Raw genomic sequence first — 54777 nt, forward strand, 5'->3', positions numbered from 1 at the left:
ATCCACCGTCACGCCGCTTTTCTTGAGGAATTCGACGCAGGCATCGATCACTTCCTGCGTGCCTTCCTCGTCGGTGACATCGATGGAGAGATAGATCGCATCGTCGCCGGCATTGGCCTCGATACCGGAATCGGTTTCCTTCGGTCCCCAGCTGTCGGGAATGGTGATCGACGCGACCGGTTCGTCGCTTGGAAAGTCCAGGGTCGCGGCATAGGACACGGCGGGCAGAAACGCGGCAAAGAACGCTGCTGTGATCAGTTTTTTCATGGGGGTTACCTCCTCATTGGTTCAGTTGAAGGGCTGATATCGTCGGGTTCATCAAGGCGATTTCGCCGGCGCAAACCGGAACGGGTGCCGTCTCAGTCCTGCCCGTCGGCATTAGGCCCTGGCAATGTCAAGAAGGTTCCCCGGTCAATAGAAATAGCCGAAATTTCGGCGGGCATCGGGTCCAACTTTGGGGCAAATCGCACTTGGTCCTGATCATCCTGCGGCACGCTGAAAGGGGTTTGTGCTGTATGGTGAATGCGGCGCTTGACTGGCCGGATCGCTCTGGCAATTTGGCAGTGAGCAGATACATCCGTTTTCAGACACGCGTAGAGTCCCGCCAAATGCCCAAACCGAGAAGCATGTCCCTGACGCCCGATCTCGTGGCGCTGTGCCACAAGGAGCTGGCCGATCAAGGCCCGGACGGGCGATGGACGGCAATCAGCGATGCGCAATACAAACAACTCGCGGAAGCGCTCGAGCGGCAGAGCCATGGCGAGCCGCTCTGGGTTTTTGCCTATGGCTCGCTGATCTGGAAGCCGGAGTTTGAAGCGATCGACAAGCAGCGGGCGACGGCCTTCGGCTGGCACCGGTCCTTCTGCCTGCATATCAACCGCTGGCGCGGCTCGTACGAGCAGCCGGGCCTGATGATGGCGCTGGAGCGCGGCGGGCGATGCGACGGCGTCATCTATCGCCTGCCGGACAGCGACCGCGCCGCGCAGATCGAACGCATGCTGCGGCGGGAAGTCAGCGCCGTTGAAAATGTCGATTCGGTCCGATGGCTGCCGGTCAAGTCCGAGAGCGGTCCGTGCAGGGCGTTGGGCTTCTGGGTCGGGGCGACAGGCGAACGGATACTGTCCCGCCGGCCGCTGGATGAAGTCGCGGGCATCCTGGCGCGGGCTTGCGGACATCTCGGCTCCTGCGCCGAATATCTCTACAACACCGTTTCGCATCTCGAGGATTTCGGCATTCACGACCGCAATCTCTGGCGCCTTCAGCAGCTCGTGGCCGAGGAGATCAGAACGATTCATCGAGAAGCCATCACCTCGGAGGCTTGTTGAGAGCTGCGCAAACCGGACACCCGCGCACGGATCATCGGGAGGATGGTTGCCATGCTCGCGCGCGGCGAACCCATACACCCGCCGCGCAGGGTTAAGCAGCCATGGCCATCTCAGTGCTCGGCCCGCTGCGCCCCATGTGCCCTGACGATGGCGTCCGCTTCCTTGCCGTACATCTCCTCGAAATGATCGAAGGTCTTGGAAAAATGGCCGATCCCTTGCGTCGCTGACCGCAGCGATCGCGCCAGTTCGTCGAGCGCGCCGCCGGGAACGAGAGCCCGGAAGATATCCCATCCCTTTGCGCCTTCGTCCCGGTCGAAGCCGAGAACCTGGCCCTTGAGGGCCGAGACGATCTGCACGAGGCTGCCCGAATAGATCGACGGAATGTGAATTTCGCCGCGATAGACCGGCTGCATCAGCACGGCCGCTCCCTCCGACAATGCTTGCCGCACGCCCATCTTCGATGCGGAGCGGAACGCATGTTCCGAGCTGTCGACGGCATGGTGCTGGCCGTCGGTCAGCGTCACGCCGACATCGATGACCTTGAAGCCAAGCGGCCCCTTGTCCATGGCCTCGCGTGCACCGGCCTCCACGGCGGGGATATAGTTGCGCGGAACGACGCCGCCCTTGACGGTTTCGCCGAAGGTAAACCCCTGGCCACGATCGTTGGGATGGATGGTCAGTTTCACGTCGGCGAATTGCCCGGCGCCGCCGGTCTGCTTGCGGTGGCGGTAGTGAACCTCCGCCGGTTTCGAAATCGTTTCCCGGTAGATCGGACTCGGCGTCCGGTCGGTGACGGTGACGTGAAAGACGTCCGATAGGGTCCTGCAAAGCTCGCGCAGATGAACCGGCCCCTGGACGCAGACCATCTGGGCGCCGGTCCCTTCCTCCTGCCTGACCTTCAGGCCGCGATCCGTCTCCGACAGTTTGGCCAGGGTTTCGGAAAGCTTGTTCTCGTCGCGTTCGCTGCCCGGAACGAGGATCCTTTCCAGCATCGGCGTCGGCGCCGCCGTCCATTCCGGCGGGGGTACCGACGCATCGGATGTCAAAAGTGCCGGGACGGGCAGGTGGTCGGACTTGATCGTGGCGAAGAGATCGCCCGCTGCCGGCGAAAGCGCCGAACTGGACTTGCCGTTCGCGGGATCCTGGACGGCGCCCAGTCCGGATCCGCCAAGCGATATTCCCTGTCTGAGCCCGCCGCTCAGCGCGCGGACAAGCACGGTCTTGCCGACGTTCTGGCGATGGTAGGCGTGAAAGCTCACTGCCGCCAACCTGTCCTTGTCGACATTGCCTGCAAGGGCAAGACGCTCGCGAAGCGCATCCACCGGCGGGGCCTCGTGGCGCAGCGCCTTCATCAGCCGCATCATGCCGTTGCCATGGCTTGCCGCACCGATCAGGACCGGGATGATCTTGTTTTCGCGAAGCACCCGCGTGGAGATGGCATAGAGCGCCTCGCTCGGCGGCTCGCGGTCTTCGATCAGTTCTTCCAGGAGCCCGTCGTCGAATTCGGACAGGTGTTCCAGCAGTTCGGTGCGTGCCTCGCTTTCGCGCTCGGCTGCGCTTTCCGGGATGGCGATCAGCGCCGACGTCTGCCCTTCGCGGTAGCGCCATGCCCGCTCGGAAATCAGGTCGCAGCTGCCGACGATCCTGTCGCCCTCGCGGATCGGCACCTGGCGCAGCAGCAGCGTATGGCTGGCATAGTCCTGAAGGGCTGCGATCACGTCCCTCAGCCGCCCCCTCGGCTCGTCCATCCGGTTGACGAAGAGAATGCAGGGCGTTCCCGAAGCTTCGATCACCCTGAGATAGGGTGCCGCGAGCACGGCCTCTTCTGGCGTCGGCGAGACGCACAGGATGCAGGCGTCGCTGGCCAGTAGCGCATGCTGCGCATGCGCCAGCGCCTCGTTGAGACCGGGCGCATCCAGCGCGCACCACGCCTCGTTTCCGAAGGTGAATTCGGTGAGATTCAGGCCATACGGAGAAATGGATTTTCTCGGCGCTCCCTCCAGCGAGCCGAGCTTTTCCACGATTGTCGATTTTCCGGTCTGCGAGGGTCCAAGTACAGTAAAGCAGCGCATGGGCGGTCCTCCACCTGCCATAAGCTCAATTCTCGGCCATCACAGGATGCCCTGAACCGGCGCAAGGCGCCAGAGGGGGATTTTTTATGGGACGGGTTGAAGGGGCGGCTGCTCCGTGAAGGTCGACAGGTCTCGGTCGGGCGGGGCCTGTAGACGAGAGGATCGTCAGCGCGGAAAATGCGAGGCGACGAAAGATCGGTTTATTCCTCTTGAGACGAGGTATCCGGTTCGTCCGACTGTTTTTCCGGCCAGCCTGCGAGCGCACAGGCGACCAGACAAAAGCTGGACCAGACGATGGCGACGGTCGGAAACCAGGCAAACGTGGCGTTGTCGATATAGTCGTGGCGGATCAGCTGGGTCCATATCACCATGATGACATAGGCACCGGCCAGCGCCAGAACCGGCAGCGCCAGCATGCGTTTTACAAAGAAAGTCCAGGTCATCCGTTCTCTCCGATCCCCCAGGCAGGATATTTCGACGGAGAAAATAATCAATACCCTAGATTGTAACGGCGTGAAATAAAACCGACGCCCCAGCGTTCGGACATCATGCAATTCTCCCGCGGCCGGCCCGGTTTACCGCTTGACCGCGACCACGAACAATCGCGGGAATTTGAGCAGCACCCGTCCATCCGCAAGCGGCGGGTAGGCGTCACGGATGTGGTCCAGATAGGCGGAAAGATAGGTCTCGCGTGCATCCGGCGGCAGGACGTCGAGATAGGGACGAAGGCCGGTGCCCTTCACCCATTCGACGATCGCGTCGGCATTGGCCAGCCGGTGGTAGTAGATCGTGTGCCAGACGTCGATCTTGATGGATTTTGCCGTCAGCCTGTCGAGATAGGCGGCAGGTGCCGGCAGCGGATCGCGGCGTTGGCTGCCGTTGGCATAGAATTTCGAGAAACGCGCGTCCTCCGCCAGATCGCGCATCGAGGCATGCGACGGCTCGTCCAGATTATCCGGCATCTGCACGGCAAGCGTTCCGCCGGGGATCAACTGGTCCATAAGCCGGTCGAGAATGGCCAGATGGTCCGGCAGCCATTGAAAGACGGCGTTAGCGAAGAGCAGCACGGCGGGCTGGGGCGGCGTCCATTCCGCCAGGTCGCCCTTTTCAAAACGCGTATGCGTCAGGCGCTTGCGCGCCGCGGTCAGCATGTTCTCGTCGCTGTCGATACCGGTCAGCAGATAGGCGGGGAACCGGTCGTGGATCAGTTCCGTCGAATTGCCGGGGCCGCAGCCGAGATCGTAGAGCGGGCCATCCGGCAGGTTGGGAATCTGGTCGAGCAGGTCGCGGGCCGGCCGCGTGCGTTCGTCCTCGAATTTCATATATTGTTCGGCAGACCAGGACATCTCTTCTCCCGTGGTGTTTAGAGGCTTTCCAGCGACGGCAGGATCAGCGATGGACCGAAATCGGCATATTCGTCGGGCATGTTGCTGCGGTTGATCCAGACGGTGCGGAAGCCGAATTTGGTGGCGCCGGCGATATCCCAGCGGTTGGAGGACTGGAAAGATACTGCGTCGGGATAAAGCCGGTAGGTGGTCGTCACCATGTCGTAGACCGCAGGGGCCGTCTTGAAGGATTTGACCGCCTCGACCGAAAAGATATCGTCGATGATCAGATCAAGCCCCGCCTTCTTCACCGCCGATTGCAGCATCTGCGGCGTGCCGTTCGACAGGATGGCGATGCGCGCGCCGCGATCCTTCAGGTGTTTCAGCACACCAGGCACTTCCGGATAGCAGTCGAGATGCCAGTAGGCGTCGAGCAATGCGGCCTTCAGCTTGCGGTCGGCGGAGGGGAAACGGGCAAAGGCGTAATCCAGCGACTGTTCGGTCAGCGTCCAGAAGTCGGTATAGCTGCCCATCAGCGTCCGGATCCAGGAGTACTCGAGCTGCTTGGCCCGCCAGAGATCGGAAAAGGCCTGGCCGTCCGGACCCATCGCAACCGCATGCTTGCGCACCGCCGCGTGCACGTCGAACAGCGTGCCGTAGGCATCGAACACATAGGCCGCATGAGACATAAAACCCTCCCGTCATTTCCGTCGCGCCAACTTACCCACGAGTCTCCTTCAAAATGCGAAAGAGGCACGGCAGCGCATTGATTGATCGCATTTTTCCGCCGCTGTGCCTTGTCGGCCGGCAGGCATGATACGATCGCCGCTTGAATACGGTTCTTGGCCGGGATCATGTCAAAAATTTGTGCGATGCACAATCACTCTCGGTGGAAAGCCGGATCAACTCTTCGCGGGTTTCCAGACCTTGGCGGGAAAACGCAGCGCCTGCTTGGCCAATCGACCCTTGAGGCCGAGCATCGTGTCGCAGAGACCGGTCACATGCCGGTTCGGCTTGGCCTCCGGCCGCAGCGCGTGCAGCGCCGCGGCAGCCTCTTCGGGTTCCATGGTGCGCGCGAGAATGCCGAGCGTCAGCGCCGTCGAGCGGCCGATGCCGCGCAGGCAGTGGATGAGGAGATGCGCATCCTCCGGCAGGTTGTCGATGAAAGCGAAGGCCTGCTCGATATGGGCGGGCCGCGCCGCATCCGGCTCGTCCGGATCTGTGACATCGCCGAACAACAGTTCCAGGTGCCGCTCCGCCGGCAGATCGATCATCGACAGAAGCTTGGTTCCCGGCGCGCGGATGGAGATCAGATGGCTCGGCGCCCATAGAGCCTTGTTGTGCCGCGCCTCCGTCTGCGAGGCAACGATCACCCGGACCGGCCAGCCGTTCGGATGGGACGCATTGCTCGCAAGCAAGGGCTCATAGAGCGCATCCGCCTGCTTCTCCTGCCTTCCCGCCGCAAGTGCCATGGCTCACCTCGTGATTCCGTTGCCTTCCGGGTGAAAATATCAGCGAGGACGGGGGCGGGGGAAGAGGGTTTTTGTCGGAGAGTACCCCGATTACGCCGGCAACGGTGTTGAGTTATAATGTTTTCGCAAAATAATTATAACGCGGAGACGGCCATGAAGGAGATCGATCTTGCCTATCGGACCCTGTTTGCCGAACTTGGGCAGAGATCGCTGGACGGGACTTTTGCTGCCGATTTTCCGCTGGAGGGGCGGTTTGTCACCGTTCCTGTTAAGGGTAAGGAATACTGGTACTTCGATATGCCGACGGGCGGCGGCGACAAGCGGTCGTATGTCGGTCCGAAAAGCGACGCGGAAATCACCGGGCGGGTATCGGCTTTCGGCCATGTGAAGAATGACCTCAAATCGAGGCGCAAGCTCGTTTCAACCCTGGTCCGCGAGGCCGGAATGAGCGCACCCGAACGATTTACCGGAGACGTGGTGGAGGCGCTGGCAAACGCGGGCCTGTTCAGGTTGAGGTCCGTACTTGTGGGAACCGTGGCCTTTCAGACCTATTCCGGGCTCCTGGGTGTCCGGCTTCCATCGTCCGCCATGCAGACCGGCGATGCCGACTTCGCGCAATTCCATTCGATCTCTGCTGCGGTTGGCGACAGCATCCCTCCCATTCTGGACGTCCTGCAAAAGCTTGACGACACGTTTCGGCAGGTTCCTCATATCAACCACAGTCAAAAAGCCACCCAGTTCATCAATGCCGGTCGCTACAAGGTTGAATTCCTGACACCGAACACCGGAAGCGACGACAATCAGGACAAGCCGGTGGACATGCCGGCCCCTGGCGGCGCATCGGCAGAACCGCTTCGTTTCCTGGACTATCTGATTTACGAACCTGTGCGGACCGTCATGCTTTGGAAAAGCGGTATTTCCGTCAATGTGCCAGCGCCAGAGCGCTACGCCACCCACAAGCTGATCGTGGCATCGCGGCGCCGGAACGACGACAACGGCATACTGAAGCGGGACAAGGATGTCAGGCAGGCGGCATTGTTGTTCGAGGCTCTCGGGCAGACCAGGCGTCATTCCGATCTGGCGGTCGCCTTTTCCGAAGCCTGGAACCGCGGGCAGGCATGGCAGGACGGGATCAGAAAGGGAGTTTCATTTCTCGCAGCCAAACATCGCACGGACCTGATGTCCGTCCTGCGCGAGGGCATGCAGGAGATTGGCGAAAACCCGGATGACTACACCCTGTTCAAACTGCGCACTCCGGATCATCAACCCGGAACGGTGGACGCATCCAACGGGAACCACAATGACCCCAGCCTCAAATGACGAACCGAGTTATACTTTTTTCGCGAAAACATTATAACTGCCCGGTTGCTTGTGCTCCGACAACACGGGAAGCGTCATTTCTTCTTTTTGGTGGCAGCCTTTTTGACCGGCTCTTCCATGACAGCCTCCTGGCCGAGCCGCAATGCCTTCAGCATGGCGGTCTTCTTGTTTCGCGCCACCAGTTCCGCATTGATGATGCCGAGCGCGACTGCGGAGGTTTCGTCCTGGCTGCGTCGCACCGTGACTTTGGCCGGAGCCTTGACGTCGTTATTATCAACCAATGGATGAACTCGCTTTGTCGTAGTGTTGAGGGTGGAACGGGAGATTTCTCTCCCGTCGACGTCAGAGCATCGTACGCTCAGTTTGAGCCAACAGAATGCATCTTGTTGAGCGGATGATGCTCTAAAAGACCGCGAGATATTTCAGCAGCGAAACAACGCCGATGATGATCACGATGATCCGGACGATCTGCTTGGCGCGAGCGTCGATCGGCAGCCTGGCAACAAGATAGAGAACAAGCACGATGACGAGAAACGTGATCAGAATGCTGATCAGCATGGATGATGCCATTTATTCCACTCCATAAGCAACGACGCGTTGTCGCGACAATGGCTGAAATAGGGCACTCAGGCTGAATTGGAAGCGGCGCAGGGCGGAATAGTCGCCGCGACCATGATGCAGGTAGCGGCTCGGTCGTCGGCGGCAAGCAGTGCGGCGCCACGAGATGCTAGAACCGCGTGATCACGCTGATCCCCAGGTCCTGCGCCGTATCCATCGTCATCAGCGCCGGCACCGCTTCCTCCAGGCTGATATGCCGGCCGATGAGTTTTTGTGGGTTGAGTTTGCCGGTTTGAAGCATCGCCATCATCCCCTGGTAGCGCCAGGCCTGCATGCCGTGACTGCCGTAGATTTCCAGCTCGTGGCCGATCACCTGGCTCATCGGGATCTGCGGGCTGGCATGCTCGCCGAGCATCAGGCCGACCTGTACATGGCGGCCGCGGCGGCGGAGATTCTTGATCGAGTTGAAACAGGTGACGGGCGAGCCGAGCGCGTCGATCGACACATGCGCGCCGCCCTTGGTAATCTCGCGCACGGCCTCGGCGACATCGCCGGTGACGCTGCCGTCGATGGTGGCGACGGCGCCGATCTCGCGGGCAAAGGAGAGCTTCGTCTCGGAAATATCGATGGCGATGACATTGGCGCCAAGCGCCGTGGCGATCATGATCGCCGACAGGCCGACGCCGCCGCAGCCGTGCACCGCCACCCATTCGCCGCCGCGCACCCGCCCCTGGTCGACGATGGCGCGGAACGACGTGGCGAACCGGCAGCCGAGGCTGGCGGCGGTGGCATAGTCGAGATTATCAGGCAGATGCACGAGGTTCTGGTCGGCGAAATCGATGGCGACATATTCGGCAAACGAGCCCCAATGGGTAAAGCCCGGCTGGAACTGGTTGGCGCAGACCTGTTGATTGCCGGAATGGCATTCGCCGCAGCGGCCGCAGCCCGACACGAAGGGCACGGTCACCCGGTCGCCGACCTTGTAGCGCAGCACGCCTTTGCCGGCGGCGGCAACGGTGCCGGCCAGTTCGTGGCCGGGCACGTGGGGCAGGGCGATATCCGGATCATGGCCCATCCAGCCGTGCCAGTCGCTGCGGCAGAGCCCGGTCGCCTCGACCTTGATGACGACGCCGTCGTCGCTCGGTGTCGGATCGGGCAGGACCCGGATATCGGGCGTCTTGCCGAAGGCGTCGTAATACATGGCTTTCATCGGATGGGTCCTTGTGCTTCGGCCGGCAGACTATGCGAGCAGTCCTTTGCGATCCAGATTGGACGGCATGACTTTTTTTGATGTACCTATTTACCCCAATTCTCGATTTTCGGGTTATGCCGGATATGAGAAACACAAAAAACAGGAGACCGTCATGGCCGTCGAGACTTCCCCGCGCAGCACCACCTGGACCTATGTCGATGGCGAGTGGCTTTCCGGCAACCCGCCGCTGATCGGCCCGACATCGCATGCCATGTGGCTGGGCTCGACGGTGTTCGACGGCGCCCGCTGGTTCGACGGCATCGCGCCCGACCTCGACCTGCATTGCCAGCGCGTCAACCGCTCGGCGCTGGCGCTGGGCCTGAAGCCGGTGGTGGCGGCCGAGGACATCGAAGGTCTCGCCTGGGAAGGCGTGAAGAAATTCGACGGCCAGACGGCGATCTATATCAAGCCGATGTATTGGGGCGAACACGGCATGCCCGGCAGTGTCGTCGCCGTCGATCCGGATTCGACCCGGTTTGCGCTCTGCCTGTTCGAAGCGCCGATGGGCGAAGGCCCGGGCGGACAGTCGCTCACCGTCTCGCCCTTCCGCCGCCCGACGATCGAATGCATGCCGACCGACGCCAAGGCCGGCTGCCTCTATCCCAACAACGGCCGCATCCTGATCGAGGCCCGCAACCGCGGCTTCTCGAACGCACTGGTGCGCGACATGCTCGGCAATATCGCCGAGACCGGCTCGTCCAACGTCTTCATGGTCAAGGACGGCGTCGTCTTCACCCCCGCCGCCAACCGCACCTTCCTTGCCGGCATCACCCGCACCCGCGTTATCGGCCTTTTGCGCGACGCCGGCTTCGACGTGGTCGAAACGACGCTGACGCTGTCCGATTTCGAAGCCGCCGACGAGATCTTCACCTCCGGCAACTATTCCAAGGTCGTCCCCGTCACCAAGCTCGAAGACCGCGACCTGCAGCCGGGCCCAATCGCTGCCAAGGCGAAGGATCTGTACATGGACTGGGCGCATTCGACGGCGTCGGATTTGTGAGGGGGCGGGCGCCGAGCGCTGTCACCCAACAGTGAAAGCGCTGGTGTGCCTGTCTTCAAATTCCATATTGGTTTCAGCCTGGAGTTTCGCGGGGTGCCGATGCGTAGAAACAGTATGCTTTATTTTTCTTCGGCGGCAGCGTTGGCAGCTTTTCCAATTGTCGGGGTTTTCACGACGTCATACAGCGAGCCCTCTCTCGCTTTGATGGCTACGGTTGGGTTTGCAGTTTTAACCTTTCCCCTGGGCATTCTTGCTTGGGCAATTGGATTTCCTCTTGTCTACTATGGAATCGCAACTCCAGCCGAAATGGTTTTCGTTATGACTCCCTTCTACGCGGTATTGGGATACATCCAGTGGGCGCGGATTTTGCCCGCTTACTATCGCAGGCAACGCTAGTTCAAACGGTGCATCACATGCACAGAAAATGCAGCGACGAAAGCGAACTGTTGTGCATCCAGACCTTCAAAATCTTCTCAACGCTCTGCGTGAACTGGAGAATTTTCTGGATCACCAAGGTGAACCGTTCTGGGCGACGAACGTTCGACGCTGTGCCGATCGGATTGAAAAATCAGACGCTTACGGGCTCCAGCATTACATCAATCTCTTCGGTGGCATGGGATCGTTGAATGATCTTGTTCTATATCGCGATGGCTCATGGCTCACGAAAGAGAACGATCGGTTGGCGGCTTTGCGGTCGAAAACCTGGGCGCTTGCCAGTCAGTTGAAACGTGAAGTCGATACGTGTCACGTCAGCAGTGAGGCCAAGCCGTCATGAGCGCCAACCTATTTGACATTGAGCAAAAGCGGGTCTGCAACAGATTTGGAGCGGCGTTCTCTCCGCCGCCGGACGACAGCATGCTGGGCATCTCGCTCAACGTAAAGTCGTCGATCATCCCGATCAACGGGTTGCGGCATCCACCGGCGCTTCAAACAAACGGCTGGTACATATGGGGTGGAGAAATATTTCCCGATGACGATGGGTTCAGTGCGCTTCACTATTCCCACATCGCCACTTGGAATCCGATGATCGTCAAATTCCTGTCGCTGCCGCCGGGGTGGAGATTCCTGACGGATGGCGCCTATGAGGACGTCTGGTTCGATGAAGCGCTTCTGGATATTGCTTGAGGTTCCGCAACCAAACGCAAAAACCGCGACCTGCATCGCCGGCGGCTCTTCCTGAACACCTATTTCAGCATCGTGCCGCAGCAAACGCTTGTCCTCTCGTGGCGCATCATGGCATGAGGATGCCTTTCTCCGGAGACTGGCACATGACCGAGAACAGAAGCATGATGGTCAGACGACCATGGAACGTGTTGGCGTTTGTTGCCTTCCTTTTCCTGGCGGCACCGGCACAGGCGACGCCCGTGCTCGTCGTCGATGCCGACAGTCGCCAGGTGCTCTACCAGGAGGATGCCGGGGCCCCATGGTATCCGGCCTCGACAACCAAGCTGATGACGGCGTTCGTGGTGTTTGAAGCCCTGCGCTCGGGCGAGGTGAGCCTGACGACCCCCGTCACCATGACCCGAAACGCGACGAAACAGGCCTTTCTCGAATCCGGCCTCACCTTCGGGCGGACGATGACGCTCGATGATGCGCTTTTTGCCATGATCGCCGCATCGGCCAATGACGTCGCTGTTGCTCTCGCGGAAGCGGTGGCTCCCGACGAAACGGCGTTTGTCCGGAAAATGAACGAAGCGGCAGCCCGCCTTGGGATGACGGGCACCCATTTTTCCAATGCAAACGGCCTGTTTGACCGGAACAACTATACGACCGCGCGGGATCTGGCGATCCTTGGACTGGCAGTGGACCGGATGTTTCCGGAGTATCGCCGCTTCTTCCTGGCCTCGGCGGTGACGATCGACGGCAAGGAGATCAAGTCCAACAATCTGCTTTTGACCCGCTTTTCCGGCACGATCGGGATGAAGACCGGTTTCCTCTGCGCCTCCGGGCGCAACTTCGTCGGGCTGGCCACACGAAATGGCAGACGCGTGATGGTGGTCATTCTGGGCGCGACGACGGAGCGGGAACGCAATGAACGATCGGCGCAATATCTGACCCAGGCCTTCGACGGCCGCCTGTCTTCCAATTCGGGTCTTGTCGACAATCTGCAAAACCGGACCGATGTCGCGCCGCAGGATATGCGCATTCGCCTCTGCACCGGCGAGAGCGTTGCCTACGAGGCCAGCCGCAACGCACTTTATCCGATGGGGCTACCGGGCAATAAGAGCTATTTGGAGGACCAGATCCAAGGGCAGGTCCACGCGATCACCACCTGGGCGAACGAAAACGTGACGGACGTACCCGTACCGGCTCGACGTCCTTCCTTGCCACAGCAACAAACCGGCTCTGCTGGCTGAGGCGGATGCGCCGATTTGGCGCCAATGAGTATCGGCTTTTGCCGAAGAGTTCCGCGGCCTCTACCCAACACACAAAAACACGGGTTGAGCTGTCCTCCCGCAACGGCTATCTGATGCCAACCCCAAGCCATCCCTCCGCACACAAGGCGTATCCCGGCATGACCCCAGAATTCCTCGTCACCCATTCCGGTGGCTTCCATGCCGATGAACTGTTGTCCAGCGTCATCCTCACCCGGCTTTTCCCGCAGGCGCGCATCATCCGCAGCCGGGCGCCGGAATGGATTTCGCCCGGCGCGGACCGGATCATCTACGATGTCGGCGGCCTGTATGACGCTGACGCTCAGATATTCGATCACCACCAGCGCGGCGCCCCGATGCGCGAGGACGGACAGCCCTACAGTTCGTTCGGATTGATCTGGAAGCACTATGGCCGCGATTATCTCGTGGCTTCCGGTATTCCCCAGGCGCATGTCGAGACCGTCCACGCCTCCTTCGATGCCGGCTTCGTGCTGCCGGTCGATCTGGTCGACAATGGTGCGCTCAGCCCGTCGGTTGCCGGGCTTTTGGGCGGGCTCACCTTGCCGGTTCTGCTGGAAACCCTGAAACCTGTTTTCGACGAGACCGACCCCGAAGCCGACGATCGCGCCTTCCACAACGCCCTGGCCATTGCCCGCAGTTTCGTCGAGGCAAGGATTGAGAAAAGTGCCGCAAAGTTGCGAGCCGAGGCACTTGTTCATCAGGCCATCGTCGATGCCGGGGAGGGGCGTATTCTGGAGCTGCCGATGGGCATGCCGTTCCGTCCTGCCATCGTCAAGGCGGGCGCCGATCATCTGCTGTTCGTCGTCCACCCGCGCGACAAGGACTGGTGCCTGACCACCATCCGCCGCGCCGACGAGGGCTTTGAGGTCCGCGCCGATCTGCCGGCCGCCTGGGCCGGTTTGACCAATGGCGATCTGGAGGCCGCCTGCGGCGTGGAAGGTGCAACCTTCTGCCACAACGGCCGCTTCGTCGCCGCGGCCAAAACCCGCGAGGCCGCGCTCGCCATGGCCGAACTGGCGGTGAAGGAAGCTGTTTCCACGGGTTTGGTACAAGCGGCGGCCGAGTAGGGAGCTTAGGGTCGAGGTACTTGGCGAACGCTTCCGCTATTTCGCCTTGACCACCGCACCCCATCCGTCACCAGCCCAAACCCCTTCATCTCCTCCGCCGTCAGATAATACAGCCTGTCCGGCGGCGTCTCCATTGCGTGCAGCCAGACGCCGGACTTGATGCCCATTTCTTCCAGATGGCGGCTGACATCGGCTGTCGTCTTTTGCGCGTCCGACATCGCCTGTTCCGGCGAGAGCTTTGCCGTCGAGCCGTTGAAGATCTGGTGGACGCCGATGACGGCGCCTTGTTCGGCCTCGCGAACAACGCCGCCGGCCATGACGATCGGGCAGGAGGAGGCGCAGAGCGCGCCGCTGGCGACCCTGGTGCCGAGCTTCCTCTCGCGGATCAGCTTCGACATCGCCAGCGCATCGCCGACGGAGCCGCCGGGCGAGTTGAGAAGGACTGTCTTCACATATTCGCCGCGCGCCGCGATCTCCGCGGCGAAACGGCCGGCGGCACCCGGCTCGATCGAGCCTTCAGCGGACAGGATGCCGCCGGGCCGGAGCTCGAAGCGGATCGGCTGCTTCAGGATCTGCGGATCTGTGGTGATATCGGACGGGGCGTTCTGCGGCTCGCCTTCGGTCAGTGCCGGCGGCAGGATCGGCGCGGCTTCCGGCTGCATCGGGTCGAAGCCGGGGATAGCCCGGTTGGCGATACTGAGTTCGTTCCAGTCGATGATGATGAAGATCAGCGCCGTGACCAGCAGCCCATGAAAGAAGTGCCGCATCATCATGCCGTCGTCCATCGACAGCAGATAGGTTTTCAACCTTTGTCCGAAGCCGCCCAGCCTTTCCCGCGCCAGTTCCGTCATTTGCGCGGACCCTTGCCGGAGAGGTCGAGGCTGGTGATGTTGGATTGTTCCCTTGCTTCCGCCTCGCTGATCGCCGTCTGGATATCGAAGCCGCTGCGTTGCAGCGCCTTCTGCACCTCCAGCGCTTCCAGAAGCTCGGCGGCGGTGATCCGTTCGGCAAAGGGCAGGCTCTGCTCCTGCCGGCGCAGCGCCCCATGGGCGATCGACAGCATGAAGACGAGCACAGCGGGCAGAAGGTCGATGGAGATGGCGCCGGCCCAGCTCGGGATGAAATCCGAGGCATAGCGCAGGACGGCGGCGGCAGACGAGAGCGGCACGAAGCGGCGCTCGCCGACCGGCTCGCGCGTCAGGATCTGGTCGGCGGCTTCCGAGAGCACCTTGGATTGGGCGGCGACCGAGGTGCGGATGGTCTCCATCACCTGGTCCTGCCGGTTGGCGAGATCGGCCTCGAGCCCGCTTGCGACCGGGGCGATGAAGCCGAGCGACAGGTCCTCCGCCGCGCGCTTCACCGAGGCTGCGATCGAGGTCTGTTCCAGCGCCGTGATGGTGCCGGTCAGTGCCACGGCTTCGGCGGCGAACTGGTCGGCGCGCGGATCGATGGCGCCGGGGGCGGAGACCAGCCCGCGCATGGTGGCGAGATGGGCGCGGCCTTCGTCAAACAGCGTGGTGACGCGTTCGCGCGAGGCGGCGATGCCGTTTTCGAGCTCCTTCAGCTGCGCTGCCATCTGGCCCAAGAGCTGGACGACGCTGCCCGCACCCGTCGTGCCGGTCAGCGCGCCGCTTTCGCGCTCCTGGTCGGAAAGGCGCTGGAAGCGCTCGGAGGTGCGCTGGATGTCGGGAAGCAGGCTTTGGGCGGCAAGGGCATTCTGGTGCGCGCGGTCGAGATCGGCGGTGTAATCCTCCACTGTTTCGGCCAGGTGTTGCTCGAGTGCCGCGGAGCCGGCAAGGGCGGCGGCATTCAGCCAGCTCGCCATGGCGATGATCATCAGGCAGCCGAGCGCCATGATGCCCAGCATCGCCGTGCGGGCGGCAGCCCCGATGATGTGCGGATAGAACCGCGACATGTAGGTCCAGAACGCATAGATCGCCACCGAGACGGCACAGGAATAGATCAGCGCCGCGAAGAAGACGGCGGTGGCCGAGCCGTCGAGGATCGAGCGGACCCCGAGATAGGTATAGACGCCCGAGGCCAGCGCCAGAACGGCGAGCGCGAAACGGGTCATGGTCTCGACGGCTTCGATCCCGTCCTGCAAGCGATGCGATGCGCCAAGCGCCATGGGGTTTCTCCGGCTGGTTGTGCCTTAACAAACCCTTAAAATACCGGCGAAATCAAGGCTTGCAGGCCTGCCGCTTCCGTCTCTCAGGCGGGCAGGCCCGGCGTGCCCGAACGGCGGTGCATGATAAAGGCCTGAAGACAGATACCGGCAAGGAAGATCGCTGCCCAGATGGCCGTCGCGGTCTGTACAGGCGGTGAATCCGGGCCGCTGCCGATCGGGCTTGATGGCGGCAGGCGCGACAGGGTCTCGTTGATACCCGGGATCATCAGCAGGAAGAAGGTGAACGACATCGACAGCGCCTGCAGGTAGCGGTTGAGGCGGCCGAACCACCCGAGTTGGCCGATGACGATGGAGAAGACCACCGCCAGCATGGCGATGATGCCGATGGCGTGGCCCGCGTTGAAGCCGCCCGTACTCGAAAGCCCGAAGGAGGTGATCGCCGACAGGAACAGCGTGATGATGTAGATCCGGCCCGAATTGGATTTCGGCACGATGGCCGCGTATTTCGAAAAGGAATAAAGACCGGCGACGATGGGCGCGACGCTGATGATGGTATGGACGATGCCGAGCGTGGACAACGGGTTGGCCATGGAAGTTCCCCCTGATGATGAATGTCGATGCGCAGTAAAAATCAGCCGTTCGCCGTGTGCCGCTCTCTGGCAGCAATGATGCCGGGCGACCGCGAACCTATAGGATTTTGATATGTTCGCAGTGACAGTGCAATCGAATTCCTATGCCGGTTCGCTGTAAAAAAAGGGAGCGCGCACGTGGGTGGTACTCCAAAGCTCGAGAAAGGATGATCGAACATGCCGAACGGTTTTAAGTTCATGTCCACAAAACATGTCGCCGGTTTTCTCAATGGAAGCGTTAGATTTAGTACGTTGGACTATTTTCGGGGGATCGAAGGACCTGAGTGGATAAGAGACTGTTTGGAAGGCATTACTAAAGTTGAGATTCCTTCCGTCAAATTTGACTCCCGCGCTCCGGATGCTGCTGAAAAGCGGATGAAGCTCTTCCAACTAGGCGTCATGATTGGATCAGGAGTTGTGGAGATGACAAACAGCCAATCATACCTCATCGCGCATCACCTACATGTCTTTTGCTTCTCAAAAGAGCCTTTCGAAACTGCTCGCAAAGCGATGTGTGACGATGCTCCAGAAGGCTGGAGATATGACGCTTGTGTCGAGATCAGAGATATTCGTGCCTTCTGCGAGGCCATGGAAGACGGGAAAATTAACGGACAGCCATTTCGCGAAGCTATCGCTTCCACGCTTGGGTGCCGGGATGTTCGGTATAACAAGGCCACTCTGGCCTTTGATATGGACGAGGAATTCTATGTGGACCCATTTCAAAAGCCCGCTCATTTCGCATGTCAACAGGAAATCCGGTTTGTAATTCAACCCAGGGCAATCCTGCCCCCGAATATGTACGTTGAGTTTGATGTGCCAGACGGGTTGCTCAAACAGTTAGAGATCTAAGAGGCCATTGCATATGAAGCGAGGGTGATGGGATGAATTTGGGTGGGGAATTGAGGAGGTCGAAACGATCAATGTCCGCGTTTAGAATTATCGCAGCGTTTCTCCTATCCCCTATTGCTTCGGCAATGATATTGGCAAATGGGGGTTCATTCAGTCCGAATCCGGTCAATCAGACTGGTCATATTTCCGCAAATTAGAATGGACCTTGCTGGGTGGATACCTTGCTTCAGTCGTACTTGTGCTTCCCCTCTTTGTCATTTTTCGGAAAAGAGTAGCGCGAAGCTTAAGTTTTTCCAGTTTATCGGGAGGGCTGGTTGCCACTTCGCCTTGGATTCTGGCGATGATTTTCGCGAAAGATGGGCGTTTTACTGGACAAGATGGAATTAATCTCGCTTGGGCAGTGCTGCAATATTTTCTCGCGGGCACTACCGGCGGTGCGGTATTCTGGTCTGTCGGTTACTTTCAGTTCAGCCGACCGCGTCAAACTTGATAGGATTGATATCGGGCCGGGGTGACGGGGTACGAGATGATGAACTCCTGCTCTCCATTGCAATAGAGCGTGGACAACGCCGCCCCCACCACCCGCCCTGCTAGTCCCGTCCTCAGACCAGCGACAACCTATCGAGCGCCGCCTTCACCCTGTGCCGCTCGCTCTACGCCAACGGCAGGATCGGGCGCGGCGGCTCGAAGGGGCTAAGCTCAAGCAGGTTGGCGACGGCGCGGCCGCGGCTGTCATTGGCTTGGCTTCCGACAGGCCTGTCCTCATTTAATGGACCGGTGATGGGGCCGCTATCTGTCCGGACCGGCCACAAACATGCTGCTGCAAGAAACGGCGATCATCTGGTTCTCAAGCCATCTTCAGGGCAGCAAGGTCGCCGGTTTCAAGGAAGGCCAGGTTTGTTTCGATTTTTTCCACTGGCCAATCCCACCAGGCAATATCGAGAAGCGCGCTGATGATCTCGGGGGAATAACGCATCCGAATGACCGTGGCCGGGTTCCCTCCAACGACTGCGTAAGGTGGAACGTCACGAGCAACGACCGACGCAGCAGCGACGATCGCGCCTGCACCGATTTGCACACCCGGCATGATCGCTGCGTCATGGCCAATCCATACGTCGTGCCCGACCACCGTATCTTTCACGGGCAGGTCTTTGTAGCCGAAGGTCTCGGGTTTGAAGATGCGGAATGGATAGGTTGTGAAGCCCGTCATCGGATGATTGGCTGAACTTGTGATAAAATAACTTCCCCGAGCAATTTGGACGAACTTGCCGATGACCAGCCGCTCGCGGACGCTATGCCCTAGATAGGGTGCGAGTATTTCCGCAGTGTCTTCTGGCTTCCCGCAGTGCGTGAAATAGCTGTATTCGCCGATCTCCATGCGCGGATGGCTGATAACGTTCTTCAGGTAGACGGTATCGCGATAAAGCGTTCCGTCCGGCAGAGTGATTGGGTGAGTTGCAGTCGCGTCGAGAAGAGGCATCAAAACTACCGTTCAGAACAAAGCCAGCGCCGTTGGACGACCAATGCTAGTCCCCAAGAGGGAGGGAAACCATCGCGCCACCGAGATGCTTTCATGAATAGTTTGAATGCGATGCGCTCAACACTTTTTGTACCGGCATCAGACCAGCGACAACCTATCAAGCGCCGCCTTCACCCTGTGCCGCTCGCTCCCCGCCAGCGGCTGGATCGGACGTGGCGGGTCGAAGCGGCTGAGCTCAAGCAGGTTGGCCACGGCGTGAACCACGCGATAACTGCTCAATTCGCGAAACAGCGTCCAGAACGGTTCGAAGAGCGCATTGATGCGCTCGACCTCGGCGCGGTCGCCGGCTTGCGCCGCCCGCATCAGCTTGACCGACGGCTCCGGCAGAATGCCGGCGATGACGCTGTACCAGCCAACGCCGCCGGCGAGGATGGCGTCCGTCACCAGCCAGTCGCCGCTGTAGCCGATGGCGAAACCGGCGGGAACGGCAGCCGCCGTCGCCTGATGGGCCGCAGCGATATCGGCGGCGGGCAAAGCCGGGTTTTTCACCGCGACAATCGATGGAATGGCGGCAAGGCGCGTCAAGAGCGCATTGCCGATGGAAAAATGCGTCGTGCCCGGATTGTTGTAGACGCAGAGCGGAAGCTGCGTGGCTGCCGCGACGGCGGAAAAATGCGCGAACACTTCATCGTCCGAAAGCGGCGTGTAGGAGACCGGGGCCAGCAGGAGCCCCTGCGCGCCGGCATCCCGTGCATCCTGCGCAAGGGCCACCGCCTCGTCGGTGCGCAGCGCGCCGACGCCGACAATCACGGGCGTGCGTCCACCGAGGCAATCGGCGGCGGCCTCGATCGCGCGGCGTTTCTCGCTGCGGCTGAGATACATATAGGAACCGGTGCTGCCAAGCAGGCCGATGGAATCGGCACCGGCCGTGTCGATGCGCTTCAGAAGGGCTCTCAGTGCATCCGTATCGACGCGGCCATGCGCGTCGGCGGGCGTGATCGGGAAGGCGGACAGGCCATGGAACAGCATATCGGGTCTCGGCTTTCAAGGCGGGTATTGATCCCTCAAGCTGTGACCGCTTGACCGCCGAAGGTCAACGCCGGGATTGTCCCAGTGTCATTTTAAAGGGTATCATTTTGCCGGTGCGTTCAGCATCTCGTCCGTCAGCTCGCCGCCCAGCTCTATCGTCTTCGTCTGCTTGTTGTAGACGCAGATCTGGCTGATCCTGCCATCGGCACCCTTCGGTTTGCCGCTGACGATCGCCAGGCCAAAACTTTCCGAGCCGAACGGATCGACCGCGGCCTGCGGCGTTTCGATCGATCCGGCCGCAGCCTCCAGGCATTTGGCCGAGACGTCGGCGCGCATGGCCTCCCAGGCGTCGTCGGAGGAGGCGAAGGCGCCCGCAGGCAGCAGTCCGGCGGCGAAAAGGGCGAGCAAGGCGGTGCGGTTGCGAAAAGACATCTGATTTCCCTGGCATTATTGCGGGTCGTCACAATCGGCGACCCTGCCGAAGGATCATGTCCATTCTGTGCCTGCGGCGGTGATGGAACATTCCGGCGCTGAAAGTATTTTCCAAGCCTGTAGCGAAATTTGGCATGGCGGCGGTTGCCTGTTGGAACTGTGGTCCCTATGTTCCGCCTCATAGATTTCCTTCATGAATTGCAACCCGGCTTTCATGAAATCCACACCACGAAGAGGAGATACCACCATGGCTTTCGAATTGCCGAACCTGCCTTACGACTACGACGCGCTTGCGCCCTACATGTCGCGCGAAACGCTCGAGTATCATCACGACAAGCATCACCTGGCTTACGTGACCAACGGCAACAAGCTGGCCGAGGAAGCCGGTCTCTCCGCCCTGTCGCTGGAAGAGGTCGTCAAGAAGTCCTACGGCACCAACCAGCCGCTGTTCAACAATGCCGGCCAGCACTACAACCACCTGCATTTCTGGAAGTGGCTGAAGAAGGGCGGCGGCGGTACACAGCTTCCGGCCAAGCTCGACGCTGCCATCAAGTCCGATCTCGGCGGCTACGACAAGTTCCGCGCCGATTTCATCGCTGCCGGCACCACGCAGTTCGGCTCCGGCTGGGCCTGGCTCTCGGTCAAGGGCGGCAAGCTTGAAATCTCCAAGACCCCGAACGGCGAGAACCCGCTGGTCCATGGCGCATCGCCGATCCTCGGCGTCGACGTCTGGGAACATTCCTACTACATCGACTACCGCAACGCCCGTCCGAAGTACCTCGAAGCCTTCGTCGACAGCCTGATTAACTGGGATTACGTGCTCGAGCTTTACGAAGCCGCTGCATAAATCCCGGAAAACAAGCCAGAGCGTGTCCCGCACAGGGATAGCCTTTGGATCCAATGCAAAAGCCGCCTGCGACCTGTCGCCGGCGGCTTTTGTCGTTCAGGGCTCTGCCGTCTGCCTCCGCGGCAACGGGTTGAAACGATAACCCCCGGGCCGGAGCCCGAGGGGTTCTGTGATGTCTTGCGATGTGGTCGGCGCGGATCAGAATTCGGTCCATTCATCCGGCTTGACGGCGGCGTTGCCGTGGCTCGCATAGGCCTGCCGGGCGGGCGCTGCCGACGGAGCGGCCATGCTGCGGGCCGTCTTGCGCAGTGCTGCGACCGGATTGGACCGGATGTCGCCCAGCTTGAACTGGCCGACCAGTTCGCGCAGCTTGGCGGCTTCCATGGCCAGCGAGGAGGACGCGGCCGTCGATTGCTCGACCATCGCGGCGTTCTGCTGGGTCGTCTGGTCCATCTGGTTGACGGCGGTGTTGACCTCGGCCAGCCCCACCGACTGTTCCTTGGCGGAGACGGCGATGGAGTCCATGTGCCTGTTGATCTGTGCGATGTAGTCGCCGATCGTCTTCAGCGCCACGCCGGTGTCGCGCACCAGCTTGACGCCGCTTTCGACTTCCGTCGTCGAGTTGCGGATCAGCCCCTTGATCTCCTTGGCGGCCGTCGCCGATCGTTGGGCAAGTTCGCGCACTTCCTGTGCGACAACGGCAAAGCCCTTGCCGGCGTCGCCCGCCCGTGCCGCCTCGACGCCTGCGTTCAGCGCCAGAAGGTTGGTCTGGAAGGCGATTTCGTCGATCACGCCGATGATGTTGGAGATCTGCTGCGAGCTCTCCTCGATCCGGCGCATGGCCTCTTCCGCGTGGGAAACCACCTCGACGGACTGGGCGGCATTCTCGTTTGCCTGAACGGCGACGGTGCGGGCATCCTCGGTGCGCTTGGAGGAGTTGCCGACATTGACGGTGATCTGGTCAAGTGCTGCGGCTGTTTCTTCGAGCGCAGCCGCCTGCTGTTCCGTGCGCTTGGACAGGTCCTGTGCACCATCGGCGATTTCGCGTGTGCCGTTGTCCATACTGTTGACGGTCTCGAGCACGGCGCCGATTGTTACGCCCAGCTGCTTCAGGGATGCGTTGAAGTCGTTGCGCAGGGTTTCGTATTCCGCGGCGAAGGTCTCATTCAGCTGGAAGGAGATGTCGCCGGCTGCAAGGCGTTTCAGGCCTTCACCCAGCGTCGTCGTGGCAAAGCGCAGTTGCTCGGCCTCTTTTTCGGCGCGCTGCTGTGCGGCGGCGCGGGTGGCTTCGGTCTCGCCGCGGGCAAGGGCGGCCTGCTCTTCGAGCTTGCGATTGTTCAGGGCGTTCTGGCGGAACACTTCGACGGCGGCGGCCATCGAACCCACCTCGTCGGCGCGGCCGGCAAAGGGGATCTCGCTTGCCGTATCGCCGTCGGACAGGCGCTTCATCGAAGCCGTGATGCGGGTGATCGGATTGGCGACACCGGCAACTGCGAAGAAGGCGGACGCGACGGCAATCGCCACGGAACAGCTGACCAGCGCAATCATGACCGACAGTATGGTGCTGTAGGTGGTCTCGCTTTCGACCACATAGCCCTGCGCCTGGCCGACGATGAAGGCAACCAGTTCGTCGACCTTGGCATTGACAAGATCGGTCTGCGCCCGCATGTCGCCCTTGAAGAGCGCGATCGCCTCCGGCGTCTGGCCGGCGGCATGCATTTGCTGCAACTGAGTGCCCATCTTGTCGTAGTCGGCAACTGCGGTCTTGACGGTGCCGATCAGTGTTCGGCCCTGCTCGGTGCGCACCCGGCTTTCGTAGGTGGTGATCGCCTTTTCCAGTTCGGCTTTCCGATCGGAGATGAATTTGGTCTCTTCGGCCATTTCCTGCGGGGTTACCGCGAGCAGTTCCTTGGAATAGCCCAGGCGGACAAGGTTGAAGCTGCCCTTGATCTCGCGCGCGGTTACCATCCGCTCCATCCAGTACGTGCCGATCTCGGCCGTATTCGCGCTCAGCTTGCCCATGCCGGAAATTGACACGAGGGATAATGTCGCAATCGACGCCGCCAGAAGGCCGACGACGGCAATGAGGGCCAGTTTTATGCTTGGTCGTTTCATTGAATATCTCCGATCAGGCCGTTCCAGGCGGACGGTCTTTTGCCAATATGCATTTTTGGGGATCAAGCCTGACAAGAAGCCGGGAGGACATGACTTGCCAAGGCGCGGGAACATTCATGTTCGCTCAACGAATACTGTCGGTTCTGTTAAAATTTAGATAAACATGTATTGATAAATTAGAGAAATTGACTTTGTGGCGCCTGACGGCTCACGCTGCCATCCTCATACTCCGCCATCCCAATGCCGGTGACAGCGGTACATCCCGTCCAAGTTTTTGGACCGGAAAAGACTTGTGATCCGAAAGGCGTCGGATCACTGGATGCCCGTCGCAAGGGCGAGCATGACGGAGAGGGATGCTTTGACACCGCTCGCAACACTTCAACGGATCTGGCAGCAATCTGAACTTCGCGAGGTCCCTGGCTTTTTATGTCGTCTCTGTCAGCGACGGGGCGTCGCAAGCCCAACGGTGAACGCGGTCAGCAGGTTGCGTCCGTGCGGCCATTCACCGAGTCCGCTTTGTCCGTTGACGTGGCCGGCTGCGCCGATCTCGACAATGCCGCTGCCCCAGACCTCGGCCTGTTCTTTCTGATAGTCGATCGTACCGAAGGGATCGTCGCTGCTGGCGACGATCAGCGAGGGCATGCGCAGCTTTCCGGCTGGCGGGCCGGCGAATTCCTGTGCGTCCTGCGGAAACGCCTCCGAGCGCGGATCGGGAACCGAGACCAGAAACGCCCCAGTGACGGGCAGGGCCGAGACCTTTTGCCAATGGGCGACGAGAAGGCAGGCAAGGCTGTGGGCCACCAGCACCGGTGGGCTCGCCGAACGGCCGACTTCCCGCTCCAGCGCGGTGATCCAGTCCTCAAGGTCCGGCCGCTCCCAGTCCGACGGCTGAAAGCGCCGCATCCGCGGATCTGTTGTCTCCCAGAGCGTTTGCCAATGGCTTTCGCCCGATCCGCCGATCCCCGGCAAAATGATGATATCCGTCATGGTCTCTCCTGAAAATATCGTGAACACCGCAAAGATGCTGGACATGGCGCCGGTTTGGAATGAGAATTCATCGGAAAATGCGACGCGTTGCCGATGGATTGAAGGTGAAACATGGGAATTGCAGACACGGACCGGCCGATGCTCGATCCCACCGATATCGCCATTCTCGAGGTGATGCAGGAAAACGGCCGCATCGCCATTTCCGAGCTGGGGCGCCGCGTCGGGCTTTCCCAGCCGGCGACGTCGGAGCGCGTCAAGCGGCTGGAGGAGAAGGGCATCATCTCAGGTTATGGCGCGCGCATCGATGCGGCGGCGATCGGGCTGGGGATGATGGCGGTCATCCGCCTGCGCACCACGCATGAGCATATCCGCGCCTGCTTAAAACTGTTTTCCGAAATGCCGCATGTCATGGAGGTCCTGCGCCTGACCGGCGAGGATTGTTTTCTGCTGAAGGTGCTGGTTCCGACGCCGGGAGAACTGGAAACGATCGTCGATACCATCGCCCGGTACGGAGCGGTGACAACATCGCTTGTCCTGCGCAGCGAGCCGCCGAAAGCTATCGGGCGCGCTTTGCTGCAAAGGTTGTGAGCCCGCCAATTTTCAGAAGACCGTCACCGCAGCTTCACAAAGACGCGATAACCACCGCCCATGCCAGAGACATCCTCCCCCATCCTCCGCTTCGGCATTGTCGCCGATCCGCAATATGCAGATATCGAGCCGAATGTCGCGCTCGACCGGTACTATGCCGGAAGCCTTGCCAAGCTCACCGAAGCCGTTTCGGTCTTCAATGCGACGGAACTCGATTTCGTCGTGACGCTTGGTGACGTCATCGACCACGACTGGAAGAGTTTCGACGATATCCTGCCGATCTATGAGACACTGCGGCACAAGCGCCTGTTCCTGCTGGGCAATCACGATTTCGCGGTGCCGCCGCAGCATCTCGGAGACATCCCGGCGCGTCTCGGCATGCCCGGCCGCTACCATGACTTTTCCATCGGCAACTGGCGCTTCGTCATCCTCGACGGCAATGACGTCAGCGTGTTTTCGGCCCCTCCGGGCGATCCGCGCACCGCGCTGGCGGCCGGGCGGCTGCGCGCCCTGCAGGCCAAAGGCGCAATCAACGCCCAACCCTGGAACGGCTCGCTCGGTGACGAACAGTTCGCCTGGCTGTCCGGCGTTCTGGAAAGGGCGGAAGTCGATGGCGAGGCCGTTCTGGTCCTCGGTCACTATCCCGTCTTCCCGCCCAACCAGCACACGATGTGGGACAGCGAGCGGATCATCAATCTGCTCACCGGCTTTGCCTGCTTCAAGGGCTATTTCTGCGGCCACAACCACGACGGCAATTTCGGCGAAGTCGACGGGCGTCCGTTCGTGACCTTCAAGGGCATGGTCGATACCGAGAGCGAGAACACGTTTGCGATCGTGGAGATTTTCGAAGACCGGATCGAGATCGAGGGCTTTGGGCGGGAAGAGAGCAGGGTGCTCCGGCTTCAGGCGTCAACGTAGCCCAGCGCGGCAAACTGCTCCTTGAACCACCAGAAGCCGGCGGCGGTGACGATCACGACCACGGCGAACAGCGCCCAGCCGAGTGGTTTCAGGGTATTGCGTTCGGCATCGCGGTAGTCGAGGCTGGTGCCGAACACGGCGAAAGCCAGCCCGAAAACCATGCAGAATGGCACCATGAAAAAGGCTTTGAGCGAATAGCGCACTTCCGGCGCGCCGGCCTTGGCCGCCTGAAGCGGCTCGTACAGAAAATACCATCCGATGGCCGCCCCCACGGCGAGGATGAACAGGCCGCCGAGGCGATATTTGATGTTCTGGAGCAAGAGAGAATTCTCCAATTGACGTGCAGATTCGCGCAGTCTGACGCATTCCGGCAAGGATTTCATCCGGGATTGCATGCGTTGCCATAACCTGTCGCAAGCGCGGACGGGAAGCAAGGCTCAGGATGGGGCGGGAGCCAAAGGAACGGATTCCGCCTGTGGCGGATTGTTCACCCTCCACCCCCTGATCCACAAATCCCGCAGCCCGTCGCCTTCGCCGCGGAAATGCGCCTCGGCGGCCTCGCAGCTTTCCACCCGGTCGGCGCGGAAATTGCGGATGGCCTGGCGCAACTCGCACCAGCCGACCACCACGGCCGTCGTCGAATAGTAGATCAGCGCCAGCGGCCGGATGGTGCGTTCGCTGGCGCGGCCGAATTCGTCGCGATAGTCGAGCGTGAGCTTGCGTTCGTCGCGGATCGCCCGGCGCACCAGCGCAAGGTCCAGCCCGGAGGGCGGCGGCGCGATGGTGCCCCAGGCATGCAGGGCATTGGCGCGCAGGGCCTGGCGCAACGGCGCGGGCATGGCGCCGGCGATCTTCTGGTTGACGCGCTTGGCGGCGTCCTTCAGTTCCGCGTCGCCGGTGCGCTCCAAAAGCGCCAGCGCCAGCACGATCGCTTCCGTCTCCTCGATCGAGAACATCAGCGGCGGCAGGTCGAAGCCGGGGCGCAGGATATAGCCGATGCCGCGTCCGCCCTCGATCGGCACCCGCATTGCCTGAAGCGCCGCGATATCGCGGTAGATCGAGCGGACCGTCACTTCGAGGGTTTCGGCGATCTGCGCTGCCGTCACCGGCCGCGTCGCCAGCCGGAGAATCTGGATGATCTCGAACAGTCGCGATGCCTTGCGCATGGGCCACCTTTTCGTCACCGGGCGAAACGCTCCTGACAGAACCCTGTCAGTTGGGTGGAGCTATAGCACGTCCGAAAGTGCTTGAAAAACAAGCATTGCGCCGATCGCGGCACTCTCTTGAAAGATGGACAACTGACATGACCTACGCGGAAAACCTCTGGCTCTTCTTCACGCTGCTCTTCGGCATCATCATCGTGCCCGGCATGGACATGGTCTTCGTCATGGCCAATGCGCTGACCGGCGGCCGGGCATCGGGATTGACGGCGACGGCCGGCATCATGGCGGGCGGCGTTTTCCACACGCTCTATGCGGCGCTCGGCGTCGGCTTCCTTTTGCATCTGGTGCCGGAACTGTTCAACGTGCTGCTGCTGGCGGGGGCGGCCTATATCGCCTGGATCGGCTTTTCGTTGGCCCGCAGCAGCATTGCGATTGCCTCGGTCGAGCCGGGCGCGCGGCTGTCGCTCTGGACGAGTTTTCGCCGTGGCGCGCTGACCAGCATTCTCAATCCTAAGGCCTATCTGTTCATGCTGGCCGTCTATCCGCAGTTCCTGAAGCCCCAGTTCGGGCCGCTCTGGTCGCAGGTGCTGATCATGGCGCTCATGATCTCGGCCACGCAGCTTGCCGTCTATGGCAGCCTGGCGCTCGCCGCCGGCCGCAGCCGCGACGTCATCGTCGCCAGCCCGCGCGCCACGGCGATCATCGGCAGGACGGTGGGTGTGGTACTGATCGCGGTGGCGGCGCTGACCGCGTGGCAGGGGTGGACATCATTGGCGTAAAGCGCGCCGTTTTTCATGATGTCCCAAACATGAGTATCTTTATCCTGTTTAATCAGACGGTTGCCGTCCTGAAAATAAATCCATCTCAAAAAAATGTTACTTCCTTCGAAGCGCCAAAATGCAATCATGCCGGCGCATCGATCGAGAGACCCGCTTCGCAAATCCTTGCGGCGTCTCGCCAGAGCTGGAGACTTTGATGAAGTTGAAAATGATACTGACGGCACTCGTGATTGCAGGCTGCGGCGTGAGCGCCGTTATCGCCGCGGATGATCCGGTCAAGATTCGCGAAGGACTGATGAAGCAGATCGGCGGGTCGATGGGCGCGCTTGCTGGCATCGCCAAGGGCGAAAAGCCGTATGATGCGGAAACCGTCAAGACGGCGCTGACGACGATCAGCACCAACATCAAGGCTTTCCCGGACCAGTTCCCGGCCGGATCGGAAGCCAATTCCGAGGCGAGCCCGAAGATCTGGGAAAGCACGGACGACTTCAAGGCCCATGCCGCCAAGCTCGGCGCCGACGCCGATACGGTGCTGGCCCAGCTTCCGGCGGACCAGGCCGGCGTTGGCGCAGCCCTCGGCGTCATCGGCAAGAATTGCGGCGACTGTCATCAGCTCTATCGCGTGAAGAAATAGCGGTAGGGCACACCATTCCAAAAATCCGATCAGGCGTGCGGGCATTTTGCCGGCGCGCCTGATCCCGTATGTTGGACAAGAGGAGATGGCGATGGGCGCACGCGTGCGGAAACTGGTGTCGGCGGTGGTCCTGTTCGGCGTCGTGGCGGGTGGCACCGCCTGGTTCCTGACCAAGCCCGAACCTTGGCCGGCCAGCCATTGGGATGGGCTCGGCGAGCCCGATATCGCCAATGGCGAGCAGGTATTCTGGGCGGGCGGCTGCACCAGCTGTCATGCGGCGCCGAAATCCGAAGGCGATGCCAAGCTCGTCTTGACCGGCGGCTTGCCGCTGAAAAGCCCGTTCGGCACGTTCCATGTCCCGAATATCTCCCCGGATGACACCGCGGGCATCGGCGGCTGGACGCTCGCCGAGTTCGGCGATGCGATGACGCGCGGCGTTGGCAAAAAGGGTGAACACCTTTATCCGTCCTTCCCCTACGGCTCCTATGCCAGGCTGACGCCGAAGGATATCAACGATCTCTGGGGCTTCCTGAAAACCCTGCCGAAGAGCGCCAATGTCGCAGCCCCGCATGATCTGCCGTTCCCGTTCAATATCCGCCTCTCGCTTGGCGGCTGGAAGCTGCTGTTCTTCACCGACAAGCCGCGCGTCACGGTCGACACCAGCAACCCGAAGATCGCTCGCGGCCAGTATCTCGTCGAAGGTCCCGGTCATTGCGGCGAGTGCCACACGCCGCGCAATGCGCTTGGCGGTTTCGAGACGGCTGAGTGGCTGGCAGGCGCCCCCAATCCGGAAGGCGAGGGCCGTATTCCCAACATCACACCGGGCTCGAAAAGCATTGGCGGCTGGAGCGAAAGCGATATCGCCAACTACCTCGAAACCGGTTTCACGCCCGATTTCGATTCTGCCGGCGGCTCGATGGTCGAGGTTCAGCAGAACATGGCCAAACTGCCGGCCAGCGACCGCGAGGCGATCGCGGCGTATTTGAAGGCGGTGCCGGCGAAGGAGTCGCAGGCTACTGAAAGGTGACGCAATTGGAATCGCTTGCGACGCCAAGATGATTTTTCTGGAAACATATTGGCTTTACTGATGGTGTCTGTTTTGCAACAGAGTGCAGTAGCTGATATGCTAAGAATATTTTCGGGCAGGAGCGTGTTTTGGAATTTAGAACGACAAAACGGTATGTCGCCAGAGGAGCGCGACCCGATGCTGAAACAAGCGACAGTATGTATCTGATCAAAAATGTTTCAGAGTTGCGAGCAACATACCAGATACGGCTTCTTCTTTTCCGAGCCATCCAAGAAAACAGAAAGCTCATATTGGACGTTCCCAGAGCTTGTGAGGTGCGCTACGATCTGAAAGCGCTGATTAATGAGCATCATCGTCATATAAAAATGTCGAAGAACTGATGGGGCTATATTTAGCAATTTTTGATGGTGATGAAGAGCTGGACGGGGTTGAGGTAGGAGCATATTCCGACTTTGCTGTATTCCGTGATGCCGTGGTCAACCTTGTTGAAGCAGGACTAGCTGGCTCGAGATGTCCAACATTGATCAATCATTCCGACTGCGATGGTCAATGGACACCCAACGAGGCGATTCGGCTTGAAATCGAGTTGTTGGCGATCAGCGAGCGATTTCGACAGTTGCCTGCACAGCCCCTCGATGGGGAGTGGAAGCCGAAGATAGCCAAGATGTTTGGGCTAATGCCTGCCAACCTTTATGACTGCTTTTTTGACGTGGACGGCGAACCTTTGCTGGAACGCTTGCTCGCATTGACCAAATTGAGCGAAAAGCGGAACTTGCCTATCGTCTTTCAATGAGATCGATCGTAAGCCGTGTCCTAATCGTGCCAAGGGAGCCGCGTCGGAAGCGGTCCGAACTGGCCTTTGAGCCATCCCTATTGTGATGGCATGGCGCATCCTCTCAGACGCGCCCATCGCCGTGGAGTCTCGAAATCCGCCCCTCACGCCAGCGTCTGCAGATACCGCATGCCGGTCACCGGGCCGGGGGTGAAGTTTTCCGATTCGTAGAAGCGGTGCGCCTGGAAATTGCCGGTGGCAGCGCTGACCGAGAGATAGGTGGCGCCGGCCATGCGGGCCTGTTCGCGTGCCTTGGCGACAAGATGCCGGCCGATGCCGGTGCCGCGATGGCCGGGGCGGACGTAGAGGTGGTGCAGTTCCATGCCGCGCGCCCCCTGCTGGGCGCGGTAGAGCGGCACGAGAATGGCGTAGCCGATCAGTTCGCCCGCGGCTTCGGCCACAAGTGCTGTAATCCAGGGCATGCGGCCGAACAGGTCGCGCTCGAGGTTTTCCGGGGTGACTGCGGCGGCATCGCCGTGATGGGCGGCAAGCTCGGCGATCATCTCGCGCAAGGCCGGCAGGTCGCGCTGCTTGGCGGTGCGGATGGTCACCATCGGTGCGCGCGTGGCGGGATGGAGAAGCGGTGTCGGGGTGGTCGTCTGCAGCATGTCGAGGCTCCTTATGGCTTTCCCGCCATCAGGTGCCGTCCAAAAACAAAAGCCGCCTGATGGCGGCTTGTTTGAACGAGATCAGACAGCCGCACCTATGGGAGCAGCGTAAAATACCAACGGGCGATGTTCGCGGTTCTGATCATGGCGGGCAATCTCTCCTTTTCCCGGATTTTGTCAATCGGAAATTCCATGCCTGTTAATTTTTATGGTCGAAACAAGATCCGTGAACGCCGTTTTTCCGGCCAAGACCGGCCACAATCGATGCCTAGGGATGGTCGCCGGCGACGGCCGATGACGTTCAGGAATATCCAATATTGATAATTCCGATCAATGGCTTGCCGGCGCTTTTGGATTCACCTCGGGAGAACTCGTCGCATGCCGTTCACACTCAATCGCAGGTCTTTCATCATCGGATCAAGCCTGCTTCTGCCCGCAGTCGGCTTCAGCGCTGGAACCGCCTTTTCCGCCGAAAACGACATCGACAAACAGCTTGCGGCGCTGGAAAAGCGCACCGGCGGACGCCTCGGCGTCTTCGTTGTCGATACGAAGACCAATGTCTCCTTCGGTCGCCGGCAGGACGAACGCTTCGCCATGTGCTCGACCTTCAAGGCGCTGGCGGCAGCCTTCGTGCTGGCCCGCGTCGACAAGGGGGCGGAAAAGCTTGACCGGCTTGTCCCCGTCTCGAAGGCAGACCTCCTGTTCTATTCGCCCGTCGTGGAACAGCATGTCGGCAAGGGCATGACGGTGCGCGAACTCTGCGATGCGGCCGTCACCTACAGCGACAATGCGGCCGCCAACCTGCTGCTGGCAAGCTTCGGGGGGCCGCCAAGACTGACGGCCTGGCTGCGCGCGATCGGCGACGAGGCCACTCGTCTCGACCGGACGGAGCCGGAGCTCAACGAGGCGAAGATCGGCGATCCGCGCGACACGACGACGCCCGCGGCAATGACGCGGACGCTCGGCAAGCTGATGCTCGAGGATGTGCTGTCACCGGCATCGCGTGATCAGTTCACCGCCTGGCTGGTGGCCAACACAACGGGCGGAAAGCGGCTGAGGGCAGGGCTTCCCAAGGGCTGGACGGTCGGCGAAAAGACCGGCACCAGCGGCCATGGCGAAGCGGGCGACATCGGCTTCATGCGGCCGCGCGCGGACCACACCATCCTGGCGTCGGTTTATATCGCCGAGGCGGAGGGGCCGACCAAGAAATACGAACCGGTCTTTGCCGAGGTCGGCAAACTGATCGCCGCGATGGCGTAAGGCCTCCGCTTCTTCGATGCCATCATGAACGCCAGACACAGCCGGCGCCGGTCCCGTACCGCCGCCGGCTGTGCTGTTTCAGCGGTCCGGCCTGATCCGCACGCAGGCCCGCGGGCCGGTGCCGTCTTGCCGCATTCCGCAAAGGATACTATACCCCCCTATAGTATTAGCGAGATGACCATGTCCCACACCGTTCGCGAGAAGACGAAACTGTTGGCGCGCGTGCGCCGCCTGAAAGGCCAGCTTGAAGCCGTCGAGCGGGCGCTGGAGGTGGAAACGCCCTGCGGCGATATCCTGCAACTGCTCGCGTCCATTCGTGGTGCGCTGAACGGGCTGACGGGGGAGGTGATGGAGGATCATCTGCGCGAACACGTGCTTCTGGCGGAAAGCGACGCGGACCGTTTACGGGCCGTCGATGAACTGTCCGCCGTGCTGCGGACCTATGTGCGTTGAACGACGGGAATTGAACCGCAAAGGATCGGCCAATGCCACTGGCAACAGAAAAACTGGGTCATAATCATGTCTTTCTCGGCGCCGGTCATCAGCGCAACGAGCGCCGCGTCTGGCTGGTCATCGCGCTGACGGCAACGATGATGGTCGCCGAAATCGGTGCCGGCCACCTCTACGGATCAATAGCGCTGGTCGCCGATGGCTGGCACATGTCCACCCATGCTGGCGCCATGCTGATCACGGCGCTTGCCTATCTCTATGCAAGGCGACAGGCCAGCAATCCGCGTTTCACCTTCGGCACCGGCAAGCTGGGCGATCTCGCAGGCTTTGCCAGCGCCATCGTGCTGGCCTTGATCGCCATGCTGATCGGCTGGGAAAGCCTGCTGCGGCTGGCCAATCCGGTCGCGATCAGCTTCTCGCAGGCCATTGCCGTGGCGGTGGCCGGTCTTGCCGTCAATCTCATCTCCGCCTTCCTGCTCAGGGATGATCACCAGCATCACGGGCATTCGCACGCTGGTCATTCCCACCATGGTCACCATGCCAGCGGACACGATCATCACGATCATGGAAACCATGATCACGATCACGGAAGCCACAGCCATCACGACCACGCGGTTCAGTCACGCGGCGCCGACAACAATCTGCGCTCCGCCTATCTGCATGTGATGGCGGACGCGCTGACGTCGGTGCTGGCCATTGTCGCCCTTGTGGCGGCCAGCATCTACGGCTGGCTGTGGCTTGACCCGTTGATGGGCATTGTCGGCGCGCTGGTCATCGCCCATTGGTCATGGGGGCTGATCCGCCAGACCGGCCTGATCCTCATCGACGCCACCGATGCCGTCACCGGCCTGCAAGCGGAAATCCGCCAGCGGATCGAAACGCAGGGTGAAACGATCACCGACCTGCATGTCTGGCAGGTCGGCCCGGGCCACAATGCGGCGATCGTCGCCATTGCCACCAGCAGCCCGCATCCGCCGGCCTTCTACAAAGAAAAGTTGGCAGCGCTTTCCGGCCTGTCGCACCTGACGGTCGAGGTGACGCCGCTTGCGGCATAGGCGCGACGAGAGCCTGGAAGGCGCTCGCTGACGGCGCCTCCCATTCATTGAAGGTGTTGCAAAGGCCGCGCAACGGCGCGGCCGATTTGTCAGCCGTGGTTCGAGACCACGAAGAATGGATAGTCGGTATAGCCTTCGGCACCGCCGCCGTAGAGGGTCGCCGGGTTCACCTCCGTCAGAGGAGCCGCGGTCTTCAGCCTCTCCACGAGATCCGGATTGGCAATGAATGGCCGGCCAAACGAAAAGAGATCAGCCTCGCCGTTCGCCAAGCGCGACGTCGCCAGTTCCCGGTTGTAGCCGCCGTTGGCAATGTAGGTATTTGCGAATTTGGCCTTCAGCTCTGCGTAATTGAAGGCAGCAGCCTCATGCGGTCCGCCTCGTCCGCCTTCGACGACATGAAGGTAGGCGATACCCATCTGGCCGAGTTTCTCGGCGATGTAGTTGAATTGCGCCTGCGGATCGGTCGAGGTGATACTGTTGACCGGTGAAATCCGGACACCCGTACGCTCGGCTCCAACCTCTAAAGCCACGGCGGCCGCGACCTCGAGTATCATCCGCGCACGATTTTCAATCGAGCCGCCATAGGCGTCGGAGCGTGTGTTCGAACCGTCCTTGGCAAACTGTTCCAGCAGATAGCCGTTGGCACCATGGACTTCGACACCATCGAAGCCTGCAGCAATCGCGTTGGCGGCGCCGCGACGAAAATCTGCGATAATGCCCTGGATTTCGTCATGTTCGAGCGCGCGAGGTTCGGAGACATCGACGAACGCATTGTTGACGAAGACTTTGGTCTCCGGCTTGATGGCGGAGGGTGCGACCGGCGCTTGCCCGTTCGGCTGCAGGTCCACATGCGACACACGTCCTACATGCCAGAGCTGCAAAAAGATGTGCCCGCCTCTGGAATGCACTGCGTCGGTCACTTTTCGCCAACCGTCGATCTGGGCTTGCGTATAGATACCCGGCGTATCCTGATAGCCTTGCCCTTGCTGCGAAATCTGTGCGCCTTCCGTTATGATCAAGCCCGCGGCGGCGCGCTGGGAATAGTACTCCACCGCGAGTTCGCGGGGTACGAATCCGGAGCCGGCTCTGTTGCGGGTCAAAGGCGCCATGACGATTCGGTTCGCCAGCGTCAGGCTCCCGAAGGTGTAGGGTTCAAAAAGTGCGTTGTCAGTCATTTGGTTTCTTTCGTCCGGATTTCAGGGTTCTCTGTCGTGTCTCGGAGTTTCGCGCCGGAACCCGGCACAGGCCGGCCTTTGCGGCACGGCCCATGTCGGTGACGGCGCGTTCTACGAGAGGCGTTACGAGGCCGAGCGATAACGTTCTGCCGCGTGGACCTGCGCAAAGCCCGGGATCATCGCCTGGCGTGCGGTCTGATAGGCATCCCATTGGGCCGCATCGTGCAGCGGCGGGATGGTGACCGGCTCGCGCTTGTCGAAGCCTGCCAAGGCTGCGTCCACGAGTTCGCCCACTTCCATCACAGCCGGGAGCGTGTTGACGTCGATACCGACAAGCTCCCAGAGCTCCGTCCGGGTCGCCGCCGGTAGCACTGCCTGTACGTAGATCCCCTTGGGACCGAGTTCGAGGCTAAGACCCTGTGAGAGGAACGTCACAAACGCCTTGGTGGCGCCGTAGACCGACATTCCGAATTCCGGGGCAAGCCCGACGACCGAGGAGACGTTGATGATCGCGCCGGAGCCCGCCTTGATGAACCGTGGCGCGACGGCACCGGCGAGGCGGGCAACAGCCGTTGCATTGAGCGCGATAAGCTGGGTGATATCACTGGCAGCCTGATCGACAAATGTCCCTGCCAGGCTCGCACCGGCATTGTTGACCAGGATCCCGATGCGATCATCGTCGCGCAGACGCGTTTCCACAGCTGCAAGATCATCGGCGTTCGTGACATCGGCCTGCAGGACATCGACGGAAACGCCATGTTCCTTGCGGAGCTGTTCCGAGAGAACCTCCAGTCTTGCCTTGTTGCGGGCGACCAGGACGAGATCATGCCCGCGTCGGGCAAAACGTTCTGCATATGCAGCGCCGATACCTGCGGAAGCACCGGTGATGAGGACGGTTGAAGTTTCAGTCATTCTCTTGCTCTCTTTCGAATAAGCGCTATATTCATGATAGCGATAATGATTGCGAGCTAAAGATGATCGCCATCATGAAAAAGTCAATGGCAAGGATGGAGAAATCTGAAATGAAGGTCAGCCGCGAACAGATGGCCGAAAACCGCCGGAGAATCCTGGAGGCCGCAAGCCGGTTGTTTCGGGAAAAGGGGTTTGAGGCCGTCGGCGTCGCAGAGATCATGAAGGCTTTGGGACTGACGCATGGCGGCTTCTACGGTCATTTCAGCTCGAAGGATGACCTCATCGTGCAGGCGCTCGCTCACGCGGTGGGCGAACGCAACGGCGCGACACTTTCGCTTCCCGCATACCTGGAGGAGTATCTGTCACCGCGCCACCGCGACAACAGGGCGGGTGGTTGTCCGATCTCCGGGCTTGCCGCCGACACGCTGCGCCAGGCGCCGGAGGCCCGTGCGGCGGTCACGGATGGCGTGCGAGTACAACTGGACTGGATGAGTGAGAAGTTTCCCGAGGCGACCGAGGCCGACCGGCGGCGCCGGGCGATCGGAAGCTGGTCCGCGATGGTCGGGGCAACGATTCTGGCGCGGGTGATGGTTGATCCCGTCTTGTCGGAGGAGATCTTGACGGAGACCCTGGCCTGGATCAATGACGGACCCGGCCAGCAGGCTCCCGCACTTTCAGAACCTCAATGAGGAGCCCGTGCGGCCGGTTTCCGCGCCTCGCCGCCGCAGCGTTGTCATGCCGGCTTCGAAACCGATCCGCGTCGGCGTGCCAGGCGCGGGCAGACATGCGCTGGCATCGAAACCCTGCCCGCACGCTTTAGACTGAATCGGACGAGGTGACGCCGCTTGCGGCATAGGCGCAACGGGAGCGGGGTTCCGGATTTTCGCGTGAGGCAGCGCTCAAGCCGTCTGCTGGATGACGGCAGTCTTTCGCCGCCACGCGGCGAGCCGAATGAGCAGAGCCAGCACGACGACGCCCACCGGCAGCCAGTAAATAGGGCTGATGACGATCCGTTTCCCGAAATTGAGCGCGAAGGACATCCATATGTACCAGGCTCCCACAGTGTGCAGCCAGCCCCAGGTCCGGGGACCGACAAGCGCGGCCGTTCTGTCGAACGATGTCAGTGTCATCAAGACGATGAAGAGATAAGCCAGCCCGCCGGCAACGAAGGCAACGATATTGGTGAGTTGCATGAACACCAGATAATCGAGCCGGGAGAGCGCAATAATCGCTCCGGCATGGATAAAATGCGATGCCGCGAAAGACACGCCGATATAGCGCCGGTTTTCCCTGAGCCACCGCGTGGCGGCGGATGGCGCCAGCAGCCGCAGCGACGAAGCCGTAAACGCAAGCAGGAAGAGAACAGCCGATGTCCAGGCGGTCAGTCGGATGACTGACCGTGCGCCCTCCACGGGTGCCGGAGCCATAAGGGCGGCTGCCGCTGCCGCCGCGAGCAGAGCGGTTGAGATGAGAGCGGTCAGGCGCCAGCCATTGACGAGCGAGATTCGGTTTGTGAGCATCGGCATCTCCTTTGTGTAATCAGTGATTACATTGCTATCTTGGGAAGGTCAAGGGAATTTAATCAGTGATTACATTCGGCGGGCGTTCTGCTATCACGGGATCATGACATCCGAATCCCAAACGGCTCGCGCCGGCTATCATCATGGCAATCTCACCGAAGTCCTTCTTGAGGCGGCGATCGCGCTGATCGAGGAGAAGGGTGTTGATGCCCTGTCGGTGCGCGAGGTCGCCAAGCGATCGGGCGTGTCGCCCGGTGCTCCGTTCCGGCATTTCAGCAGCAAGACCGCGCTTCTGACGGCCGTCGCGGAACAGGCGATGGGGAGGCTGACCGCCGCGGTTCGCGCTGAAATGAGCAAGGCCGGCGATGCCGATCCCATCGAAGCCCTGCGCGCGATCGGGCGTGGTTATCTGGCCTGGGCGCTCTCCAATCCCACCCATTTCCAGGTTATCAGCTCAAGGTCATTGATCGACTTTCACGCATCGCCCCGCCTGGTTGAGGAAAACGAGGCAATCCGTATCGTCATGGTCGATCTGATCGCCCGGGCGCAGCGCGAAGGACGACTGCGACCGGGCATCGTGCCTGCCGATCTGGTCTTCTCGTCGCGCGCCTTCATCTATGGCGTTGCGCGCATGTGGATCGACGGCCATTTCAAGGAATGGCACGTCGAAAGGCCGGCTCCTGAGGCAATGGAGTCTGCGCTCGACTTGTTCATCAAAATGATTGACGCCAAGCCATAGATGCGAAGGGAACATCCGCCGGGCGGCCGGCAGGTTACACCGCCGGCCTTTCCCGATTTCGCTGCTAACCTCTCGCCGGACTAAGTCCGGCGAGGTTTCGACGCATGCGCAGCAGATATTCGGTTTGATTGAACGGATCGGCACCCGAGCGCGGGCGAAAACGCTGCGGGCCATGCATGGGCGCATAATGATCGAAGGACGCTTCCATCGTCGCCATGCCGCTCGTCAGCCCCGGCAGTTGCTGCTGGATGCCCTGGATCATCGCAGATGCGACGGTACCTTCCAGCCTGACCACGCCACCGGAAATCACCGAATTCGTCGTCGAGACGCCGGATTTCGCAAGCAGGGTAAGCAAGCCGTTCACTGCCTCTGCGGGCGCTTCGAGGTAAAGGCGGTCGATGGGCTCGCAGATGACGGTTTGGGCGGCCGATAGAGCGGTTGCCAATACCAGGGGTGTCAACTGCCGGAAATCGGCCGCCGTACTCGCCGGAGACGTTTGCCCGGCGGCGATCATCGCCACATGGCAATCGATGACCTGCCAGCCGAAAAAACCTTGCTTCAGCGTTTCGAAGACGGTTTCCTCGACTGCCCGATAAAAGCTTGCGGGCATCTGGCCGGTATCCACTTCCAGGGCGAAGCTGTTGCCCGTGCCTTCCGGTCGCGGTTCGACGCGCAGTCCGACCGTCGCGAGAAATGGGTTAGGCTCCCTGAAAATGGTTTGAAGGCCGGTCCCGGTCCCGGCGAGCCTTTCCACGCAGATGACCGTACTCTCCTCGAAGGTCGCCTCAAGATCGAAGTCCGTCAGCAAGGTCGATTGGATGACCTCTTTCTGTACCTCGCCATAGAGCGACACGAAGACGTCGCTGGCGTCCTCGTTCCTGCGCAGATTGATCAGGGGGTCCTGTTCGGCCAACTGGTTCAGTGCCAGCCAGAGCGCCGCATCGTCGGAGGGGCGACGGGAAAGGACGCGGGTTTCAAGGGTGGGCGGGGCAAAGTGGGACCTGCCGCCCGAGCCTGAATCGGTGCCCACGACATCCCCGATCCGGGCGTGGCTGAGGCCGCTGACGCGCGCGATCTGCCCGGCGCGCAAGGCTGTAGCACTGTGAACCCGGCCAGCCTCGAAAACCTGGATCCCGGTTACCCTTGCCGGGCCTTTCGGCAAGTCCAGATATTGCCGGAGCTGGATGGTACCTGAAGTCAGGTACAGATAGGACAGCTTGTCGCCGCCCCATCCGCGTTCGATCTTGAAGATTGTCCCGGCAACCGGGCCATCCGGGTCGAGGCGGCGGCGGGGCATGAGCGTCGTTATGGCCGCTGTCAGGGCAGGCACGCCGACGCCGGTGGTCGCGGCTCCTGCAAATGCCGGATGCACCAGGCCCCTGGCGATCTGATCGGCCAAGGGACGTCGAAGCCTTTCGGTGGTCAGGCGATCGGGTGAGAGGACATAATCGTCCAGCAGAGCCTCGTCGTTTTCCGCCAGTGTTTCACACAAGGCTGCAAAAAGCGGTTCGCGTCCCGGATCGAGTGCCTCCACCTGCGCAAGCTTGCTGCCGGCATCGTTAACGGCCGACATGGCAATGGGGCGAACCGGCAGTTGGTTGCCAATGGCCTCCAGCACCGCGTCATATCGCGCGCCGAGACGATCGACCTTGTTGATGAAGAAGACGAAGGGAACGGCAAGACGTTGCAACGCCCGCACCAGCACCCGCGTCTGGGCCTGCACGCCCTCGACCGCCGAAACAACGACCACCGCCGCGTCCAGCAATCCCAGCACCCGTTCGACTTCGGCGATGAAGTCGGGGTGACCGGGCGTATCGATGAGATTGACGACCGTATCGCCGATCGTGAAAGACACGACGGCGGCCCTGATCGTGATGCCGCGTTGCCGTTCGAGTTCGAGACTGTCCGTCTGCGTGCTGCCGGTATCGACGCTGCCGAGCTTTTCGATGACGCCGGCGTCAAACAGCAGTCGTTCTGTAAGGCTAGTCTTTCCTGCATCCACATGGGCCAGGATGCCCAGATTCAAAGTGCGCATGGTTCCTCGATTTCTCAGAATTTCGAATGTGATTTTCGTGAGAAATGAGTCGGCGCATTGGAACCTCTACCCGTTGATGGCTATGGCTATGCATCACCCCCGTGTCGTTTTGGAGAGACGCAAGCCGGACTCTAAAGGCGTACCGGAAGATATGTCAACCACCGCCATATCGCGGCTTTGCGGTTGAAAACGGAGGAAACGGCTGTCGCAAAATAATGTCCATCACTGGAACGCCAATAAAGAAAGCCACCCACAACGCATGGTGTGAGTGGCTTCAACCGTCCTGTTTCGCATGCGATCATGGTCCGGCCGGTCGCCCCGCCGGACCTTTGTCGCCATTGCCGCAGCGTTATTTCGGCAGCGTATAGGCGATCACGTAATCCCCCGGCTTGGTGCCGACGGAACCATGGCCACCGGCAACGATCAGGACGAACTGCTTGCCGTCATCCGTCGCATAGCTCATCGGCGTCGACTGGCCACCGGCGGGCAGCCGACCTTCCCAGAGTACCTTGCCCGTGGTCAGGTCGTAGGCACGCAGATAGTTGTCGACCGCCGCTCCGAGGAAGGCGACGCCGCCCTTGGTGATCATCGGCCCGCCGATGCCGGGCACGCCGACCTTGAAGGGCAGGGGCAGCGGCGTCATGTCGTGGACGGTGCCGTTCCTGTGCTTGTAGGCGGTGGCACCGGTCTTCAGATCCACACCTGCGACATAGCCCCATGGCGGCGCCTGGCAGGGAATGCCGAGGGGGCCGAGGAAGGGGCCCATGAAGACGCCGTAAGGAGCGCCGTCATTGCGGTTGAGCCCCTGTTCGGAACCCTTCTCGTCCTGCCCCTTGGCCGGGATCTGGTCGCGCGGCACGAGCCTGGAGGTGAAGGCCAGATAGGTCGGCATGCCGAACATCACCTGCCGCTCCGGATCGACGGCAACGGAGCCCCAGTTGAAGGTGCCGAAATTGCCGGGATAGATCAGGCTGCCTTCCAGCGACGGCGGCGTATAGCGGCCTTCATATTTCAGCCGCTTGAAGTCGATCCGGCAGGCGAGCTGGTCGAACATCGTCACGCCCCACATGTTCTTGTCCGTCAGCGGCGGCGGCGAGAAGGTGAGGTCGGAGATCGGCTGCGTCGGCGCGGTGAAATCCTCGGGGATTGCGCCGGTCGGGGCAGGGATTTCCTTGATCGGGATGATCGGCTCGCCGGTCCTGCGGTCAAGCACGTAGAGATCTCCCTGCTTGGTCGGCCCGACGAGCGCTGGAACCGGCTGGCCGTCCTTGCTGGTGATGTCGAGCAGCACCGGCTGGGCCGGAACGTCCATGTCCCAGAGATCGTGATGCACGGTCTGGCGCACCCAGCGCACGGCGCCGGTGGAAAGGTCGAGCGCGACGATCGAGGAAGAGTATTTCTCGACATTTTCGCTGCGGCCGATGCCGAGCTGGTCGGGCACCTGGTTGCCGAGCGGAATGTAGACCAGCCCGAGTTTCTCGTCGACGCTGGAAACGGACCAGCTGTTCGGCGAATTGGTCGTGTAGGTCTGGCCTTCCGGCAGCGGCGTCGTCACGTCCGGATTGCCTGAGTCCCAATTCCACACCAGCGCGCCGGTATTGACGTCGAAGGCGCGGATGACGCCGGACTGTTCCTGCGTCGAGTAGTTGTCGTTGACGGCACCGCCGACAATGATCTTGCCCGCCGCGATCACCGGTGGCGATGTCGAGTAGTAATAGCCGGCCGGATTGTATTTCATGCCGGTTTCAAGATGCAGCGTGCCCTTGTCGGCGAAGTTGGTGCAAACCTGGCCGTTGGCCGCGTCGAGCGCGATCAGGCGGGCGTCCGAGGTCGGCAGGTAGACGCGTTCAGCGCAAGGGGCGCCGGCAACGGCAGCTGGATCGGCATAATAGCTGACGCCGCGGCAGGTCTGGTGCTGCCGGTCCGGGTTCATGCCGGAATTGGAATCGTATTTCCACTTTTCCTTGCCGGTGGCGGCATCCAGAGCGATTGCCCAGTTGTGCGGCGTGCAGAGATAGAGCGTGTCCTTCACCTTCAGTGGCGTCACCTGGTAGGTGGTCTCGCCGACGTCATCCGGCTTCTTCACGTCGCCGGTCTGGTATTGCCAGGCGACCTCCAGCGTGCCGACATTTTCGGGCGTGATCTGGGCGAGCGGCGAATAGCGCTGGCCATAGGGCGTGCGGCCATACTGGTGCCAGTCTCCGTCAGGCACATTGCCGCCGAGGTCGGGGGCCGCGGCCGTCGTGCCGACCGGCAGCTGGCCGGCCAGATCGAGCGGATCCTGGGTCATCGAATATCCGGCCACGACGATCGAGGCGAGGACCGCGAGAGAAAGCGGCAGGGCGCTGGCCGTATAGACCTGACCGGTCGGGCTGGTAAAGCCGAGGCCGCGGCGGATGGCCGGCAGGAGCAGAAATAGGCCGAGCAGGATGATGACGCCGCCTCGGGGGCCGAGCTGCCACCAGTCGAAGCCGACCTCCCAGATCGCCCAGCCGAGCGTGCCGAGAATGACAAGCGCATAGACCGTCAGCGCCGCACCGCGTCGCGCAAACAAAAGGAACGCGGTGACGAGAAAGCCGATGCCGGCAAACAGATAGTACCAGCTGCCGCCAAGCACGATGAGCCAAAGCCCGCCGCCGCCGAGCGCCAGCCCGATCAATGCGAAGACGGCGGCCGTCAAGAAAATCAACATGAAGTATCTCCCGTTGTGGAAAGCCGCGCGCCACGAGCGGTCTCGCTTCCGGCGCTGCGGCACTGGGGTCCAAGGCCTCAGGGAAAGGCATTCCGGTTTGCAGGCTGGCCATCGCGCCGGATGGTTTCTCCGCGCGGTGGGCCTCTGTCGGGTGCACGGCGGCAGGAAACGGGTTCAATCACCGCGCGCAACGGGATGGAACATAACGCAACGTCCCTGCCTTTCAATGGCCACATTTCGGCACAGCTATCGAAATTATGCATGGCAGGCAGGCGTTTATAGCGAAGCGGGCCAGGGCCCAACTGCGAAAGGATTTCGGCCGGGCGCCGAAATAGGATAATCGATCGGCACACTGAATCACAACGAGGCCGGAAATGAAGAAATTGCTGACTGTCCTGCTGGTCTCCGTCGCCGCCGTCATCGCCGTTATCGGCGGGCGCTGGCTGCTCTATGTCACCAATACCAGCGATCCGCTGGACGAAGTCGGCATCGAGCTGAACAGCCGCATGCCGGAGCCGCTGCGCCAATGGGGCTGCGCGCAGCTGAAGTCGAATTTCGCCGAGCGCCTGCCGCCCTATGGCTGTGCAGCGGCGGACGGCAGCGGTGATTGGCAATAAGGTCGAAAGCGGTATCGCCGATACCGCCACCAGACTGCTGACAACCCCCGGAACGTCTTGGTGACCCATGTGGCACCGCACTCTCCGTCCTCCCCGCCCTTGTGGCGGGGATACAGCGACCCGACGTCCGTAGGGTCAAAGGACTCCTTTCGCCCAAAGACTTGAGCGGCTGGATCCCTGTGACGAGCACAGGGAAGACGGAGGATGGGGAGCGCCTTTCACACGGTTGACAGTCATCGTATGTGGCAAAAAATAGGTTTGTCAGCAGTCTGACGGCGGTATCGTCGAGATCGCCGTTTCTTCAGGTCCCGCAAAACGTCCGCAGCACCCGCTCGTCGGGAAGCGGCGGCTCGGCCAGGGGCGCGAACGCCGGCTGGTCCTCGTAGGGCTTTGCCAGCACCTCGAGCAGTGCCTCGAACAGCGAGAAATCGCCGTCGTCCTCGGCGGCGCGGATCGCCTGCTCGATGCGGTGGTTGCGCGGGATGAAGGCCGGATTGACGGTGCGCATCGCGGCCGCCGTCTGCGCATCCGAAAGGGTTTCGCGGCCGGTGCGCTCCCGCCAGGCCAAGAGCCAGGCATCGATATCGGTGGGATCGGCGAAGAGTTCGCGAAGCGGCCCATCGTTCGCATCGTTTTCAGCCGCATCGCAAAGCCTGCGAAACGTCAGGGTGAAATCGGCTTCGTTGCGGTGCATGGCGGTCAACAGACCCTGAACGAGATCGAGGTCGCCGTCTTCTTCGGCGTAAAGCCCGATCTTGGCCTTCATGCCGGCGAGCCAATGATTCTGGAATTGCGGCCCGTAACCGGCGATCGCGTCATTGGCGAGATTGACGGCCTCCGACGGTTCGGGGCAGATGAGCGGCAGCAGCGTTTCGGCCAGCCGCGCCATGTTCCACTGGCCGATCGCCGGCTGGCTGCCATAGGCATAGCGTCCGCCGCGATCGATCGAGGAAAACACCTTGGCCGGATCATAGGCATCGAGGAAGGCGCAGGGGCCGAAATCGATGGTTTCGCCGGACACCGCGCAATTGTCGGTGTTCATCACGCCATGGATGAAGCCGACGCAAAGCCAGCGCGCGATCAGCGAAGCCTGCCGCTCGACCACGGCCTTCAACAATTCCAGATAGGGGCGTTCGCCGTCCTTGATTTCCGGATAATGCCGGTCGATGACATAGTCGGCCAGTGTCTTCAGACCTTCGGTATCGCCGCGGGCCGCCAGGAACTGGAACGTGCCGACGCGGATATGGCTGGCGGCCACCCGCGTGATGACGCCGCCGGGCAGCACATGCTCGCGGTAGACCGGATCGCCGGTGACGACAGCCGCCAGCGCCCGCGTCGCCGGAATGCCGAGCGCAAACATCGCCTCGCTGACGATATATTCGCGCAGCACCGGGCCGAGCGCCGCCCGTCCGTCGCCGCGCCGCGAATAGGGCGTCTTGCCGGCCCCCTTCAGCTGGATATCGCGGCGCTTGCCGTTCCTGTCGATCACCTCGCCGAGCAGGATCGCCCGCCCGTCGCCAAGCAGCGGCACGAACTGGCCGAACTGATGGCCCGCATAGGCCATGCCCAGCGGCTGCGCGCCCTCTGGAACAGTGTTGCCGGAAAAGATCGCCGCGCCCTCGCGCTCCAGCGCATCGGCATCCAGCCCAAGCTCGTCGGCCAGCGGACGGTTGAACGTGATCAGCCAGGGCTCGGAAACGGGGGTCGGATCGGCGCTCGCATGAAAATGCGCCGGCAGCCGGGCGTAGCTGTTATCGAAAGGGATGGCGGCGGCGTGAGCCGGTTTTTCGCGGGCAGGTGATGTCATGCCTACAAGGTAAGGGCGCAATCGATCTGCGGCAAGGGCGTTGCGACCGCCGCATAGGCCGCGCTAAGCGTGTTGACGCAATTGCCCAAACGGACATTCAATCAAACAAAAAGCCCTCACGCCTTTAACTCAGCTCCAGCAGTCTCGGCCTGCGCCGTGCCGCCGTTCTCCGGGATTTCCAGCTGCCGCTTGATCGCTTCCTTGATTTCCGCCTCGATGGCGGCGCGCGCGTCGGCGTCCATGGCCTGCAAGTCCTCTTCCGTCAGGTCCTTGTCGGCGAGAAGCTGCGCCCGGATCTTCTCGGCCAGCGACATATCAGACCATTCCATGAATTCGTCGGCCGCGCTGCTTTCCTTCGGCGCTTCGCTGATCGCGCCGGTGTCGCTTTCCAGCTTGTCGGCCATCGACAGCCACAGCGCCGAAGACAGCGACGCGGAGGATCCCGATCCGCTGATGGAGACGGTCGGCGCCTGCGTGCGCTGGCTGCCGCTGTCGGCATCGAGTGAGAGGCTGGCGGACGCTGCGCCGGAGGTTTGGCCGCTGCTTTGCGCGCGATAATAGTTGCTGATGCTGTCGCCGATTTTCATGCCGATTCTCCCTGCACGGTTGCAGGGAGAATTAAGGCGTGGGACGTGTGCGGGGCTTGCAGATGGTAGGCTCAGCCCACCGTCTCGATGATGATGTCGGGAATACTTGAGGAGACGATCTCGACGCAGTCGTTCGCCGTGGCAATGACATAAACCCAGCCGTCCGTTTGGAAGAAGGCCATCGGGCTCTCCTCGCACCAGAGATGGTTGCGGACGCGAAAGCTGGTTCTGGCCGGTCTGCTACCCAGTTCCCTGGTCTTGTGCCACAATTGCATGAGGCCGATTTCGTCCATGACCCGGAACGCTGCGACGGACTCGAAACAAACCCTGTAGACAATGTCGCAATACGCGTCACACAGACGGATCGTCAAAGCATATTGCCCACCATCCTTGAAGAGAGACAGCGGACGAACTTGCCGGGCTGCGTCAGGCAGGAGCCTGTCCGGCGCGTAACCGACCTCGACGACAAGGACATCCGATCCGGAGAACGGGGTTACCCATTCTCCGAATTCAAAAGTTCCGTCCCCATAAAGCGTCGGGTCTGCCCCCACTCCTACATCTTCCCCGCCACCTTGATCGCAAACGCATACTCGAACGCGATCTCCTCGAGCCGCTGGAAGCGGCCGGAGGCGCCGCCGTGGCCGGCGTCCATGTTGGTCTTCATCAGGATCGGCTCGTTGCCGGTGGTCTTTTCGCGCAGCTTGGCGACCCATTTGGCCGGTTCCCAATAGGTGACGCGCGGGTCGGTGAGACCGCCGAGCGCCAGGATCGCCGGATAGGGCTTTTCCGAAACGTTGTCGTAGGGGGAGTAGGCGGCCATTCGCTCGTAGGCTTCCCTTGAGTCAATCGGGTTGCCCCATTCCGGCCATTCCGGCGGCGTCAGCGGCAGCGTGTCGTCGAGCATGGTGTTGAGCACGTCGACGAAGGGCACGGCGGCGATGACGCCCTTGAACTTCTCCGGCGCCATGTTGGCGATCGCCCCCATCAGCATGCCGCCGGCCGATCCGCCTTCGGCGATGATGTTCGCGTAGGATGTGAACTTCTGTTGATTCAGATAGTCGGCCGCCGCGATGAAGTCCTTGAAGGTATTGGCCTTCTTCTCCATCTTCCCGTCTTCGTACCACGCAAAACCCTTGTCCTTGCCGCCGCGGATATGGGCGATGGCATAGACGAAGCCGCGGTCGGCGAGCGACAGGCAGTTGGTGTTGAAGCTTGCCGGAATGCTGATGCCATAGGCGCCGTAGCCGTAGAGCAGGCAGGGCGCCGAGCCGTCGAGCGGGGTGTCCTTGCGATAAAGCAAGGTCACCGGCACCTCGGCGCCATCCCAGGCGGGCGCCATGACGCGGCGCGTCACGTAGTCGTCGATATTATGGCCGGACGGCACTTCCTGCGTCTTCAAGAGCGTGCGCTCGCGCGTCACCATATTGTAGTCGTAGAGCTGGCTCGGCGTCGTCATCGAGGAATAGGAGAAGCGGATGACGTCGGTGTCGTATTCGCCGGCCCCCGAAAGCCCGAGCGAATAGGCCTCCTCGGCAAAGGCGATCGAATGCTCTTCGCCGCTGCGGCGGTCGCGGATCTTGATCTGCGGCAGGCCGTTTTCCCGCTCCAGCCAGACGAGGTGGCGGGCAAAGGCCATGTGGCTGATGATCAGCCGGCCCGGCGTGTGCGGCACGACGTCTGTCCAGTTTTCCCGTGACGGCTTGTCAACCGGCGTCTGCATGATCTTGAAATCCTTGGCGCCGTCGGCGTTTGTCAGGATGTAGAACACATCGCCGCCTTCGGTCAGGGAGTATTCCAGCCCCGTTTCGCGCGCCGATACCAGCTGCGGCTTGCCCGTCAGGTCGGAGGTCGGCAGCAGCCAGTATTCGCTGGTCTCGTGGTCGTGAATGTCGATGTAGATGAAATCGTCGAGCATCGAGCCGCCGACACCCATGAAGAAGCCCGGGTCCTCTTCCTCGTAGACCAGCCGGTCGTCGGCCTGCGGCGTGCCGATGATGTGGTGGAAGATCTTCGACGGCCGGTGGTTGTCGTCGAGCACGGTGTAGAAGAAGCTCTTGCCATCCGGCGCCCAGGCGCCGCCACCGCCGGTGTTTTCGATGATGTCGGCCATGTCCTCGCCGGTGGCGAGATCGCGGACACGCAGCGTGTAATATTCCGAACCCTTGTCGTCATAGCTCCACAGCCCACGGCTGTGATCGGTCGAATGATCGACGCCACCCAACCGGAAATAGGCCTTGCCGTCGGCTTCCTTGTCGCCGTCGAGAAGCAGCGTGCGCTCGCCGCCGTCACGCGGCGTGCGGAAAAAGCGCGGCTGCTCGCCGCCCGTCACGTAGAAGGTGCCATAGGCGAACGGGCCGTCCTTGACCGGGACCGAGCTGTCGTCTTCCTTGATGCGGCCTTTCATCTCGGCAAACAGCGTCTTCTGCAGACCATCCGTGTCCGCCATCGCCGCCTTCATGTAGGCGTTCTCGGCTTCCAGATGCGTGCGGATTTCCGGATCGAGGATCGTTGGATCCTTGAACATCGCTTGCCAGTTGTCGGCGCGCAGCCAGGCATAGTCGTCCGTCCGGGTAATGCCGTGGCGTGTGTCGGTCACCGGCTTCTTCGGGGCGACGGGAGCGGGCGGCAGGTTCTTGAAAATGGACAAGGATGTCTCCGGGGTCGATGTGGCGGGAGACCATGAGATAGAGAGCCATGCCGCGGCGATCAAGCGGAAAGGCGCGGGAGGCCGATTGTGCGCATCCGCGTTTGTCTTGTCCCGGCGGGCTCAGGCGCCGCTCCAGCGTCCTTTCAGGCTTTGCACCATGTGATCGATCAAGGCGCGGATCTTTGGCGTTTCCGCGTGGCGATCCAGATAGCAGGCGTAGAAATCGAAGGGCGCATGCCCGGTGACAGCCGTGTCGGGTCCCGAGGGCGGGCCGAACAGCGGGACGAGAAGACCTTGCCTGATGAGCGGATCGACGAGGAAGGCGCCGAGGCGGGCGATGCCGGCTCCGGCCAGCGCCATTTCCGCCAGCGTATCGATATCGTTGCTGACGATGCGCGCATGCACCTCCGGCTCGAACAGCAGCCCGTCGCGTGAGAAAGTCCAGCGAAACAGGCGTCCATGGGCGGCGAACCGATAGATCAGGCAGTCGTGATGGATGAGGTCCTCCGGCCGGGCAGGGCGGCCCCTGCGGGCGATATAGTCCGGCGAGGCGCAGATCACCATCGGCACGGTGGCGAGCTTGCGTGCCACCAGCGAAGGTTCGAGCTGATCGGCAAACCGCACGCTGACATCGATCCCCTCGGCGATATGGTCGATCACACGGTCGGTGATCACCAGTTCGATATCGACCTCCGGATAGCGGGTGGCAAAGGCCGGTATGAGCGGCGCCACGACATGTCGCCCGAAGGCGACGGAGGCTGCGATTTTCAGAGGTCCGCGCGGCGTATCCTGCAGCGAGGAAACGGCGGTGGCGGCAAGCTCGAGGTCGTGCACCACATGGCGTACCCGGTCGAAATAGACCTGCCCGCTTTCCGTCGTGCCGAGCTTGCGCGTGGTGCGCTGCAGGAGCCGTGTGCCAAGCACCCGCTCCAGCCGGGCGATGTTCTGGCTGGCGGCGGCCGGGGTGATGCCGAGCTTGCGGGCGGCGGCTGCGATGCTGCCTTCCTCGACGCTGCGGATGAAGCTCTCGATGCCTCGCAAAGTATCCATAACATTCTCACCCGAATAGCGCGGTTCATTCGATAGTTTAGCTTCAAGCTCTATGAAGCCGCAAGCCTCTACCGATGCTTCGACGGGGCAGCTAGATATCGCTGCAACACAAGGAAACCTGCCGATTTCCGGCAGTCCGAGAATGGAGAAATTCATGACCCAGATAGTTGCTCCCGATATTGCCGGGGCGCGCAGCCGCAAATTGCCCAAGCGCACCGCTCCGGTCGTCTTCGCATTCCTGATGGCCCTGATCATGGCCTTCCTGATGTGCTGCGTCATCGTTGCCGCATCGGACGGCATCACCGCCGGCTACATGTCCGATGTGCTCAAGGCCTACAGCCTCGCCATGCCGGCGGCTTTCGTCTGCGTCCTGATTGTGCGGCCGCTGGTTGCCCGCCTCGTGCCCCTGTTCGTCCAGGTCGGCTAGGAAAGGGATGGACATGCTGTCGCTGCGGCCGATATTTCCATCGGGCTCGCGAGGGCACGCGCGATCCTTGCCGTGATTTTTTGAAAAAAATTCGGCGGGATGTCGATCGCATGCGGGCTCGTTCGTCGTATGATTGGGAAGGCCGCTGCGGCTTCCATGAATCAGAGGAGAAAGACGATGCGTGTAGTGGTTATGGTAAAGGCGACCGAGGATAGCGAAGCGGGCATCATGCCCACGACAGAGCTTCTGGCGGCCATGGGCAAGTACAACGAGGAACTGGTCAATGCCGGCATCATGATGGCCGGCGAGGGCCTGCACCCGTCGGTCAAGGGCAAGCGGATCGCTTTCGACGGTCCCGGCCGCACTGTCATCGACGGTCCCTTCGCCGAAACGCGCGAATTGGTCGCCGGCTTCTGGCTTTGGGAGGTCAAGGACATGGCCGAGGCCATCGAGTGGGCAAAGCGTTGCCCCAACCCGATGCCGGGGCCGAGCGAACTCGAGATTCGCCCGGTCTTCGAGGCGGCCGATTTCGGCGAAGCGTTTACGCCGGAACTCGTCGAACAGGAAGAGCGGCTGCGCGAAAAGGCTGCCAAGCGCTAAACCGGTCTGTCATCGTCAAGCCGCTGCGGCTTGACGCGGCCCTTGCTCCTCGCCTAAGCGGGGAGCATGGCGGCGACAGAAACCCATCATGCGATCGAGACGGTTTTCCGGATCGAACAGGCCAGGCTCATCGGTGGCCTGGCCCGCATGGTGCGCGATGTCGGTCTTGCCGAAGAGCTGGCGCAGGACGCCTTGGTGATTGCTCTTTCCGAATGGCCGAAGACCGGGGTGCCGAAAAATCCCGGTGCCTGGCTGATGGCGGCGGCCAAGCGCCGCGCCATCGACGGGTTCCGCCGCAAGACCATGCTGGCGCGCAAACATGCCGAAATCGGCCGGGACCTCGAAGACGAAAGCGTGAGCCCTGTCGAGGCGATCGAGGCGGCGCTGGACGATGACCTCGGCGACGAATTGCTGGGCCTGATCTTTACCGCCTGCCACCCGATCCTGTCGCCCGAGGCGCGCGCCGCTCTCACCCTGCGGCTGATCGGCGGGCTGACGACGGACGAGATCGCCCGCGCTTTCCTGTCCAGCGAAACGACGATTGCCCAGCGCATCGTCCGGGCCAAGAAGACCCTTGGCAAGGCCGGACTTGCCTATGAAGTCCCGCGCGGGCCGGAACGGAAGGAACGCCTCGCCTCGGTGCTGGAGGTGATCTATCTGATCTTCAACGAGGGCTACGCGGCCACCGCCGGCGAAGACCTGATCCGTCCCGCCCTGTGCGCCGAGGGCCAGCGGCTGGGCCGTATCCTCGCCGGCCTGCTGCCCGGCGAGCCCGAGGTGTTCGGCCTGCTGGCGCTGATGGAAATTCAGGCCTCGCGGCTCAATGCCCGCGTCGCCCCGGACGGCTCGCCGATACCGCTCACCGAACAGAACCGCGCCCGCTGGGACCAGCTTCTGATCCGACGGGGACTGGCGGCGCTCGAACGCGCCGAAGCCCTGGGCGGAGCCGAGGGTCCCTACGCCCTTCAGGCAGCCCTTGCCGCCTGCCACGCGCGGGCGCACAAACCGGAGGAAACGGACTGGAAGAGAATGGCGGGGCTCTACGACAGACTGCGTGCGGTCATGCCGTCGCCGGTGGTGGATCTTAACCGGGCCGTCGCCCACAGCATGGCCTTCGGTCCCGAGGCCGGCCTGACGCTGCTCAGCGAGATTGATCCGGCCGGAGCCCTGGCCGGTTATGCGCCATTGCCGGCGGCGAGGGGAGATTTCCTGTTCCGGGCGGGCCGCCTGGCGGAAGCCCGGGTCGCGTTCGAACGGGCCGCAGCGCTCAGCCGCAACGACCCCGAAAAGGCTTTCCTTCTCAAGCGGGCAGCTGCCTGCGGCGGCTGATTGCCCTCTGGGGCCTGCCTGCGCGCGCGACGCCCCGTCAAACCCATCGTTTCAGCCCGATCCTCGTTTCCACACCATCGAACCGTGCACCGCTGTGGAAATCCTGGATCCGCAACCGCCGGTGCACATTTTCAGGGTGGACAAGGAAAACGTAACTTTATAACAAACGTAATGTTATTACATTTAATTCCGCAGGAGAATCCCATGTCTATCCATCTTGGCAAACCGATGCAGATTGCCGCCGTTCTGGCGCTGACGGCGCTATCGCCCCTTCCGGCCTTCGCCGATGACCACACGGAAACATGGAGGCTGTTCGTCGCCGATATACGCAGCCGGTGGTGCGGGCGCTGGATGCTTCAAGCGGCAGCGAGATTGGCCGGTTCGACCTCGGCGGCTTTGCGGCGCTCTCCTTGAGCGATACGGGAAAGACAGTCTTTGCCGTGCAGGGAGACAAGGACACGGTGCAGGTTATATCAACAGGCATTGCGCTTTCGGACCATGGCGAGCACCGGGATATCGCGGTTTCCGATCCGAAACTGCTGCCCGGCGTCATCAACGGCAGGAAGCCGGGCCATGTCGTGACCCATGGCGACGATGTGGCAATTTTCTACGATCGCGGCGGCAAGACCGATCTCTTCCAGGAAAGCGCGCTGCTTGACGGCAAGAACGCTGCCGAAAGCATCGATACGACGGCGCCGCACCATGGCGTGGCGGTGCCGATGGGCAGGAACATCCTGGTGTCTGTCCCCAACATGACCGTCGAGGTGAAGCCTGACGAACTTCCGCCGCGACTTGGCCTGCGGGTCGTCGACCGGGCAGGAAAACAGATCGGTGATGTCGCGCCCTGCACGGGCCTGCATGGCGAAGCGACGTCGGCGCGCCTGGTCGCATTCGGGTGCGAGGAGGGGGTTCTGGTCGCCCGGCCGGGCGGCATCGACGGGCCGAAGCTTGAGATGATCGCCTATGGCGACGATCTGCCGGAAGGCAAGGTTTCAACCCTGCTCGGCGGCAGGTCGATGCAGTTCTTTCTCGGCAATTATGGAGAGGACAAGGTCGTGCTGATCGACCCCGACAGCGCGACGCCCTATCGCCTCGTCGAGCTCACCACCCGCCGCGTCGATTTCATCCTCGATCCGGCCCATGCCCGCAACGCCTATATCCTCACCGAGGACGGCAAGCTGCATCTGCTGGATACGGTCAGCGGCGAAATCACCCGCTCGGCTGCCGTCACCGAGCCCTACAGCAAGGATGGTCACTGGCGTGATCCGCGCCCGCGGCTGGCGGTTGCCGGCGATCATATCGCCATCACCGACCCGCGCCACAGCCTGGTGCGGATGATCGACAGCGGCACGTTTGCCGAGACCGCGACGATCCCCGTCGAAGGCCAGCCCTTTGCCATCGTCGCCGTCGGCGGCTCCGGGGCAACGCACTAACCTTCTGCGTTGGCGGTGTGGATGGTCTACGCCGCCAGCTTCAGGCCGATGCCCCAGGGGTCGATCAGGGACACGGTATCGCCATTGCGCGTCACCGGGATTTCCAGTTCGTCCAGCTTGGCGATGGCATTCTGCAACTTGGCCGGATCGTTGAAATGCACGGTATAGTCGGCAAGACCGGTCATGTTGGCCTGCCGCTTCGCCGCGCCGCGCGAGTTCCAGATATTGGCGCCGACATGGTGGTGGTATTTGCCGGAGGCAAAGAAGCTGGCGCCGGGATAGGTGGCCATCAGGTCGAGGCCGAGCACATCGCCGAAGAAGGCGTTGGCCTGCGGGATGTCCGAGACCTGCAGATGGATATGGCCGATCGCGGTGCCGTCGGCCATGCCGTCCCATTTGTCCTTCGGCGCTTCGTCGTACAGCGCCTGCAGGTCGAGCGGCAGCGTCGCCATCTTCACCATGCCGTCGTCGATATAGTTCCATTCCGCGCGCGGCCGGTCGCGATAGACCTCGATGCCGTTGCCTTCGGGATCGCCGAGATAGATGGCTTCCGAGACCAGATGGTCGGAGGCGCCCTGCAAAGGCACGTTGTTATGGGCGATATGGGCCAGCCAGCGGCCAAGCTCGTTGCGGTCGGGAACCAGGAACGCGGTGTGGAACAGGCCCGGTGCGTTGCGCGGCGCTGGCGCGGCATTGCCTTGCGTGGTCAGCGTCAGAAGCGGCCGGCCGGCAACGCCGAGCGTCTCGCCGCTTGCCGTCTTTTCGATCGGCGAAAGCCCCATGATCGTCTGGTACCAGGAGGAGACCATCGGCAGGTCGCGCACAACCAGATGCGAATGATCGACATAGGCGGGCATGCGGACGGCGTGGTTTTCGGCTTGCTCGGTCATATCAGGGCTTTCTGCCTTGGCTGTGGTCGCAACGGCTCCGGTCACCAGGGCGGTTGCCGAAAACTTCATGAACGTTCGTCTGTCGAAGCCGGTCATGGCGCGCTCCCGTTTGATTGTATTGCCAACCTATATGACGCGCGCGCGGCGTTCATGAAAGATGCCGTATTGAGGATGTAGTGTTCTCCATCCGTTGACAATCGCCTGCGACTGCATGGCAGGTTGTGACTTTCGCGTTGGCATACCTATATTGAATCCATCCGCGCAAGGTAGCGAGGGTTGATGCATATAACGGCCCGTGAGGCGGGACATTCCGCCCCTTAGCCAGCGCGGCGAACCCGAGGAGACCGTCATGTATTCGAAAATCATCGTGCCGATTGCCATGGACCATCTGGAGCATGGCGAGAAAGTGCTGGAGCGCGCCCAGTCGCTGCTCGACGAGGGCGGCAAGATCATCCTGCTGAATGTCGTCGAGGACCTGAATGCCTATGCGCAAGGGTACATGATCGTCGATTTTCCGCTGGAAATGATCGAGGAATCGCGCAAGCACGCGAAAAAGACGCTGACCGATCTCATGGAAAAACATGGCATCGCGGGCAGCGTCGAAATCCGCATCGGCGGGGCGGCCGGCGTCATCAATGCCTTTGCCGAGGAGGTGGACGGCGATCTGGTGATCATCGCCTCGCATCGCCCGGGCCTGATCGATTATTTCATCGGCTCGAC

At 61.6% G+C, this 54777-nt stretch carries 57 protein-coding genes and 1 pseudogene (2 of these 58 only partly in view); 27 read left to right on the plus strand and 31 right to left on the minus strand.

The genetic code is table 11. The features are described 5' to 3' along the window. Positions 1-267 carry the 5' portion of a histidine kinase gene (locus J2Z75_RS15710; protein ID WP_209853700.1) on the minus strand. The gene continues 225 nt to the left of window position 1, outside the view, so 267 of the gene's 492 nt are visible here — the first part of the coding sequence; its start codon is at positions 265-267; its stop codon lies beyond the left edge, outside the window. Between the two features lie 341 nt (positions 268-608). On the opposite strand from J2Z75_RS15710, the gene J2Z75_RS15715 reads away from it, so the two are divergent. Then, on the plus strand, positions 609-1325 hold the full coding sequence (locus J2Z75_RS15715) for a gamma-glutamylcyclotransferase (protein WP_234937363.1): 717 nt from the start codon (positions 609-611) through the stop codon (positions 1323-1325). Positions 1326-1435: 110 nt separating this feature from the next. On the opposite strand, the gene J2Z75_RS15720 is transcribed toward J2Z75_RS15715, so the two are convergent. The 5 genes from J2Z75_RS15720 to J2Z75_RS15740 form a co-directional block, all read right to left on the minus strand. Continuing rightward, entirely contained in the window at positions 1436-3397 is a 1962-nt protein-coding gene (locus J2Z75_RS15720; RefSeq protein WP_209853701.1) for an elongation factor G, read from the minus strand. Positions 3398-3597: 200 nt separating this feature from the next. Beyond that, positions 3598-3840 carry a hypothetical protein gene (locus J2Z75_RS15725; protein ID WP_209853702.1) on the minus strand — a complete coding sequence of 81 codons (243 nt, stop codon included), beginning with the start codon at positions 3838-3840 and terminating at the stop codon, positions 3598-3600. A gap of 132 nt (positions 3841-3972) precedes the next feature. Beyond that, positions 3973-4743 carry a trans-aconitate 2-methyltransferase gene (gene tam / locus J2Z75_RS15730; RefSeq protein WP_209853703.1) on the minus strand — a complete coding sequence of 257 codons (771 nt, stop codon included), beginning with the start codon at positions 4741-4743 and terminating at the stop codon, positions 3973-3975. Between the two features lie 17 nt (positions 4744-4760). Then, complete coding sequence (locus tag J2Z75_RS15735; RefSeq protein ID WP_209853704.1) at positions 4761-5411, minus strand: haloacid dehalogenase type II; 651 nt, start codon at positions 5409-5411, stop codon at positions 4761-4763. A gap of 213 nt (positions 5412-5624) precedes the next feature. Then, entirely contained in the window at positions 5625-6194 is a 570-nt protein-coding gene (locus J2Z75_RS15740) for a phosphatase (protein WP_209853705.1), read from the minus strand. A 153-nt stretch (positions 6195-6347) separates the two neighbouring features. On the opposite strand from J2Z75_RS15740, the gene J2Z75_RS15745 reads away from it, so the two are divergent. Then, positions 6348-7514 carry a nucleotidyltransferase family protein gene (locus tag J2Z75_RS15745; protein WP_209853706.1) on the plus strand — a complete coding sequence of 389 codons (1167 nt, stop codon included), beginning with the start codon at positions 6348-6350 and terminating at the stop codon, positions 7512-7514. 74 nt (positions 7515-7588) lie between these two features. On the opposite strand, the gene J2Z75_RS15750 is transcribed toward J2Z75_RS15745, so the two are convergent. From J2Z75_RS15750 to J2Z75_RS15760, 3 genes are all read right to left on the minus strand, one after another. Next, the gene (locus tag J2Z75_RS15750) at positions 7589-7795 is read right to left on the minus strand and encodes a hypothetical protein (protein WP_209853707.1); all 207 of its coding nucleotides are present in this window, start codon (positions 7793-7795) and stop codon (positions 7589-7591) included. A 121-nt stretch (positions 7796-7916) separates the two neighbouring features. Next, entirely contained in the window at positions 7917-8084 is a 168-nt protein-coding gene (locus tag J2Z75_RS15755) for a Thivi_2564 family membrane protein (RefSeq protein ID WP_209853708.1), read from the minus strand. A 157-nt stretch (positions 8085-8241) separates the two neighbouring features. After that, positions 8242-9282 (minus strand): zinc-dependent alcohol dehydrogenase family protein, encoded by a 1041-nt coding sequence (locus J2Z75_RS15760; protein WP_209853709.1) that lies wholly within the window; start codon positions 9280-9282, stop codon positions 8242-8244. A 154-nt stretch (positions 9283-9436) separates the two neighbouring features. On the opposite strand from J2Z75_RS15760, the gene J2Z75_RS15765 reads away from it, so the two are divergent. The 6 genes from J2Z75_RS15765 to J2Z75_RS15790 all read left to right on the plus strand — a co-directional run bounded on the left by J2Z75_RS15765 (position 9437) and on the right by J2Z75_RS15790 (position 13787). Further along, positions 9437-10324 carry a branched-chain amino acid aminotransferase gene (locus tag J2Z75_RS15765; RefSeq protein WP_209853710.1) on the plus strand — a complete coding sequence of 296 codons (888 nt, stop codon included), beginning with the start codon at positions 9437-9439 and terminating at the stop codon, positions 10322-10324. Between the two features lie 45 nt (positions 10325-10369). Next, positions 10370-10720: a hypothetical protein gene (locus J2Z75_RS15770; protein ID WP_209853711.1), complete on the plus strand. Its 351-nt coding sequence runs from the start codon at positions 10370-10372 to the stop codon at positions 10718-10720. A 28-nt stretch (positions 10721-10748) separates the two neighbouring features. After that, on the plus strand, positions 10749-11099 hold the full coding sequence (locus J2Z75_RS15775) for a DUF6966 domain-containing protein (protein WP_209853712.1): 351 nt from the start codon (positions 10749-10751) through the stop codon (positions 11097-11099). Further along, entirely contained in the window at positions 11096-11449 is a 354-nt protein-coding gene (locus J2Z75_RS15780; RefSeq protein ID WP_209853713.1) for an immunity protein Imm33 domain-containing protein, read from the plus strand. Before J2Z75_RS15775 ends, J2Z75_RS15780 begins: the two co-directional genes overlap by 4 nt. A 143-nt stretch (positions 11450-11592) precedes the next feature. Further along, on the plus strand, positions 11593-12681 hold the full coding sequence (locus tag J2Z75_RS15785; protein ID WP_209853714.1) for a D-alanyl-D-alanine carboxypeptidase family protein: 1089 nt from the start codon (positions 11593-11595) through the stop codon (positions 12679-12681). A 158-nt stretch (positions 12682-12839) separates the two neighbouring features. Further along, positions 12840-13787, plus strand: a complete 948-nt coding sequence (locus tag J2Z75_RS15790; protein WP_209853715.1) for an MYG1 family protein — start codon at positions 12840-12842, stop codon at positions 13785-13787. Positions 13788-13792: 5 nt separating this feature from the next. On the opposite strand, the gene J2Z75_RS15795 is transcribed toward J2Z75_RS15790, so the two are convergent. The 3 genes from J2Z75_RS15795 to J2Z75_RS15805 form a co-directional block, all read right to left on the minus strand. After that, entirely contained in the window at positions 13793-14638 is an 846-nt protein-coding gene (locus J2Z75_RS15795) for a COG3904 family protein (RefSeq protein ID WP_209853716.1), read from the minus strand. Then, the gene (locus tag J2Z75_RS15800) at positions 14635-15915 is read right to left on the minus strand and encodes a hypothetical protein (RefSeq protein WP_209853717.1); all 1281 of its coding nucleotides are present in this window, start codon (positions 15913-15915) and stop codon (positions 14635-14637) included. The genes J2Z75_RS15795 and J2Z75_RS15800 overlap by 4 nt, the downstream gene beginning before the upstream one ends. Before the next feature lie 83 nt (positions 15916-15998). Continuing rightward, entirely contained in the window at positions 15999-16505 is a 507-nt protein-coding gene (locus tag J2Z75_RS15805) for a hypothetical protein (RefSeq protein WP_209853718.1), read from the minus strand. 216 nt (positions 16506-16721) lie between these two features. On the opposite strand from J2Z75_RS15805, the gene J2Z75_RS15810 reads away from it, so the two are divergent. After that, positions 16722-17393, plus strand: a complete 672-nt coding sequence (locus J2Z75_RS15810; protein ID WP_209853719.1) for a hypothetical protein — start codon at positions 16722-16724, stop codon at positions 17391-17393. Between the two features lie 847 nt (positions 17394-18240). Here the strand turns inward: J2Z75_RS15810 and J2Z75_RS15815 are convergent. The 3 genes from J2Z75_RS15815 to J2Z75_RS15825 all read right to left on the minus strand — a co-directional run bounded on the left by J2Z75_RS15815 (position 18241) and on the right by J2Z75_RS15825 (position 20334). Further along, the gene (locus J2Z75_RS15815; protein WP_209853720.1) at positions 18241-18873 is read right to left on the minus strand and encodes a CatB-related O-acetyltransferase; all 633 of its coding nucleotides are present in this window, start codon (positions 18871-18873) and stop codon (positions 18241-18243) included. Positions 18874-19011: 138 nt separating this feature from the next. After that, on the minus strand, positions 19012-19902 hold the full coding sequence (locus J2Z75_RS15820; RefSeq protein ID WP_209853721.1) for a dihydrodipicolinate synthase family protein: 891 nt from the start codon (positions 19900-19902) through the stop codon (positions 19012-19014). A 102-nt stretch (positions 19903-20004) separates the two neighbouring features. Then, positions 20005-20334, minus strand: coding sequence for a hypothetical protein (locus J2Z75_RS15825; RefSeq protein WP_234937365.1), 330 nt, complete (start codon positions 20332-20334; stop codon positions 20005-20007). 247 nt (positions 20335-20581) lie between these two features. Here J2Z75_RS15825 and J2Z75_RS15830 point away from each other — a divergent pair, with 247 nt between their 5' ends. Further along, entirely contained in the window at positions 20582-21181 is a 600-nt protein-coding gene (locus tag J2Z75_RS15830; protein WP_037160952.1) for a superoxide dismutase, read from the plus strand. A 198-nt stretch (positions 21182-21379) separates the two neighbouring features. Here J2Z75_RS15830 and J2Z75_RS15835 read toward each other — a convergent pair whose 3' ends face one another. After that, on the minus strand, positions 21380-23296 hold the full coding sequence (locus tag J2Z75_RS15835) for a methyl-accepting chemotaxis protein (protein WP_209853722.1): 1917 nt from the start codon (positions 23294-23296) through the stop codon (positions 21380-21382). Positions 23297-23734: 438 nt separating this feature from the next. Beyond that, entirely contained in the window at positions 23735-24283 is a 549-nt protein-coding gene (locus tag J2Z75_RS15840) for an RBBP9/YdeN family alpha/beta hydrolase (protein WP_209853723.1), read from the minus strand. Between the two features lie 111 nt (positions 24284-24394). Between J2Z75_RS15840 and J2Z75_RS15845 the strand changes: the two genes are divergently transcribed. Further along, positions 24395-24871, plus strand: a complete 477-nt coding sequence (locus J2Z75_RS15845; RefSeq protein ID WP_068952764.1) for an Lrp/AsnC family transcriptional regulator — start codon at positions 24395-24397, stop codon at positions 24869-24871. Positions 24872-24931: 60 nt separating this feature from the next. Next, positions 24932-25789: a metallophosphoesterase gene (locus tag J2Z75_RS15850; RefSeq protein ID WP_209853724.1), complete on the plus strand. Its 858-nt coding sequence runs from the start codon at positions 24932-24934 to the stop codon at positions 25787-25789. Here the strand turns inward: J2Z75_RS15850 and J2Z75_RS15855 are convergent. Together J2Z75_RS15855 and J2Z75_RS15860 are read right to left on the minus strand one after the other, a co-directional pair. Beyond that, positions 25774-26109 (minus strand): hypothetical protein, encoded by a 336-nt coding sequence (locus J2Z75_RS15855; protein WP_209853725.1) that lies wholly within the window; start codon positions 26107-26109, stop codon positions 25774-25776. The two genes, J2Z75_RS15850 and J2Z75_RS15855, sit on opposite strands and share 16 nt — an antisense overlap. 117 nt (positions 26110-26226) lie before the next feature. Continuing rightward, positions 26227-26955 (minus strand): helix-turn-helix transcriptional regulator, encoded by a 729-nt coding sequence (locus tag J2Z75_RS15860; RefSeq protein ID WP_209853726.1) that lies wholly within the window; start codon positions 26953-26955, stop codon positions 26227-26229. 137 nt (positions 26956-27092) lie between these two features. Here J2Z75_RS15860 and J2Z75_RS15865 point away from each other — a divergent pair, with 137 nt between their 5' ends. The 4 genes from J2Z75_RS15865 to J2Z75_RS15880 all read left to right on the plus strand — a co-directional run bounded on the left by J2Z75_RS15865 (position 27093) and on the right by J2Z75_RS15880 (position 30185). Further along, positions 27093-27731, plus strand: a complete 639-nt coding sequence (locus J2Z75_RS15865; protein WP_209853727.1) for a LysE family translocator — start codon at positions 27093-27095, stop codon at positions 27729-27731. A 196-nt stretch (positions 27732-27927) separates the two neighbouring features. Then, positions 27928-28365, plus strand: a complete 438-nt coding sequence (locus J2Z75_RS15870; RefSeq protein WP_209853728.1) for a c-type cytochrome — start codon at positions 27928-27930, stop codon at positions 28363-28365. Positions 28366-28456: 91 nt separating this feature from the next. Continuing rightward, positions 28457-29392, plus strand: coding sequence for a c-type cytochrome (locus J2Z75_RS15875; protein WP_209853729.1), 936 nt, complete (start codon positions 28457-28459; stop codon positions 29390-29392). Positions 29393-29771: 379 nt separating this feature from the next. Further along, the gene (locus tag J2Z75_RS15880) at positions 29772-30185 is read left to right on the plus strand and encodes an Imm70 family immunity protein (RefSeq protein ID WP_209853730.1); all 414 of its coding nucleotides are present in this window, start codon (positions 29772-29774) and stop codon (positions 30183-30185) included. Between the two features lie 143 nt (positions 30186-30328). Here J2Z75_RS15880 and J2Z75_RS15885 read toward each other — a convergent pair whose 3' ends face one another. After that, entirely contained in the window at positions 30329-30832 is a 504-nt protein-coding gene (locus J2Z75_RS15885; protein ID WP_209853731.1) for a GNAT family N-acetyltransferase, read from the minus strand. A 378-nt stretch (positions 30833-31210) separates the two neighbouring features. On the opposite strand from J2Z75_RS15885, the gene bla reads away from it, so the two are divergent. The 3 genes from bla to dmeF all read left to right on the plus strand — a co-directional run bounded on the left by bla (position 31211) and on the right by dmeF (position 33597). After that, positions 31211-32092 (plus strand): class A beta-lactamase, encoded by an 882-nt coding sequence (gene bla, locus J2Z75_RS15890; RefSeq protein ID WP_209853732.1) that lies wholly within the window; start codon positions 31211-31213, stop codon positions 32090-32092. Between the two features lie 180 nt (positions 32093-32272). After that, positions 32273-32545, plus strand: coding sequence for a Ni(II)/Co(II)-sensing transcriptional repressor DmeR (gene dmeR, locus J2Z75_RS15895; RefSeq protein WP_209853733.1), 273 nt, complete (start codon positions 32273-32275; stop codon positions 32543-32545). A 32-nt stretch (positions 32546-32577) separates the two neighbouring features. After that, the gene (gene dmeF / locus J2Z75_RS15900; protein ID WP_209853734.1) at positions 32578-33597 is read left to right on the plus strand and encodes a CDF family Co(II)/Ni(II) efflux transporter DmeF; all 1020 of its coding nucleotides are present in this window, start codon (positions 32578-32580) and stop codon (positions 33595-33597) included. Positions 33598-33686: 89 nt separating this feature from the next. On the opposite strand, the gene J2Z75_RS15905 is transcribed toward dmeF, so the two are convergent. Continuing rightward, complete coding sequence (locus J2Z75_RS15905; RefSeq protein WP_209853735.1) at positions 33687-34772, minus strand: alkene reductase; 1086 nt, start codon at positions 34770-34772, stop codon at positions 33687-33689. A 123-nt stretch (positions 34773-34895) separates the two neighbouring features. Then, positions 34896-35684 (minus strand): SDR family NAD(P)-dependent oxidoreductase, encoded by a 789-nt coding sequence (locus tag J2Z75_RS15910; protein WP_209853736.1) that lies wholly within the window; start codon positions 35682-35684, stop codon positions 34896-34898. A 110-nt stretch (positions 35685-35794) separates the two neighbouring features. On the opposite strand from J2Z75_RS15910, the gene J2Z75_RS15915 reads away from it, so the two are divergent. Then, positions 35795-36373 (plus strand): TetR/AcrR family transcriptional regulator, encoded by a 579-nt coding sequence (locus tag J2Z75_RS15915; protein WP_209853884.1) that lies wholly within the window; start codon positions 35795-35797, stop codon positions 36371-36373. A 210-nt stretch (positions 36374-36583) separates the two neighbouring features. Here J2Z75_RS15915 and J2Z75_RS15920 read toward each other — a convergent pair whose 3' ends face one another. Further along, positions 36584-37204 (minus strand): hypothetical protein, encoded by a 621-nt coding sequence (locus J2Z75_RS15920; protein WP_209853737.1) that lies wholly within the window; start codon positions 37202-37204, stop codon positions 36584-36586. A gap of 103 nt (positions 37205-37307) precedes the next feature. Here J2Z75_RS15920 and J2Z75_RS15925 point away from each other — a divergent pair, with 103 nt between their 5' ends. Beyond that, complete coding sequence (locus tag J2Z75_RS15925; protein WP_209853738.1) at positions 37308-37943, plus strand: TetR/AcrR family transcriptional regulator; 636 nt, start codon at positions 37308-37310, stop codon at positions 37941-37943. A gap of 64 nt (positions 37944-38007) precedes the next feature. Here the strand turns inward: J2Z75_RS15925 and J2Z75_RS15930 are convergent, their stop codons facing one another. Both J2Z75_RS15930 and J2Z75_RS15935 read right to left on the minus strand, forming a co-directional pair. After that, positions 38008-39978 (minus strand): elongation factor G, encoded by a 1971-nt coding sequence (locus J2Z75_RS15930; RefSeq protein ID WP_209853739.1) that lies wholly within the window; start codon positions 39976-39978, stop codon positions 38008-38010. Positions 39979-40327: 349 nt separating this feature from the next. Beyond that, entirely contained in the window at positions 40328-42670 is a 2343-nt protein-coding gene (locus tag J2Z75_RS15935) for a glucose/quinate/shikimate family membrane-bound PQQ-dependent dehydrogenase (protein WP_209853740.1), read from the minus strand. A gap of 374 nt (positions 42671-43044) precedes the next feature. Between J2Z75_RS15935 and J2Z75_RS15940 the strand changes: the two genes are divergently transcribed. Continuing rightward, complete coding sequence (locus J2Z75_RS15940) at positions 43045-43287, plus strand: hypothetical protein (protein ID WP_209853741.1); 243 nt, start codon at positions 43045-43047, stop codon at positions 43285-43287. Positions 43288-43588: 301 nt separating this feature from the next. Here J2Z75_RS15940 and J2Z75_RS15945 read toward each other — a convergent pair whose 3' ends face one another. From J2Z75_RS15945 to J2Z75_RS15965, 5 genes are all read right to left on the minus strand, one after another. Continuing rightward, positions 43589-45094: a protein adenylyltransferase SelO gene (locus J2Z75_RS15945; RefSeq protein ID WP_209853742.1), complete on the minus strand. Its 1506-nt coding sequence runs from the start codon at positions 45092-45094 to the stop codon at positions 43589-43591. Between the two features lie 116 nt (positions 45095-45210). Then, positions 45211-45681: a hypothetical protein gene (locus tag J2Z75_RS15950; protein ID WP_209853743.1), complete on the minus strand. Its 471-nt coding sequence runs from the start codon at positions 45679-45681 to the stop codon at positions 45211-45213. Positions 45682-45752: 71 nt separating this feature from the next. Beyond that, complete coding sequence (locus J2Z75_RS15955) at positions 45753-46232, minus strand: hypothetical protein (RefSeq protein WP_209853744.1); 480 nt, start codon at positions 46230-46232, stop codon at positions 45753-45755. 2 nt (positions 46233-46234) lie between these two features. Beyond that, a complete protein-coding gene (locus tag J2Z75_RS15960) occupies positions 46235-48328 on the minus strand; it encodes a S9 family peptidase (RefSeq protein WP_209853745.1) in 2094 nt (697 codons plus the stop codon). A 120-nt stretch (positions 48329-48448) separates the two neighbouring features. Next, positions 48449-49378: a LysR family transcriptional regulator gene (locus tag J2Z75_RS15965; RefSeq protein WP_209853746.1), complete on the minus strand. Its 930-nt coding sequence runs from the start codon at positions 49376-49378 to the stop codon at positions 48449-48451. 154 nt (positions 49379-49532) lie between these two features. Between J2Z75_RS15965 and J2Z75_RS15970 the strand changes: the two genes are divergently transcribed. From J2Z75_RS15970 to aztD, 4 genes and pseudogenes are all read left to right on the plus strand, one after another. Next, positions 49533-49805 (plus strand): DUF2798 domain-containing protein, encoded by a 273-nt coding sequence (locus tag J2Z75_RS15970; protein ID WP_209853747.1) that lies wholly within the window; start codon positions 49533-49535, stop codon positions 49803-49805. A 177-nt stretch (positions 49806-49982) separates the two neighbouring features. Then, entirely contained in the window at positions 49983-50405 is a 423-nt protein-coding gene (locus J2Z75_RS15975; protein WP_209853748.1) for a YciI family protein, read from the plus strand. Between the two features lie 66 nt (positions 50406-50471). Then, on the plus strand, positions 50472-51734 hold the full coding sequence (locus J2Z75_RS15980) for an RNA polymerase sigma factor (RefSeq protein WP_209853749.1): 1263 nt from the start codon (positions 50472-50474) through the stop codon (positions 51732-51734). Between the two features lie 204 nt (positions 51735-51938). Continuing rightward, positions 51939-53167 (plus strand): annotated as a pseudogene (aztD, locus tag J2Z75_RS15985) (zinc metallochaperone AztD). 26 nt (positions 53168-53193) lie between these two features. Here aztD and J2Z75_RS15990 read toward each other — a convergent pair. Further along, entirely contained in the window at positions 53194-54057 is an 864-nt protein-coding gene (locus J2Z75_RS15990) for a VOC family protein (protein ID WP_234937387.1), read from the minus strand. A gap of 349 nt (positions 54058-54406) precedes the next feature. Between J2Z75_RS15990 and J2Z75_RS15995 the strand changes: the two genes are divergently transcribed. After that, positions 54407-54777: the 5' portion of a universal stress protein gene (locus J2Z75_RS15995; protein ID WP_209853751.1), read on the plus strand. 52 nt of this gene lie beyond the right edge of the window; only the first 371 of its 423 coding nucleotides appear in the window; the start codon lies at positions 54407-54409; the stop codon falls past the right edge of the window.

It is taken from the genome of Rhizobium herbae, assembly GCF_017873135.1.
GTDB lineage: Bacteria > Pseudomonadota > Alphaproteobacteria > Rhizobiales > Rhizobiaceae > Pararhizobium > Pararhizobium herbae.

What these genes read in the sequence shown, in the direction of transcription:
- J2Z75_RS15925 (WP_209853738.1), top strand. Translation starts at nt 37,308, where the DNA reads ATGACATCCGAATCCCAAACGGCTCGCGCCGGCTATCATCATGGCAAT.
- J2Z75_RS15860 (WP_209853726.1), bottom strand. Translation starts at nt 26,955, where the DNA reads ATGCGCAAGGCATCGCGACTGTTCGAGATCATCCAGATTCTCCGGCTG.
- J2Z75_RS15815 (WP_209853720.1), bottom strand. Translation starts at nt 18,873, where the DNA reads ATGCCTCTTCTCGACGCGACTGCAACTCACCCAATCACTCTGCCGGAC.
- J2Z75_RS15840 (WP_209853723.1), bottom strand. Translation starts at nt 24,283, where the DNA reads ATGACGGATATCATCATTTTGCCGGGGATCGGCGGATCGGGCGAAAGC.
- J2Z75_RS15980 (WP_209853749.1), top strand. Translation starts at nt 50,472, where the DNA reads ATGGCGGCGACAGAAACCCATCATGCGATCGAGACGGTTTTCCGGATC.
- J2Z75_RS15810 (WP_209853719.1), top strand. Translation starts at nt 16,722, where the DNA reads ATGCCGAACGGTTTTAAGTTCATGTCCACAAAACATGTCGCCGGTTTT.
- dmeF (WP_209853734.1), top strand. Translation starts at nt 32,578, where the DNA reads ATGCCACTGGCAACAGAAAAACTGGGTCATAATCATGTCTTTCTCGGC.
- J2Z75_RS15880 (WP_209853730.1), top strand. Translation starts at nt 29,772, where the DNA reads ATGGGGCTATATTTAGCAATTTTTGATGGTGATGAAGAGCTGGACGGG.
- J2Z75_RS15935 (WP_209853740.1), bottom strand. Translation starts at nt 42,670, where the DNA reads ATGTTGATTTTCTTGACGGCCGCCGTCTTCGCATTGATCGGGCTGGCG.
- J2Z75_RS15905 (WP_209853735.1), bottom strand. Translation starts at nt 34,772, where the DNA reads ATGACTGACAACGCACTTTTTGAACCCTACACCTTCGGGAGCCTGACG.
- J2Z75_RS15875 (WP_209853729.1), top strand. Translation starts at nt 28,457, where the DNA reads ATGGGCGCACGCGTGCGGAAACTGGTGTCGGCGGTGGTCCTGTTCGGC.
- J2Z75_RS15745 (WP_209853706.1), top strand. Translation starts at nt 6,348, where the DNA reads ATGAAGGAGATCGATCTTGCCTATCGGACCCTGTTTGCCGAACTTGGG.
- J2Z75_RS15915 (WP_209853884.1), top strand. Translation starts at nt 35,795, where the DNA reads ATGAAGGTCAGCCGCGAACAGATGGCCGAAAACCGCCGGAGAATCCTG.
- J2Z75_RS15830 (WP_037160952.1), top strand. Translation starts at nt 20,582, where the DNA reads ATGGCTTTCGAATTGCCGAACCTGCCTTACGACTACGACGCGCTTGCG.
- J2Z75_RS15945 (WP_209853742.1), bottom strand. Translation starts at nt 45,094, where the DNA reads ATGACATCACCTGCCCGCGAAAAACCGGCTCACGCCGCCGCCATCCCT.
- J2Z75_RS15930 (WP_209853739.1), bottom strand. Translation starts at nt 39,978, where the DNA reads ATGCGCACTTTGAATCTGGGCATCCTGGCCCATGTGGATGCAGGAAAG.
- bla (WP_209853732.1), top strand. Translation starts at nt 31,211, where the DNA reads ATGCCGTTCACACTCAATCGCAGGTCTTTCATCATCGGATCAAGCCTG.
- J2Z75_RS15805 (WP_209853718.1), bottom strand. Translation starts at nt 16,505, where the DNA reads ATGGCCAACCCGTTGTCCACGCTCGGCATCGTCCATACCATCATCAGC.
- J2Z75_RS15970 (WP_209853747.1), top strand. Translation starts at nt 49,533, where the DNA reads ATGACCCAGATAGTTGCTCCCGATATTGCCGGGGCGCGCAGCCGCAAA.
- J2Z75_RS15850 (WP_209853724.1), top strand. Translation starts at nt 24,932, where the DNA reads ATGCCAGAGACATCCTCCCCCATCCTCCGCTTCGGCATTGTCGCCGAT.
- J2Z75_RS15910 (WP_209853736.1), bottom strand. Translation starts at nt 35,684, where the DNA reads ATGACTGAAACTTCAACCGTCCTCATCACCGGTGCTTCCGCAGGTATC.
- J2Z75_RS15870 (WP_209853728.1), top strand. Translation starts at nt 27,928, where the DNA reads ATGAAGTTGAAAATGATACTGACGGCACTCGTGATTGCAGGCTGCGGC.
- J2Z75_RS15790 (WP_209853715.1), top strand. Translation starts at nt 12,840, where the DNA reads ATGACCCCAGAATTCCTCGTCACCCATTCCGGTGGCTTCCATGCCGAT.
- J2Z75_RS15990 (WP_234937387.1), bottom strand. Translation starts at nt 54,057, where the DNA reads ATGACCGAGCAAGCCGAAAACCACGCCGTCCGCATGCCCGCCTATGTC.
- J2Z75_RS15940 (WP_209853741.1), top strand. Translation starts at nt 43,045, where the DNA reads ATGAAGAAATTGCTGACTGTCCTGCTGGTCTCCGTCGCCGCCGTCATC.
- J2Z75_RS15885 (WP_209853731.1), bottom strand. Translation starts at nt 30,832, where the DNA reads ATGCTGCAGACGACCACCCCGACACCGCTTCTCCATCCCGCCACGCGC.
- J2Z75_RS15715 (WP_234937363.1), top strand. Translation starts at nt 609, where the DNA reads ATGCCCAAACCGAGAAGCATGTCCCTGACGCCCGATCTCGTGGCGCTG.
- J2Z75_RS15800 (WP_209853717.1), bottom strand. Translation starts at nt 15,915, where the DNA reads ATGGCGCTTGGCGCATCGCATCGCTTGCAGGACGGGATCGAAGCCGTC.
- J2Z75_RS15950 (WP_209853743.1), bottom strand. Translation starts at nt 45,681, where the DNA reads ATGAAAATCGGCGACAGCATCAGCAACTATTATCGCGCGCAAAGCAGC.
- tam (WP_209853703.1), bottom strand. Translation starts at nt 4,743, where the DNA reads ATGTCCTGGTCTGCCGAACAATATATGAAATTCGAGGACGAACGCACG.
- J2Z75_RS15720 (WP_209853701.1), bottom strand. Translation starts at nt 3,397, where the DNA reads ATGCGCTGCTTTACTGTACTTGGACCCTCGCAGACCGGAAAATCGACA.
- J2Z75_RS15795 (WP_209853716.1), bottom strand. Translation starts at nt 14,638, where the DNA reads ATGACGGAACTGGCGCGGGAAAGGCTGGGCGGCTTCGGACAAAGGTTG.
- J2Z75_RS15755 (WP_209853708.1), bottom strand. Translation starts at nt 8,084, where the DNA reads ATGGCATCATCCATGCTGATCAGCATTCTGATCACGTTTCTCGTCATC.
- J2Z75_RS15785 (WP_209853714.1), top strand. Translation starts at nt 11,593, where the DNA reads ATGACCGAGAACAGAAGCATGATGGTCAGACGACCATGGAACGTGTTG.
- J2Z75_RS15820 (WP_209853721.1), bottom strand. Translation starts at nt 19,902, where the DNA reads ATGCTGTTCCATGGCCTGTCCGCCTTCCCGATCACGCCCGCCGACGCG.
- J2Z75_RS15760 (WP_209853709.1), bottom strand. Translation starts at nt 9,282, where the DNA reads ATGAAAGCCATGTATTACGACGCCTTCGGCAAGACGCCCGATATCCGG.
- J2Z75_RS15765 (WP_209853710.1), top strand. Translation starts at nt 9,437, where the DNA reads ATGGCCGTCGAGACTTCCCCGCGCAGCACCACCTGGACCTATGTCGAT.
- J2Z75_RS15740 (WP_209853705.1), bottom strand. Translation starts at nt 6,194, where the DNA reads ATGGCACTTGCGGCGGGAAGGCAGGAGAAGCAGGCGGATGCGCTCTAT.
- J2Z75_RS15965 (WP_209853746.1), bottom strand. Translation starts at nt 49,378, where the DNA reads ATGGATACTTTGCGAGGCATCGAGAGCTTCATCCGCAGCGTCGAGGAA.
- J2Z75_RS15920 (WP_209853737.1), bottom strand. Translation starts at nt 37,204, where the DNA reads ATGCTCACAAACCGAATCTCGCTCGTCAATGGCTGGCGCCTGACCGCT.
- J2Z75_RS15725 (WP_209853702.1), bottom strand. Translation starts at nt 3,840, where the DNA reads ATGACCTGGACTTTCTTTGTAAAACGCATGCTGGCGCTGCCGGTTCTG.
- J2Z75_RS15735 (WP_209853704.1), bottom strand. Translation starts at nt 5,411, where the DNA reads ATGTCTCATGCGGCCTATGTGTTCGATGCCTACGGCACGCTGTTCGAC.
- J2Z75_RS15775 (WP_209853712.1), top strand. Translation starts at nt 10,749, where the DNA reads ATGCAGCGACGAAAGCGAACTGTTGTGCATCCAGACCTTCAAAATCTT.
- J2Z75_RS15845 (WP_068952764.1), top strand. Translation starts at nt 24,395, where the DNA reads ATGGGAATTGCAGACACGGACCGGCCGATGCTCGATCCCACCGATATC.
- J2Z75_RS15835 (WP_209853722.1), bottom strand. Translation starts at nt 23,296, where the DNA reads ATGAAACGACCAAGCATAAAACTGGCCCTCATTGCCGTCGTCGGCCTT.
- J2Z75_RS15865 (WP_209853727.1), top strand. Translation starts at nt 27,093, where the DNA reads ATGACCTACGCGGAAAACCTCTGGCTCTTCTTCACGCTGCTCTTCGGC.
- J2Z75_RS15825 (WP_234937365.1), bottom strand. Translation starts at nt 20,334, where the DNA reads ATGTCTTTTCGCAACCGCACCGCCTTGCTCGCCCTTTTCGCCGCCGGA.
- dmeR (WP_209853733.1), top strand. Translation starts at nt 32,273, where the DNA reads ATGTCCCACACCGTTCGCGAGAAGACGAAACTGTTGGCGCGCGTGCGC.
- J2Z75_RS15975 (WP_209853748.1), top strand. Translation starts at nt 49,983, where the DNA reads ATGCGTGTAGTGGTTATGGTAAAGGCGACCGAGGATAGCGAAGCGGGC.
- J2Z75_RS15780 (WP_209853713.1), top strand. Translation starts at nt 11,096, where the DNA reads ATGAGCGCCAACCTATTTGACATTGAGCAAAAGCGGGTCTGCAACAGA.